The 57671-nt window shown below is 67.6% G+C and carries 54 protein-coding genes (1 of these 54 running past the window's edge); 37 read left to right on the top strand and 17 right to left on the bottom strand.

Annotated elements, in window-relative coordinates; all coding sequences use genetic code 11:
• The 6 genes from EII34_RS12590 to glpK all read left to right on the top strand — a co-directional run.
• Positions 1-98, top strand: the 3' portion of a protein-coding gene (locus EII34_RS12590) for a sugar ABC transporter ATP-binding protein (protein WP_124845521.1). 1417 nt of this gene lie to the left of the window's left edge; the window shows 98 of its 1515 coding nt (coding positions 1418-1515); its start codon lies off the left edge, out of view; its stop codon occupies positions 96-98.
• Positions 83-1129: an ABC transporter permease gene (locus EII34_RS12585; protein ID WP_124845520.1), complete on the top strand. Its 1047-nt coding sequence runs from the start codon at positions 83-85 to the stop codon at positions 1127-1129. The genes EII34_RS12590 and EII34_RS12585 overlap by 16 nt, the downstream gene beginning before the upstream one ends.
• Positions 1126-2136, top strand: coding sequence for a sugar ABC transporter substrate-binding protein (locus EII34_RS12580; RefSeq protein WP_124845519.1), 1011 nt, complete (start codon positions 1126-1128; stop codon positions 2134-2136). Before EII34_RS12585 ends, EII34_RS12580 begins: the two co-directional genes overlap by 4 nt.
• 4 nt (positions 2137-2140) lie before the next feature.
• Positions 2141-2908, top strand: coding sequence for an SDR family NAD(P)-dependent oxidoreductase (locus EII34_RS12575; protein WP_124845518.1), 768 nt, complete (start codon positions 2141-2143; stop codon positions 2906-2908).
• Between the two features lie 207 nt (positions 2909-3115).
• A complete protein-coding gene (locus EII34_RS12570; protein ID WP_124845517.1) occupies positions 3116-3868 on the top strand; it encodes an MIP/aquaporin family protein in 753 nt (250 codons plus the stop codon).
• 24 nt (positions 3869-3892) lie between these two features.
• Positions 3893-5416, top strand: coding sequence for a glycerol kinase GlpK (gene glpK, locus EII34_RS12565; protein ID WP_124845516.1), 1524 nt, complete (start codon positions 3893-3895; stop codon positions 5414-5416).
• A gap of 297 nt (positions 5417-5713) precedes the next feature.
• On the opposite strand, the gene EII34_RS12560 is transcribed toward glpK, so the two are convergent.
• From EII34_RS12560 to EII34_RS12540, 5 genes are all read right to left on the bottom strand, one after another.
• Positions 5714-5968 (bottom strand): hypothetical protein, encoded by a 255-nt coding sequence (locus EII34_RS12560; protein WP_124845515.1) that lies wholly within the window; start codon positions 5966-5968, stop codon positions 5714-5716.
• A gap of 234 nt (positions 5969-6202) precedes the next feature.
• Complete coding sequence (locus tag EII34_RS12555) at positions 6203-7396, bottom strand: GHMP family kinase ATP-binding protein (RefSeq protein WP_124845514.1); 1194 nt, start codon at positions 7394-7396, stop codon at positions 6203-6205.
• Complete coding sequence (locus EII34_RS12550; RefSeq protein ID WP_124845513.1) at positions 7393-8235, bottom strand: nucleotidyltransferase family protein; 843 nt, start codon at positions 8233-8235, stop codon at positions 7393-7395. The genes EII34_RS12555 and EII34_RS12550 overlap by 4 nt, the downstream gene beginning before the upstream one ends.
• A 31-nt stretch (positions 8236-8266) precedes the next feature.
• Positions 8267-8902, bottom strand: a complete 636-nt coding sequence (dhaL, locus tag EII34_RS12545; RefSeq protein WP_124845512.1) for a dihydroxyacetone kinase subunit DhaL — start codon at positions 8900-8902, stop codon at positions 8267-8269.
• 22 nt (positions 8903-8924) lie between these two features.
• Entirely contained in the window at positions 8925-9170 is a 246-nt protein-coding gene (locus EII34_RS12540) for a PLD nuclease N-terminal domain-containing protein (protein WP_124845511.1), read from the bottom strand.
• 196 nt (positions 9171-9366) lie between these two features.
• Between EII34_RS12540 and EII34_RS12535 the strand changes: the two genes are divergently transcribed.
• From EII34_RS12535 to pntB, 9 genes are all read left to right on the top strand, one after another.
• Positions 9367-10092 (top strand): hypothetical protein, encoded by a 726-nt coding sequence (locus EII34_RS12535; protein WP_124845510.1) that lies wholly within the window; start codon positions 9367-9369, stop codon positions 10090-10092.
• A 14-nt stretch (positions 10093-10106) separates the two neighbouring features.
• A complete protein-coding gene (locus EII34_RS12530) occupies positions 10107-10583 on the top strand; it encodes a TY-Chap domain-containing protein (RefSeq protein ID WP_124845509.1) in 477 nt (158 codons plus the stop codon).
• The gene (locus EII34_RS12525; protein ID WP_124845508.1) at positions 10580-11605 is read left to right on the top strand and encodes an AMP-binding protein; all 1026 of its coding nucleotides are present in this window, start codon (positions 10580-10582) and stop codon (positions 11603-11605) included. The genes EII34_RS12530 and EII34_RS12525 overlap by 4 nt, the downstream gene beginning before the upstream one ends.
• The gene (locus EII34_RS12520) at positions 11602-12492 is read left to right on the top strand and encodes a 1,4-dihydroxy-2-naphthoate polyprenyltransferase (protein WP_124845507.1); all 891 of its coding nucleotides are present in this window, start codon (positions 11602-11604) and stop codon (positions 12490-12492) included. The genes EII34_RS12525 and EII34_RS12520 overlap by 4 nt, the downstream gene beginning before the upstream one ends.
• Entirely contained in the window at positions 12489-13424 is a 936-nt protein-coding gene (locus EII34_RS12515) for an o-succinylbenzoate synthase (protein ID WP_124845506.1), read from the top strand. Before EII34_RS12520 ends, EII34_RS12515 begins: the two co-directional genes overlap by 4 nt.
• Complete coding sequence (gene menD, locus EII34_RS12510) at positions 13421-14962, top strand: 2-succinyl-5-enolpyruvyl-6-hydroxy-3-cyclohexene-1-carboxylic-acid synthase (protein WP_124845505.1); 1542 nt, start codon at positions 13421-13423, stop codon at positions 14960-14962. Before EII34_RS12515 ends, menD begins: the two co-directional genes overlap by 4 nt.
• Positions 14963-15016: 54 nt before the next feature.
• Complete coding sequence (locus EII34_RS12505; protein ID WP_124845504.1) at positions 15017-15469, top strand: hypothetical protein; 453 nt, start codon at positions 15017-15019, stop codon at positions 15467-15469.
• Between the two features lie 149 nt (positions 15470-15618).
• Positions 15619-17145: a Re/Si-specific NAD(P)(+) transhydrogenase subunit alpha gene (locus EII34_RS12500; protein WP_124845503.1), complete on the top strand. Its 1527-nt coding sequence runs from the start codon at positions 15619-15621 to the stop codon at positions 17143-17145.
• Between the two features lie 3 nt (positions 17146-17148).
• The gene (gene pntB, locus EII34_RS12495; protein ID WP_124845502.1) at positions 17149-18531 is read left to right on the top strand and encodes a Re/Si-specific NAD(P)(+) transhydrogenase subunit beta; all 1383 of its coding nucleotides are present in this window, start codon (positions 17149-17151) and stop codon (positions 18529-18531) included.
• Positions 18532-18563: 32 nt separating this feature from the next.
• Here the strand turns inward: pntB and EII34_RS12490 are convergent, their stop codons facing one another.
• From EII34_RS12490 to EII34_RS12460, 7 genes are all read right to left on the bottom strand, one after another.
• Complete coding sequence (locus EII34_RS12490; protein ID WP_221620297.1) at positions 18564-19373, bottom strand: siderophore-interacting protein; 810 nt, start codon at positions 19371-19373, stop codon at positions 18564-18566.
• Positions 19374-19425: 52 nt separating this feature from the next.
• Complete coding sequence (locus EII34_RS12485) at positions 19426-20766, bottom strand: ABC transporter permease (RefSeq protein WP_124845500.1); 1341 nt, start codon at positions 20764-20766, stop codon at positions 19426-19428.
• A 10-nt stretch (positions 20767-20776) separates the two neighbouring features.
• Positions 20777-21883, bottom strand: a complete 1107-nt coding sequence (locus EII34_RS16040) for a COG1361 S-layer family protein (RefSeq protein ID WP_124845499.1) — start codon at positions 21881-21883, stop codon at positions 20777-20779.
• Positions 21880-22614 carry an ABC transporter ATP-binding protein gene (locus tag EII34_RS12475; RefSeq protein WP_124845498.1) on the bottom strand — a complete coding sequence of 245 codons (735 nt, stop codon included), beginning with the start codon at positions 22612-22614 and terminating at the stop codon, positions 21880-21882. The genes EII34_RS16040 and EII34_RS12475 overlap by 4 nt, the downstream gene beginning before the upstream one ends.
• Before the next feature lie 77 nt (positions 22615-22691).
• A complete protein-coding gene (locus EII34_RS12470; protein WP_124845497.1) occupies positions 22692-24365 on the bottom strand; it encodes a TM0106 family RecB-like putative nuclease in 1674 nt (557 codons plus the stop codon).
• Positions 24362-25054, bottom strand: coding sequence for a demethylmenaquinone methyltransferase (locus EII34_RS12465; protein WP_124845496.1), 693 nt, complete (start codon positions 25052-25054; stop codon positions 24362-24364). The genes EII34_RS12470 and EII34_RS12465 overlap by 4 nt, the downstream gene beginning before the upstream one ends.
• Positions 25055-25088: 34 nt before the next feature.
• A complete protein-coding gene (locus EII34_RS12460; RefSeq protein ID WP_124845495.1) occupies positions 25089-25658 on the bottom strand; it encodes a maltokinase N-terminal cap-like domain-containing protein in 570 nt (189 codons plus the stop codon).
• 84 nt (positions 25659-25742) lie between these two features.
• Between EII34_RS12460 and EII34_RS12455 the strand changes: the two genes are divergently transcribed.
• The 6 genes from EII34_RS12455 to EII34_RS12430 all read left to right on the top strand — a co-directional run bounded on the left by EII34_RS12455 (position 25743) and on the right by EII34_RS12430 (position 32443).
• Positions 25743-26387, top strand: coding sequence for an ABC transporter ATP-binding protein (locus EII34_RS12455; RefSeq protein WP_124845494.1), 645 nt, complete (start codon positions 25743-25745; stop codon positions 26385-26387).
• Positions 26387-28012 (top strand): DUF6297 family protein, encoded by a 1626-nt coding sequence (locus EII34_RS12450; RefSeq protein WP_260425150.1) that lies wholly within the window; start codon positions 26387-26389, stop codon positions 28010-28012. The genes EII34_RS12455 and EII34_RS12450 overlap by 1 nt, the downstream gene beginning before the upstream one ends.
• Before the next feature lie 155 nt (positions 28013-28167).
• On the top strand, positions 28168-29511 hold the full coding sequence (locus EII34_RS12445) for an ABC transporter substrate-binding protein (protein WP_221620296.1): 1344 nt from the start codon (positions 28168-28170) through the stop codon (positions 29509-29511).
• On the top strand, positions 29511-30683 hold the full coding sequence (locus EII34_RS12440) for a carbohydrate ABC transporter permease (protein ID WP_260425149.1): 1173 nt from the start codon (positions 29511-29513) through the stop codon (positions 30681-30683). Before EII34_RS12445 ends, EII34_RS12440 begins: the two co-directional genes overlap by 1 nt.
• Positions 30680-31525 carry a carbohydrate ABC transporter permease gene (locus EII34_RS12435; RefSeq protein ID WP_124845491.1) on the top strand — a complete coding sequence of 282 codons (846 nt, stop codon included), beginning with the start codon at positions 30680-30682 and terminating at the stop codon, positions 31523-31525. Before EII34_RS12440 ends, EII34_RS12435 begins: the two co-directional genes overlap by 4 nt.
• A gap of 114 nt (positions 31526-31639) precedes the next feature.
• Positions 31640-32443, top strand: a complete 804-nt coding sequence (locus EII34_RS12430) for a hypothetical protein (RefSeq protein WP_124845490.1) — start codon at positions 31640-31642, stop codon at positions 32441-32443.
• A gap of 208 nt (positions 32444-32651) precedes the next feature.
• On the opposite strand, the gene EII34_RS12425 is transcribed toward EII34_RS12430, so the two are convergent.
• Positions 32652-32918: a DUF1540 domain-containing protein gene (locus EII34_RS12425; RefSeq protein ID WP_124845489.1), complete on the bottom strand. Its 267-nt coding sequence runs from the start codon at positions 32916-32918 to the stop codon at positions 32652-32654.
• A 394-nt stretch (positions 32919-33312) separates the two neighbouring features.
• Positions 33313-34563 carry an isochorismate synthase gene (locus tag EII34_RS12420; RefSeq protein ID WP_124845488.1) on the bottom strand — a complete coding sequence of 417 codons (1251 nt, stop codon included), beginning with the start codon at positions 34561-34563 and terminating at the stop codon, positions 33313-33315.
• Positions 34564-34881: 318 nt separating this feature from the next.
• Between EII34_RS12420 and EII34_RS12415 the strand changes: the two genes are divergently transcribed.
• Genes EII34_RS12415 through EII34_RS12340 form a run of 16 tightly spaced genes read left to right on the top strand, consistent with a single transcriptional unit; the run spans position 34882 to position 52487 of the window.
• Positions 34882-36147, top strand: coding sequence for a geranylgeranyl reductase family protein (locus EII34_RS12415; RefSeq protein WP_124845487.1), 1266 nt, complete (start codon positions 34882-34884; stop codon positions 36145-36147).
• A gap of 36 nt (positions 36148-36183) precedes the next feature.
• Positions 36184-36543: an NADH-quinone oxidoreductase subunit A gene (locus tag EII34_RS12410; protein ID WP_124845486.1), complete on the top strand. Its 360-nt coding sequence runs from the start codon at positions 36184-36186 to the stop codon at positions 36541-36543.
• 15 nt (positions 36544-36558) lie between these two features.
• Positions 36559-37113, top strand: a complete 555-nt coding sequence (locus tag EII34_RS12405) for a NuoB/complex I 20 kDa subunit family protein (protein WP_124845485.1) — start codon at positions 36559-36561, stop codon at positions 37111-37113.
• Positions 37110-37799 (top strand): NADH-quinone oxidoreductase subunit C, encoded by a 690-nt coding sequence (locus EII34_RS12400; RefSeq protein ID WP_124845484.1) that lies wholly within the window; start codon positions 37110-37112, stop codon positions 37797-37799. Before EII34_RS12405 ends, EII34_RS12400 begins: the two co-directional genes overlap by 4 nt.
• Positions 37799-39127: an NADH-quinone oxidoreductase subunit D gene (locus EII34_RS12395; protein WP_124845483.1), complete on the top strand. Its 1329-nt coding sequence runs from the start codon at positions 37799-37801 to the stop codon at positions 39125-39127. Before EII34_RS12400 ends, EII34_RS12395 begins: the two co-directional genes overlap by 1 nt.
• Positions 39124-39867, top strand: a complete 744-nt coding sequence (nuoE, locus tag EII34_RS12390) for an NADH-quinone oxidoreductase subunit NuoE (RefSeq protein ID WP_124845482.1) — start codon at positions 39124-39126, stop codon at positions 39865-39867. The genes EII34_RS12395 and nuoE overlap by 4 nt, the downstream gene beginning before the upstream one ends.
• Positions 39864-41177: an NADH-quinone oxidoreductase subunit NuoF gene (gene nuoF, locus EII34_RS12385; protein WP_124845481.1), complete on the top strand. Its 1314-nt coding sequence runs from the start codon at positions 39864-39866 to the stop codon at positions 41175-41177. The genes nuoE and nuoF overlap by 4 nt, the downstream gene beginning before the upstream one ends.
• The gene (locus EII34_RS12380) at positions 41174-43558 is read left to right on the top strand and encodes an NADH-quinone oxidoreductase subunit G (RefSeq protein ID WP_124845480.1); all 2385 of its coding nucleotides are present in this window, start codon (positions 41174-41176) and stop codon (positions 43556-43558) included. Before nuoF ends, EII34_RS12380 begins: the two co-directional genes overlap by 4 nt.
• On the top strand, positions 43555-44850 hold the full coding sequence (nuoH, locus tag EII34_RS12375) for an NADH-quinone oxidoreductase subunit NuoH (RefSeq protein ID WP_124845479.1): 1296 nt from the start codon (positions 43555-43557) through the stop codon (positions 44848-44850). The genes EII34_RS12380 and nuoH overlap by 4 nt, the downstream gene beginning before the upstream one ends.
• Positions 44850-45404 (top strand): NADH-quinone oxidoreductase subunit NuoI, encoded by a 555-nt coding sequence (gene nuoI, locus EII34_RS12370; protein ID WP_124845478.1) that lies wholly within the window; start codon positions 44850-44852, stop codon positions 45402-45404. Before nuoH ends, nuoI begins: the two co-directional genes overlap by 1 nt.
• Complete coding sequence (locus EII34_RS12365) at positions 45401-46219, top strand: NADH-quinone oxidoreductase subunit J (RefSeq protein WP_124845477.1); 819 nt, start codon at positions 45401-45403, stop codon at positions 46217-46219. The genes nuoI and EII34_RS12365 overlap by 4 nt, the downstream gene beginning before the upstream one ends.
• Positions 46216-46515 (top strand): NADH-quinone oxidoreductase subunit NuoK, encoded by a 300-nt coding sequence (gene nuoK / locus EII34_RS12360; RefSeq protein ID WP_124845476.1) that lies wholly within the window; start codon positions 46216-46218, stop codon positions 46513-46515. The genes EII34_RS12365 and nuoK overlap by 4 nt, the downstream gene beginning before the upstream one ends.
• Before the next feature lie 9 nt (positions 46516-46524).
• On the top strand, positions 46525-48432 hold the full coding sequence (nuoL, locus tag EII34_RS12355) for an NADH-quinone oxidoreductase subunit L (RefSeq protein ID WP_124845475.1): 1908 nt from the start codon (positions 46525-46527) through the stop codon (positions 48430-48432).
• A 13-nt stretch (positions 48433-48445) separates the two neighbouring features.
• Positions 48446-49957 (top strand): NADH-quinone oxidoreductase subunit M, encoded by a 1512-nt coding sequence (locus tag EII34_RS12350; protein WP_124845474.1) that lies wholly within the window; start codon positions 48446-48448, stop codon positions 49955-49957.
• Complete coding sequence (gene nuoN, locus EII34_RS12345; RefSeq protein ID WP_124845473.1) at positions 49957-51528, top strand: NADH-quinone oxidoreductase subunit NuoN; 1572 nt, start codon at positions 49957-49959, stop codon at positions 51526-51528. Before EII34_RS12350 ends, nuoN begins: the two co-directional genes overlap by 1 nt.
• A gap of 11 nt (positions 51529-51539) precedes the next feature.
• The gene (locus EII34_RS12340; protein WP_260425148.1) at positions 51540-52487 is read left to right on the top strand and encodes a polyprenyl synthetase family protein; all 948 of its coding nucleotides are present in this window, start codon (positions 51540-51542) and stop codon (positions 52485-52487) included.
• A gap of 3 nt (positions 52488-52490) precedes the next feature.
• Here the strand turns inward: EII34_RS12340 and EII34_RS12335 are convergent, their stop codons facing one another.
• The 3 genes from EII34_RS12335 to EII34_RS12325 form a co-directional block, all read right to left on the bottom strand.
• Positions 52491-53213, bottom strand: a complete 723-nt coding sequence (locus tag EII34_RS12335) for a polysaccharide deacetylase family protein (protein ID WP_124845471.1) — start codon at positions 53211-53213, stop codon at positions 52491-52493.
• A gap of 4 nt (positions 53214-53217) precedes the next feature.
• Positions 53218-53865 carry a hypothetical protein gene (locus tag EII34_RS12330; protein WP_124845470.1) on the bottom strand — a complete coding sequence of 216 codons (648 nt, stop codon included), beginning with the start codon at positions 53863-53865 and terminating at the stop codon, positions 53218-53220.
• Between the two features lie 790 nt (positions 53866-54655).
• On the bottom strand, positions 54656-57671 hold a 3016-nt coding region (locus tag EII34_RS12325; protein WP_311767291.1), incomplete at its 5' end, for an RHS repeat-associated core domain-containing protein.

The raw sequence follows: 57671 nt of genomic DNA, 5'->3' as shown, positions 1-57671 counted from the left end.
GACTCACCGCCGAGCTGTCCCGTGCGGAGTTCTCCCAGAAAACCATCCTCAAACATGCGATGAACAGGATCGAGGCCCAGTCATGTCGTTCTCACTGAGGGAGGCCGACTTCGGCCGGTACTCCATCTTCGTCGTCCTGGTTCTGGTGCTCGGCGTCGCGACGCTGCTGAGCCCGAACTTCCTCACCACCGACAACATCCTCAACGTGCTCCGCCAGGTGGCGGTCATCACCATCCTCGCCTATGGGGCGATGACCCTCATCATCGGCGGCATGATCGATCTGTCCGCAGGATCGGTGATGGCCTTCGCCGGAGTGGTGGCCGTGATGGTCCACAAGGCCACCGGCAACATCCTGCTCGGAGCGCTCTCCGGAATCGCCGTCGGGGTGGCCTGCAACCTGTTCAACGCGTTCTTCGTCGCGGTGATGAGGACCCCTGCCTTCATCGTGACCCTGGGCATGATGCTCATCGCCCGGGGAGCGGTGCTGGAGATCACCAACGGACAGAACGTCCTCCAGCTCGGTGACTTCGTGCTCATCGGGCAGGGGATGTGGGGCTGGATCCCGGTGCCCGCGATGATCCTGCTGGTGGTCACCGTCGTCATCTGGTACCTGATGGGCCACACCCGCTACGGACGCTCCGTCTACGCCGTCGGCGGCAATGAGGAGGCCTCCCGTGCCGCGGGCATCCCCGTGGCACGGGTGAAGTTCCAGGCGTTCATCGTCAACGGGATCCTGGTCGGCATCGCCGGTGTGATCTTCATGTCCCGGGTCAACGCCGGGCTGCCCAATGCAGGGGTCGGCTACGAGCTGCAGGCGATCACCGCCCCGATCATCGGTGGTACCAGCTTCTCCGGAGGTGTGGGAACCACCATCGGCACCCTCGCCGGGGCCCTCATCGTCGGTGTGCTCAGCAACATCATGAACCTCATCGGGATCGGCTCCTACATCCAGCAGATCGTCATGGGGGCGATCATCGTCGGCGCCGTGTCCTACGACGTGTGGAGCAAACGCGGCAGGACCCGAACCACCATCCTCGGACCCAGGACCTTTGAGCTTGAACCCGATCCGTCACCCCCCGACCCTCCTGAGCGAAGCAGCCAGGACCACCGAGAAAGGAACACCCGATGAAAAAGCTCACACGCACCCTCCTCACCGCCGTCGCCGGAGCGCTGTCCGTGGCGCTCACGGCCTGCTCGATCACGACGAACACCCCGGGCTCGAGTTCGTCCAACGCGCCGCGCGAGTCGAAGTCGTCCTACCGGGTGGCCTACATCGCCCGCGCCCAGGTGGACTCGTTCGCCGCCTGGCTCGCCAACGAGATGAAGCTCGAGGCCGAGAAGAACTACCCGCACATCACGCTGGAGATCTCCGACGGTCAGGCTGACGACGAGGTGCAGAACAAACTCATCGAGACCGCGATCGCGAACAAGTACGATGCGATCATCATCCAGCCGAACAACGGTGAGGCGCAGCGCCCCTACATCGAACAGGCCGTCGCCTCCGGCAGCGTGGTCATCACCACCAACCCGCGTGTGGAGAACATCGCCGGTGCCTCATCGGTTGATGCCAACCCCTATGACCAGGGGGCGGAGACCGCGAAGCTCGCCCTCGAACAGGTCCCACAGGGTGCAAAGGTCGTCGTCCTCAACGGCCCCGGCGGCAACTTCCATAGCACCGCCCGTCGCGAGGCCTGGCAGAAGGAATTCTTCGACAAGCGCAAGGACGTCGAGATCGTCGCCGAGAACATCGCGAACTGGAACAAGGACGAGGCGCTCAGACTGATGGAGGACTGGTCGCTGGCCAATCCGCAGATCGACGCGATCATCTCCATGAACGACAACATGGCCGCGGGAGCCCTGGAGGCGGTCAAGGGCAAGGCAGGGTTCGAGAACATCCTCGCCTACGGTGTCGACGGTACCCCGGAGGCCTGTCTGCTCATCGAGGCGGGAACGATGACGGCCTCCACCCTGCAGAACGCCCAGGAACTGGCCCAGCTCAACATGAAGGCGGTCAATGACCTGCTGAACGGCACGGAGCAGGAGATCAACGTCGATGTCGGCAACCCGCTCATCACCAAGGACAACGTCAGTGAGTACGTCGAGCTGTACAAGAAGGCCGGGCTGATCGAGGGGTGATGACATGAGTGTGTTGGACAGATTCCGGTTGGACGGCATGACGGCCTTGGTCACCGGGGCGGCACGTGGCCTGGGACGCCAGTTCGCGCACTCCTTGGCCGAGGCCGGGGCCGAGGTGATCGTGCACGCAAGAGCCGTGGAGCAGGCCGAGACGGTGCGGCAGGAACTGGCGACGTCGGGGTTCACCGCCCACGCCGTGGCCGGGGACCTGCTGGACCGCCGGTCCGTGGGACGGATGGTGGCCGAGGCCATCGATCAGGCGGGCCGTATCGACATCTTGGTCAACAACGCCGGGACCTGCATCCACGGTGATGCGTTGGAGGTCAGTGATGAGGACTGGAGCCACGTCGTCGACACCAACCTCACGGCGCTGTGGTGGGTGTCCAAGGACGTCGGGGCCCACATGGTCTCCCGGGGGAGTGGACGCATCGTCAACATCGGTTCGATCTCGGCACAGATCGTCAACCGCCCTCAGATTCAGCCGGCCTACAACGCCTCCAAGGCAGCCGTGCACCACCTGACCCGTTCTCTCGGGGCGGAGTGGGCGCCGTTCGGGGTGCGGGTGAACGCGGTCGCGCCCGGCTATGTCAAGACCGACATGTCCCCGGTGGAGGAGCCTCGGTTCCGGCGTCACTGGATCGAGGACGCGCCGCAACGTCGCTACGCGCTGCCGGAGGAGATCGCGCCCGCCGTGGTGTTCCTCGCCTCCGATGCGGCCAGCTTCATGTCAGGATCGATCGTGGTGGTCGACGGCGGTTACACGCTGTTCTGATCTGATCCAGCTGTCGTGCGTGGGCCGGTCATCGCGACGAGGAGTCGTCAAGTCCCCCGGCACAAACGGGGAAAGGTGCACCAGGTCCACGCACGGCTGCATGAACGTGCAGCAGGCTTGCCGAAACCGGGCGGGTCGGGTTGGCTCTTCGCAATGCGTCCGCACCTGGGCGCACGTGACAGAGTCGTCAGGAATGGAGCCTGAGAGTTGGGAACCATATTTCTCTCCGAAACCGTCGGGTCGATGCTGCTGCTCCTCATGGGCTGTGGTGTCGTCGCCAACACGGCCCTGGCCAGGACCAAGGGGAACGGCACCGGGTTCCTCTTCGTCAACTGGGGCTGGGGCATCGGTGTGTTCATCGGTGTCATCGCCGCCTACAAGTCCGGGGGGCATCTCAACCCGGCCGTCACCTTCGGGTTGCTCGCCAGCGGCGAGACCGAGATGGGTGGGCATCCGGTCAGTGCTGGACTCATCGCCGCCTACCTGGGTGGTCAGTTGCTCGGTGCCATGCTGGGTGCCCTGCTGGCCTGGGTGGCCTACAAGCAGCACTTCGACGAGGAGCCGGAGGCGGCCAGCAAACTGGCCGTGTTCGCCACCTCACCGGGGATCCGCAACCCACTGTTCAACGTCGCGACCGAGGCCATCGGCACCTTCGTGCTGGTCTTCGGCGTGATCGCGGCCGGGAGGTTCACCGCGGCCGCAGGAGGTGAACCGGCGAATCTCGGATGGCTCGGTGCCCTCGGTGTCGCACTGCTCGTGTTCGGCATCGGTGTCTCACTGGGTGGTCCCACCGGGTACGCCATCAACCCGACGCGTGACCTCGGGCCCCGCATCATGCATGCCATCCTGCCCATCAAGGGCAAGGGCGACTCGGACTGGGGATACTCCTGGGTCCCTGTCGTCGGCCCGATCATCGGTGGTGTCGTCGCCGGTCTGCTGGCCGGCCCGCTGCTGCCCTGACCCCACTGTCCTCAAGGAGAAGACATGACTGAGAAGAAGTACGTTCTCGCCATCGACCAGGGGACCACGTCGTCCCGCGCCATCATCTTCGACCACGCCGGGAGGATCGTCTCGGTCGGGCAGAAGGAGCACGAGCAGATCTTCCCGCGTGCGGGATGGGTGGAACATGACGCCATCGAGATCTGGGAGAACGTCCGCGAGGTCGTCGCCCAAGCCCTGGCCAAGGCGGAACTGAACAAGGAGAACCTGGCCGCCGTCGGGATCACCAACCAGCGTGAGACGACGCTGGTGTGGGACCGCACCACGGGGGAGCCGGTGTACAACGCCATCGTGTGGCAGGACACCCGCACCCAGAGGATCGTCGATGAGCTGGGTGGTGAGGTCGGGGCCGACCGGTACAAGGACCGGGTCGGGCTGCCGTTGGCCACCTATTTCGCCGGGCCGAAGGTGAAGTGGATCCTCGACAACGTCGAGGGTGCCAGGGAACGCGCCGAGGCCGGGGACCTGGTGATGGGAACCATGGACACCTGGGTGCTGTGGAACCTCACCGGTGGGGTGGGCGGCGGGGTCCACGTCACCGATGTCACCAACGCCTCGCGCACCATGCTGATGGATCTGCGCACCCTCGACTGGGATCCTGAGATCGCCGCCGACATGGGCATCCCGATGTCGATGCTGCCGACGATCAAGTCGTCGGCCGAGGTCTACGGCGTGGGCCGTGCCCAGGGACTGCTGGCCGGTGTCCCGGTCGCCGGGATCCTCGGCGATCAGCAGGCCGCGACCTTCGGACAGGCCTGCTTCGAGAAGGGCATGGCGAAGAACACCTACGGCACGGGCTGCTTCATGCTCATCAACACCGGCGAGGAGATCGTGCCGTCGAAGAACGGGCTGCTCACCACCGTCTGCTACCAGATCGGTGATGCCAAACCGATCTACGCCCTGGAGGGTTCCATCGCCGTGGCCGGGTCGCTGGTGCAGTGGCTGCGTGACAACCTGCGCATGTTCGACTCCGCCCCGGAGATCGAGCAACTGGCCACCACCGTCGAGGACAACGGCGGGGCGTACGTGGTCCCGGCCTTCTCCGGCCTGTTCGCCCCGTACTGGCGTTCCGACGCTCGGGGTGCCATCGTCGGGCTCACCCGGTACGTCAACCGGGGACACATCGCCCGTGCGGTCCTGGAGGCCACAGCCTTCCAGACCCGCGAGGTGCTGGATGCGATGGAGGCGGACTCCGGGGTGAGGCTGGCGGAGCTGAAGGTCGACGGTGGCATGACCGCCAACGAGACCCTGATGCAGTTCCAGGCCGACCAACTCGGGGTCGACGTGGTGCGCCCGGTGGTCGCGGAGACCACGGCGCTCGGCGCCGCCTATGCGGCTGGCATCGCCGTCGGGTTCTGGAGTGGCGAGCAGGATGTCATCGACAACTGGGCCGAGGACAAGCGCTGGACCCCGGCGATGGCCGATGACGAACGCGCTCGGCTGTACCGCAACTGGAAGAAGGCCGTCACCAAGACCTTCGACTGGATGGACGACGACGTCGTCGAGTGATCGACGGCTCACCAGGCCCCGCACCGGCAACCGGTGCGGGGCCTCCTGTTTTCTTTTCCACTGCTCACACCGGGTCCGGAGCTTGGCTGTAGGGTCCGTGTCAAGACCTCTCTTTTCCCGTTGGTCGAGCCGGTTTCCGGAGCTTGCGGAGGAAACCGTGTCGAGACCCTTGGTGCGTGGTGCTGGTGTTTGGGTTGAGTGGGCGCCCTCGCGAGGTCTCGAGCTGGGCTGCTCGCTTCGTGGTGCAGCCCAGCTCGATCAGCGGAGAAAAGGTCGGGCTCGGTCAGCGGTGTGGGGTCACAGGCCGAGGTTGGTGAGGATCTGGCCGTCCTTGACGACGGTGACCACGGCTCCGGTTGCCTTGCCCTTGGTGAGGACATCGGGGAGTGTCCCGTCGAGCCAGGAATCGAGGTCGGTCTTGGTCAGTTCGTGGGTTTCGGCTGGTGGCTCGACCGGTGGGGGTGGGGCTGTGGGTGGGCTGCTGCAGGCACTGAGCAGGGCCAGTGTTGCGAGGATCAGGACGGCGCACAGGCGTCGTGGGAGCGTTCTCATGTGTTCCAGTCTCTCGGGGCGGGTGCCTGTGCACCAGAGCCCTGAGACCGAACCCGGGCTACGACTTCTGCTGTGGTCACTGCGTTGTCTGTCGGACCAGCGGGGGAGGGCCCCGGTCCGGCCGTCGCCCCGAGGATCCTCAGCGGCCCGACAGCCGAGACCTTCCCTTCCCGCTGCTCGAGCCGGTTGCCGGGGCCTGGTGTGGAAAGCCTGGCGTGACCAAGCGGGAGAGTGTCACAGCCTCCGGGCCGGGGCTCCTGGGCGGGTGACCAGCGTCGAGGCCCGGTCCTTGAGCTGTGGGAACTCGGCGATGTAGCGCTCCAGCCAGGCCGTGGCGAAGGCGTCGGCCTCGTCGGTTCGGACCAGTGCCCACACCGAGCCGCCGAAACCGGCCCCGAAACTGGCTGCCGCCTTCGCCCCCAGCTCTCGGGCCAGCTGCTGCAGCCTGATGGTCTCCGGCACCTGGTTGCCGAGGTTGACCTCCGCATTGTGCTGGGAGCGGTCCGCCAGTTCCCCGAACCGGTCCAGGTCGCCGTCACCGAGGGCCGCCACTGCGGCCGGGATCAACTCCTCCGACTCGGTGAGGAAGGCCCTCAGGCGGGCGCTCAGCTCGTCGTCGTGGGCGACGACGGCGTGAATCCCCTCCCAGGCGTCCTCATCCCCGGCCAGCACGTCACCGATGGTGACGGCCTCATCACCGGTGGCGTCGTTCCACGCCGCCACGATCTCCCGGGTCAGCAGCGAGGCCCGGTTGTAGGACTCCAGGGCCGCACCGGTCTTCTCCGCCAACACCCCGCTCACCCCGACGACGAAGGTCCATCTCGTGGGGAAGGAGACCGTCTCCCCCTCGCGGATCGGGCAGAACCGGAACCGGGTGAGCGCATCGGCACGACAGCACAGCATCGCGGTGTGGTCCTCGGAGCCGCCGAAGGTGCCGACCCCCTTCTCCCCGGCGAGCGTGCCGAAGCTCATCCCGTTCTCGAAGCAGGCCATGTACCCGGCCAGGTCGATCTCAGAGGTGATGTTCGCCCGCCACTCGTCGCGGTCACGGAAGGAGTTGTGGTCGATGAGCGCCAGCGCCAGGGCCACCACCAGTGCTGAACTCGACGACATCCCGGAGGCCAGCGGCAGCGTCGAGTCGACGGTGATGCGGGCGGGCCGCAGCTCCCCGAAGTTGAGCCGCAACCGGTCGATGACCGCCTGAAGGTAGCCGCCCCAGTGCCCGGCGGGCAGATCGTTCGGCTCACCCGGGACCAGGGTCAGTTCCTCACCCGGGGCGGCCGTCGTCGTCGCGGAGATGCCTGACGTGGCGTCGGTCAGCTCGACGGTGATGCCCAGATCCACCGCGGCCAGCAGGGAGTTGCCGCCGGCGTAGTCGGTGTGGGTGCCGAAGACCTCCAGACGCCCCGGCACGAACCAGCGGATCACAGCCTCACCTGCTTGTCCCCCAACGCCTCGATGACGGAGGCGATGTCGCCGCGGTTCGACATGTCCAGCACGCCGTGATCGGCCTTGACGACGGTGTACGGGTCGCCGTGGTCGATGGCCCAGCGCACCGCGTCGGTGATCTCGTACTCACCGCGCGCGGACCTCGGGATGGCCCGGGCGGCGTCGAAGATGGCAGGGGAGCACAGCCAGCAGTTCATGGAGATCACCACGTCCTCGCCCAACCGTTCGATCGTGGCGGCATCTGGTTTCTCCACCAGTTCGGCCAGGTGACCGTGCTCGTCAGTGGTGGCCAGCGCGAAGGCGGCGATCCGCTCGGCCGGGATGTTGGAGCGGGTGAGCATCGCCTGACGGGTGAAACCGACCAGCGCCGAGCCCTCGACGTCGGCCAGCAGGGCCAGCGCCTCGGTCGGGTAGTGGTTGTCGGAGTTGATGACCAGCACGCGGTCGGAGCCTGCGAACTCCTCGGCGGCGAGCACGGCGTTCGCGGTGCCGAGCGGCTCGGCCTGGACGGCGTAGGAGATGGTCACGCGCTCCTTGGGCGCGGAGTCGTAGTGGTCGCGGATGAGGTCGTGCTCCGGGCCTATCACCAGGCAGACCTCGGTGAACCCGGCATCCGCGAGGGACGAGATGACATGGTCCAGGAAGGGGCGCCCGTCCAGGGAGATCATCGCCTTGACCCCTGCATCGGCGGCCTGCTGCTGCTCGGCGGTGAGCTCCACCCCCTCGGCGGCCTTGCGCATCCTCGACCCGAGCCCACGGGCGAGGATGACGGCCTTGTGTGGTGCGGTGGAACTGTGCGGTGCAGTGGTCGAACCCATGCTCACAGCCTATTTCGGCTGCGCGATCCGGTCACTTCTGGTCAGAAACTGCACAGATCACATGGCGGGCCGCGCTGTCGAGCAGCAGGGCCATCGAGCGGGCACCCGGATCGACGTGCCCGAGGCTCGCCTGGCCGAAATGGGCGGCCCGGCCCCGCCGGGAGACCATGTCCGCCGTGGCCTCGGCTCCGGCATGGGCGGCCGCGACGGCAGTCCGGAGGGCTCCGGGCAGGTCGGTCGGGTCAGCCGCCTCCAATGCAGCCACCGCCGGGTCGAGGGCGTCCACGATGGTCGCATCCCCCGGGACGGCCCGCCCCCGGGCCTGGATGGAGGCGAGCCCCGCCCGCAGGGCAGCGGCGATGGCGGGGACGCTGGGAGGCGAGGCCCACAGTTGTCCCACCTTGAGGAAGAAGGTGCCGTACAGCGGCCCGGAGGCGCCTCCCACGCTGCTGACCAGGGCGAGCCCCACCTTGCCGAGGTGCGCTGCGGCGCTCTGGTCGGCCTCCGGGGGGATCGTGGCGGCGGTGGTGAGTCCTCGGGCCATGTTGGTGCCGTGATCGCCGTCGCCGATGGCGGCGTCCAGCGAGTCGAGCTCCAGCAGATGGTCCTCGAACTCCTGGCTGGCGGCCGTCAGCCAACTCGCGACGGCCGGGGATCCGGTCAGCATGTGTGTCCTTCCACGGGTTGGGTCAGCGCAGGCCGCGCAGGAAGTCGTCGTCATCGTCAGGGCCCTTGGGGCGGGGCGGTCGGGGCTGCCGGACGGGGCGTCCGGCGAAGAACCAGCCCAGGGGGCCGATGACCGGGGCGAAGATGAAGGCCAGGGCCCAGGCGGCGCGAGGCATGAGCCGGACCCTGTCCTCACGGGACTGGGAGAGGTCGACGAGGCAGTACACGCTGAGCGCGATCGCCGCGACGTAGACAAGGATCCGGAGCACCTGACCAGTCTAGAGGATGTGACCCGGGATCACCCGGTGACGACGCCAGCTGCACGGCCCGGCCCCCACGGACCCCGCTCAACGTCAACTCGCGGGTCGTGCTCGATGGGGGCGGGCGGTGGAGCCGTGGCGGTCTTTTCGGATGGAGTCCTGAATACTGCTTGTCGTCGTACTCATGGACGAATATGATGGGGGTGTGAGACACGCATCCCGGGCCCGAGTCCCCATCAGCCAGCCGGAGCTGGACCTGCCGGAGCTGCCCCGGTGCGTGCCCGCACGACGGCGTCGCCGTCCGGTCCCCGTCGAGGTGTCCACCCCGGTCCCGGTGGCGGAGCAGCCCGGTTTCGACTTCGACGAGACCCCCGGTGACGTTCCCCTGCTGGACCGTTACGGATTGCGGGCGATGGAGCACTGGCGGCACCACGCACCCCCGCACCACCGTGAGGTGGCCGAGCCCAGGCGCTTCTTCGCAGAGCTGGGGGAGAGGCTCGCCAGCCGGGTCACCCAGCTGGCGGTCCCCCTCGAGCAGCAGCTCCCGGCCGACCTGCCTGCCGTGGAACGGATCGAGCAGGTGACCCGGATCCGCTCCCAGGCAGAGGAGGTGGCCCTGGTCGAGCAGCTCCAGGTGATCCAGGACCTGAGCCTGGCCGAGGAGCGGCAGCTTGCGGAGCTCCTCGGCGCACTGCCCGCCTGCGAGTTGATCGACGACGAGCTGCTCCGCTTCGACGACCAGGTGGCGCAGGGACGTGAACTGGAGGGGCAGGGGGCCACCACCGTCGCCGAGGAGGCCTGTCGGGCCAGGTTGACCCGGCTGCAGGGCTTGCTCGCGGTGGCCAACGACCCGGACCAGGCGGTGCCGCAGCGGATCCTGGCCGCCGAGGAGGCCGCGGTGATCCGGGATATGCTCACATGGCGTACCTGATGCAGGGAGGAACCATGGACTGGAACGAGTTCGCATCGAAGCTGCTGCACGTGATGATCGGGATGGAGACACGCCGTTTCCTCGTGCTGTCACAGCAGGGCGCCCCCGGGTTCACCGTCCAGATGACGACCGAGGAGGACGCGCTGCAGGCGCAGTGCTGGGTCAGGGGCATGGACCTCGGCGACCCGGCCGTGGTGGCCCGGCTGGAGGAACTCGGCTGGAAGGACACCCGGGAGATCGACTTCTGGAACCGGTGGCTCGACCTCCCTGCACCCAGCAGCTCCTACAGGCAGCTGGTGGACGCCCTCATCACCACCATGCGTGAGCTCCAGGGGGTCACCTCGCCCGACCAACTGGCCTACCGGTCGTGGCGGGAGCCGGAACGGAGGCAGGAAGGGCGTGTCTACACCCCCGAGCAGATCGAGGACCTCGACCCGGGTGAGATCCCGCTCCCGTTGGACCTCGGAGGCATCCCCGCCCTGCCGGTGTGAGCACGCACGACATCGAGCGGATGCTCGACGGGGGAGCCCCCCTCTGGTTCGACGAGTCCCCCAGACCCGAGATCCCCGGGCACCTGGGAGCCGTCGTCGCGACCTCCGGCACCACGGGGAGTCGACGGCTCGTGGCGCTCAGCCGTCACGCCCTCCTGGCCGCGGCCGACAGCGCCATCCAACACGCCGGAACGCTCACCTGGCACCTGGCCCTGCCGCCCCACCACGTCGCCGGACTCATGGTGGCGGTCCGCTCCCTGCGTGCCGGACGTCCCGTCCCGGAAGCCGGTCCTGACCTGGCCGGACTGCGTCCCACCGGCTGCGGCGACGCCATCAGCCTCGTCCCCACCCAGCTCCACCGTGCACTGACCGACCCCGTGCTCACGGGTTGCCTCGCGGCCTTCGACCTGGTGCTGGTCGGCGGGGCCGCCCTGGGCGACGAGCTGCGTGAGCGCTCCGAGGCCGCCCGGATCAAGGTCGTCGAGAGCTACGGCATGAGCGAGACCTGCGGGGGAGTGGTGTGGGACGGCCATCCCCTGCCCGGGGTCGGGATCGGCATCGACGACGGGCGGGTGACGGTCACCGGTCCCATGCTGTTCGACGGCTACCTGGGGGACCCGGAGGCCACCGCCGCAGCGCTGGTGGCCGGACGGCTGCTGACCCGTGACCGCGGCCACCTGCTCGACGGCCGACTCCACATCGACGGCCGCATCGATGACATCGTCATCTCCGGCGGGGTGAACATCGACCTCGCGGAGGTGCGCGCCGCCGTCACCCGCCTGGCCCCGGAGGCCGCCGTCATCGCCGTCCCCGATCCGGAATGGGGCTGCCGCATCGTGGTGATGGACCAGACCCGTGACCTCGACTGGTGGCGCACCACGCTGGCCGACCACCTGCCCCGCACCTGGCTGCCGCGGCAGCACCTGGGGCATCCCGTGCCACTGACCGGCGCCGGGAAACCCGATCGTGCCGCCATGACCCGGCTCGCAGAGGCGGAGCACACTACGATGTCCTCATCATGAATCCTTCCATCTGGGTGGCCGGTGCCAGGCCCCGCACCCTGCCCGCCGCCGCCGCCCCCATCCTGGCCGGGGTCGCCGCCGGGGTCGGCTCCGGCCAGGCGGTACCACTGTGGCGACTGCTCCTGGTGCCCGCGCTGTGCGCGATCGTCGCACTGGCCCTCCAGGTGGGCGTCAACTACGCCAACGACTACTCCGACGGCATCCGGGGCACCGACGACGTGCGCGTCGGTCCGACCCGGCTCACCGCATCCGGCCTGGCCCGCCCCGGGACCGTCCGCAACGCCGCCTTCATCAGTTTCGCCGTCGCAGCGGTGACCGGGCTGGTCGTCGTCGCCATCTCCGGGACCTGGTGGCTGCTCGCGGTGGGCGCCCTGGCCATCCTCGCCGCCTGGTACTACACCGGAGGGCGCCGTCCCTACGGCTACCTCGGCCTCGGGGAGCTGATGGTGTTCATCTTCTTCGGGCTCGTCGCCACCGTCGGCACCACCCACGTCACCTTCCACGCCGTCCCACCCGCCACCTGGGCGGCTGCGACCGGGGTCGGGGCACTGGCCAGTGCCCTGCTCGTGGTCAACAACCTGCGCGACCTCGCCGCCGACGCCGAGGTGGGCAAACGGACGTTGGCGACCCGCATCGGGGACCGTGCCACCCGATGGTTCTTCGTCTCGCTGCTGGTCGTCGGTTTCATCAGCACCCTGGCCTTCGCAGGACTCACCACACCGTGGGCGCTTCTCGGGCTGGTCGGCTTCGTGGTGCTGCTGGCCCCCGTCGCACGACTGCTGGCCGGCGCCGTCGGCCGTGACCTGATCGCGATGCTGCAGGCCACCAGCCTCACCGAGCTGGCGTTGGCCTTCGGCTTGCTGATCGGAGTGGCGGTCGGTTCGTGATCGTCTTCGACCTCCCCCTGGCGACCCCGTTCCGAGGGCTCACGCGCCGTCAGGGGATGCTCATCGAAGGTCCCGCCGGGTGGGCCGAGTGGAGTCCCTTCCCCGAGTACGACGACGCCGAGGCGGCCCGCTGGCTGATGGCCGCCCTCGACGTGGCCCACCACGGTCACCCCGTCCCGGTGCGGGAGCGGGTCCCCGTCAACGCCATCGTCCCGGCGCTGCCCCCCGACCAGGCCGCTGCCCGCGCCGTCGCCTCCGGCTGTGACACCGTCAAGATCAAGGTGGCGGCTCCCGGGCAGGGGCTCGACCAGGACCTCGCCCGCGTGGCTGCGGTGCGGGAGGCCCTTCCCGAGGCCGCGATCCGGGTGGACGCCAACGGCGGGTGGGACCTGTCCCAGGCCCTCACCGCGGCCCATGCCCTGGCCCGGTTCGACCTGGAGTACCTGGAACAGCCCTGCGCGAGCGTGGAGGAGCTGGCCCAACTGCGTCGCCGGTTGGGGGGGCAGGTGTGGATCGCCGCGGACGAGTCCATCCGTCGGGCCAGTGACCCGTTCCGGGTCCGCGACCTGGCGGCGGCGGACGTCGTGGTGCTGAAGCAGCAGCCGCTCGGTGGAGCCCGGGCCTGCCTGGAACTCGCCGCAACACTGGGGCTGCCGGTGGTGGTCTCCTCGGCCGTGGAGTCGGTGATCGGCATCCACGCCGGGGTACGGCTCGCCGCCGCCCTGCCCGAGCTGTCGCTGGCCTGCGGTCTGGAGACGGGACGCCTGCTCGCTGCCGATGTCACCCGACCCGTCTCGATCGACGACGGACACATCACCGTCGGCCCGGACCCGGTGCCGGACGAGGTGCCCGTGGCCTCCCCGGAGGTCACCCACTGGTGGCAGGAACGGCTGCGCCGTGTGGCCGAGCACGCCGGGGTCGCGTTGCCATGACCTCGCCGCTGCTCGGAGTCGTCACCGTCGAGGCACTGCTGGCCGCGGGTGTGGAGCACGTCCTGCTCGCGCCCGGGTCCCGCAACGCCCCACTGTCGTTGGCCCTCCACGCCGCCGATGCCGCTGGCCTGCTCCGACTGCACGTGCGCATCGACGAGCGGGTCGCGGCGTTCACCGCGCTGGGGATCGCCAAGGCCAGTCGTGCCCCGGCCGCGGTGGTCACCACCTCCGGCACGGCGGCCGGGAACCTGCTGCCCGCCGCGATGGAGGCCCGTGCCAGCGGGATCCCGCTGCTGCTGGTCACCGCTGACCGTCCCGCGCAGGCGGTGTGGACCGGGGCGAACCAGACCTTCGACCAGGTGGGGTTGTTCGGGCCCGCCGTGCTGCGGACCGTCCGGGTCAGCTCCACCAGCGGCGACGAGCGTGCCTGGCGCCACCAGATCACCCGGGCCGCCGTGATCGCGGCCGGGACCCGCAGCCGTCAACCCGGGCCGGTCCACGTCAACATCGAGTTCGACCTGCCGCTGGTGGACGCGACGGTGCGGGCCCCCGTCGCCCAACCCCGCATCCCGGTGGTCGCGCCCAGCGACGGGGTGGTGGTCCACGAGGTCACCACCCCGGCCCGCACGGTGGTGTTGGCAGGCGATGCACCCCCCGAGGTGGGGGCCGAGGCCCGGGCCCTGGCGGAGCTCGCCGGAGTGCCGCTGCTCGCCGAACCCTCCAGCAACGCCCGCACCGGTTCCGCGATCCCCCGCTACCGGGAACAACTCGCCCGGCTCGCGCCGGAGATCGAGCGGGTGGTGGTCTTCGGACATCCGACCCTGTCGCGTCCGGTCAGCGCGTTGCTGGCCCGGGACGACGTCGAGATCATCGTCGTGGCGCAGCACGCCGAGTGGGTGGACCCGGGGCACGCGGCCCGACACGTCGTGGACCGGGTGGTGCTGCCACCGGGGGATCCACACTGGCTGGCCCGGTGGGACCACAGCGCCCCTGCACCCGATGCCCTCACCCCGGAGGGCATCGCCGCCGCCGTCGTCCGGTCCGCGCGTCCCGGGGAGAACCTGGTGTTCGGGGCCAGCTCCAGCATCCGGCACGCGGATCTCGCCCCTGTCTCGCAGCATCCCGCCACCTGCTACGCCAACCGAGGTCTCGCGGGCATCGACGGGACCCTGGCCACGGCCACCGGGATCGCCCTGGCGACCGGGGCACCGACGACCGTGCTGCTGGGGGATCTCACCCTCCAGCACGACCTCGGGTCGCTGGTCGCGCCACCGACGGAACCGAGTGTTCAGATGCGGGTCGTCCTTGTGGATGACAACGGCGGATCCATCTTCGAGGGCCTCGAACAGGGGGCCTGTGAGTTCCGTCACGCGTTCGACCGCGTGTTCAGGACGCCACAGTGCATCAACAGTGCTCATGTCGCAGCTGCATTCGGCTGGAAGGTTGACGAGGTGAGAAGCTTGGCGGCGCTTCTTGGCCTTCTGGATGACACAATCTCTGGCCGAGAGTTACTCCGTCTGCTCCCGGTGTCCGACTAGCCTCGAGTGGACACAGGTCCTGAACCACATTGGTCCCGAAGGGAGAAGGAAGATATGCGACGCTTCCACCGGCCCGTCCACAGAGCCAGCGACATCCTGGAAGAACTTTCCGGGTCGGGGGATCCTGCCGATCTGAGTCTCGCTGCGCACGACACCGCGGCGATCCTCGTGTTGCTGGCCAAGGACACCGACCCCGATGTCCGCGCCCGCCTCAACCAGTACCTGGAGCGTGAGGGGATCGAGGACCTCCTCGCCCTGTGGAAGCAGGCCGCGCCGCTGTCCCTACCCGGCGCGTTGTGGCGGCTCCACCAGGTTGAGCAACAGTTGCCGGAGGGCCCCGTCGCGGAGGACGTGCGACAGTTGTTGACCGGGCACTTCGACGGCGATTTCTCGGATCTCTGTGACCGCGCGGCCATCATCGGGCGTCGACTCGGGCCCCGGTGGGACCAGCGCGCCGCCGAACTCGAGGCCTGTGCCCGGGAATGGCGCGCCGGATCGCTGTGGTGAGCTAGCATGGTTCCTGCCGGGCCGCGGTAACCCCGGGCTCCACCTTTAGCCGCCTCGAGCGGCCACACGCCGAGAGGCGTTCCCGGTCCGGCCCCACAAACCCCCACCCCCGTATGGCGGCAGCGGTTCGAGGACGATAGCTTGAGGACATGCGCATCGGGGTGATCCGGGAGATGGGCGACACCAGGGTCGCGGCCACTCCCCGAACAGTTCAACAGCTGATCCGGCTCGGCTACGAGGTCGTCGTCGAGTCCGGGGCAGGGCTGAAGGCCTCCTTCAGGGACGAGGACTACGAGGCGGCAGGAGCCGGGATCGTCCCCTCGGCCTGGGAGAGTGACGTCGTGCTGGGCATCGGGTCCCCGCACGAGACCCAGATCGCCGGTATGCGGCCCGGTGCCACCCTCATCACCTTCCTCGCGCCCAGGCAGCATCCTGAACTCACCACGCGGCTGGCGGCCCAGGGGATCACCGCGCTCAGCATGGACATGGTGCCCCGCACCTCCCGGGCCCAGGCGTTGGACGCATTGAGTTCGCTGGCCAACATCTCCGGCTACCGCGCCGTCGTCGAGGCCGCCCACGCCTTCGGGCGTTTCTTCACCGGCCAGGTGACCGCCGCCGGGAAGGTGCCCCCCGCCACCGTCCTCGTGATCGGGGCCGGGGTGGCGGGGCTCGCCGCCATCGGGGCCGCGAACTCGCTCGGGGCCGTCGTGCGGGCCACCGATGTCCGCCCCGAGACCGCCGAACAGGTCGAGTCGATGGGGGCAACCTTCGTCCACGTCGACGGCATGGACCAGGAGGTCTCCAGCGACGGCTACGCCAAGGAGGTCGGGGCGGATTTCGCAGCCCGGGCCGCAGAGCTGTACGCGGCCCAGGCGCGGGAGGTGGACATCATCATCACCACCGCGGCGATCCCCGGCAGGCCGTCGCCGAGACTCATCACCGCCGAGATGGTGGCGAGCATGAAGCCCGGCTCGGTGATCGTGGACCTGGCGGCCAGTGGCGGGGGCAACTGTGAGCTGACCCGGCCCGGCGAGAGTCACGTCACCGACGGCGGGGTCACCATCATCGGGTACACGGACCTGGCGTCCCGGCTGCCGGGGCAGAGCTCCCAGCTCTATGGCACGAACCTGGTCAACGCGCTCAGCCTCATGACACCGGGCAAGGACGGGCAGCTCGTCGTCGACTTCGACGACGAGGTGGTGCGCACCATGACCGTGGTGCGCGACGGCCGGGTCACCTTCCCACCACCCCCGATCCAGGTCTCGGCCACCCCGGCCCGGGCACCGGTACGACAAGGCCCTGAGGTCGTCACCCCACCACCATCACCCAGACCCTGGTGGCACCAGGTGGCGCTGGTCGGGGTGGGGGCGATCGGTTTCATCGCCGCCCTGACCGTCGCCCCCTCCAGCTTCGTCACCCTCATGGGGGTGTTCGTGGTGGCGATCGTCGTCGGCTACTACGTGGTCTGGAACGTCACCCACGCCCTCCACACGCCCCTGATGAGCGTCACCAACGCGGTCTCGGGGATCATCGTCGTCGGTGCGATGACACAGCTCGCCCACGACGACTGGGTGGTCAAGGCACTCGCCTTCATCGCGGTGCTCATCGCGTCGATCAACGTGTTCGGTGGATTCACGGTGACCCACCGGATGCTCGACATGTTCAGGAAGGGCTGAGCCGTGCTGGGCAATTTCATCGGGGCCACCTACATCGCTGCGGGGCTCATGTTCATCCTCGCCCTGGCGGGACTCAGCAAGCACGAGACCGCGAAGAAGGGCAACGCCTACGGCATCCTCGGGATGGTGTTCGCGCTCGTCGCGACGAACTTCGCCATCGGCTACGTCGACCTGACGGCGGGACGACCGCAGTGGAGCTCCGCCGTCCTGCTGTACGTGGCGATCATCGTCGGCGGGGCCATCGGGGTGTGGAAGGCACGCCGGGTCGAGATGACCGGGATGCCCGAGCTCATCGCCCTGCTCCACAGCTTCGTCGGCGCGGCGGCGGTGCTGGTCGGCTTCAACGTCCACCTGGCCGTCACGCACAGCGACGTCGTCCACTCCGTCGAGGTGGTCCTCGGGATCTTCGTCGGGGCGGTGACCTTCACCGGCTCCCTCGTGGCGTGGGGCAAGCTCAACGGTCGGCTGGCCTCACGGCCGCTCATGCTGCCGGGACGCCACTGGATCAACCTCGCCATCGTCGTGGCCTCGGTGGGGCTCGGCTGGTGGTACGTGATCTCCGGCTCGATCATCCCGCTCATCCTGGTGACGGTGCTGGCGCTGGTGCTGGGCTTCCACCTGGTGGCCGCGATCGGTGGGGCGGACATGCCGGTGGTGGTGTCGATGCTCAACTCCTACTCCGGCTGGGCGGCGGCGTTCTCCGGCTTCATGCTGAACATGAGCGTGCTCATCATCACCGGCGCCCTGGTCGGGGCCTCCGGAGCCATCCTGTCCTACATCATGTGCCGTGCGATGAACCGGTCCTTCGTCTCGGTGATCCTCGGTGGTTTCGGGGACGCCCCCGTCGCCGAGTCCGGGGAACTGGGGGAGTACCGGGAGGCCTCGACGGCGGAGGTCGCGTCGCTGCTCGGTCAGGCCCGCTCCGTGGTGATCGCGCCCGGGTACGGGATGGCGGTCGCGCAGGCGCAGTACCCCGTCGCGGAGCTCACCTCACGGTTGCGGCAGCGTGGCGTCGAGGTGCGGTTCGCCATCCATCCGGTGGCGGGGCGGCTGCCGGGGCACATGAACGTGCTGCTGGCCGAGGCGAAGGTGCCCTACGACATCGTGCTGGAGATGGACGAGATCAACGACGACTTCCCCGACACGGACGTGGTGCTGGTGATCGGTGCGAACGACACCGTCAACCCGGCGGCGAACGAACCGGGGTCCCCGATCTCCGGGATGCCGGTGCTGAAGGTCTGGGAGGCCGACCAGGTGGTGGTGTTCAAACGCTCCATGAGTGCGGGCTACGCCGGGGTCCAGAACCCGCTGTTCTTCAACGAGAACTCGGTGATGTGTTTCGGTGACGCCAAGACCACGGTCCAGCAGATCCTGACGGAGTTGTGACATCCCACCCGCTGCCGGTGCAGCGGGTGGGCCTAGGCCAGGTCGGCCTCCAGCTGTGCGTTGAACTCCTTCTTCGTGGCGCGCCACTGCTCATCGGTCATGCCGCGTCGCCAGTAGCCGGAGATGGAGACGGCATCGCGGGGGACGCCGCGCTCGACGAACAGGTGACGACGCAGGTCCCGGACCATCTCCGCCACTCCGTGGACGAACCAGCCGGTCGGTTCCCCGGGGAACTCGTGGGAACGCACCGCGTCGATCAGTGGATCGCCCGGGAGGGCGTCCCCGCGCATCAGCCAGTGGATGGTCACGCCATCGGGATCCGGCATCGCGAAACGGTGGTCCACCTCCAGGAACACCGTGGCGGTCGTGCCCTCCGGCAACGCGTCGACGGCCGCGGCGATGGCAGGGGCTGCGGCCTCATCGCCCGCGAGGACGAAGTGGCGGTACGACGCGGTGGGGGACCAGGCCCCGCCCGGGCCGACGAACCCCACGGACTCACCCGGTGCCACCGTCGCGGCCCAGACCCCGGCGATCCCCTCGTCGCCGTGGGTGACGAAGTCGACGGTCATGGTGGAGGTTTCGGGGTCGAAGGCGCGGATGGTGTAGGCCCGAAGCACCGGCTGCTGCTCGGGGGGCAGGGAATCGCGTACCTGTTCCGGGTCGAACGGCCAGGCCAGATCGGTGCCCGGCCGGGGCAGGATGAACTTGACGTAGGAGTCCGTGAAGGCGACCTCCTCGGACTGCAGGTCGTCGGCACGCAGCCGTAGCCGCAGCAGGTTGGGCGCGAGCTGTTCACGGTCGAGGACGACGGCGGTGCGTGGTCGCCGGGTGGGACGGGGCATGAGTGCTCCTGACATCGGGTGGGACCAGCCTACCCGCTTGGTGAGGTGACCCTTACTGTGATCGGATCGCGTCGAGGGCGCTCAACCGGGTGGCGCGGTGTGCCGGCAGCAGCCCCGCGACGGTGCCGATGACGGTCGCGAACAGCAGGGTCGTCCCGGCCAGCCACGGCGGGATCACCGACATCGTCAACGTGTCACCCGGCACGCCGCCGATTCCCAGTGCGGGAGCCAGCAGCTCAGCACCTGCGGGACTGTTGAGTCCGGCAGAGGCCAGGAAACTGCCCAGGATCCCGAGCACCCCGCCGATGAAACCGATCCCCGCGGCCTCGACGAGGAACAGGAACCGGATGTCCCGCAGGCTCGCCCCCAGCACCTTCATCACACCGATCTCCCGGGTGCGTTCGTAGACGCTCATCATCATGGTGTTGGCGATGCCGATGGCGGCCACCAGCAGGGACATCGCGCCGATCCCGCCGAAGATGGCCTGGACCTGGGTCAGCTGCTTCTCACTCTCCTTGATCCACTCGATGAGGGCGTAGGCCTCGTACCCCTCGTCCTTCAACCTGACCAGGAGACCCTCGGTGTCCTTGATGTCCTTCGCCACCACCTTGAGCGTGGAGTAGGTGAAGGTGCCCTTCTGTCTGCCCTGGCTGTCGGTCGGCTGCTCCGGCAGGGCCCGGCCACGGTTGCGTTTGTCCATCTCCTGCTTGAGGGACTCCAGCTCCACCACCAGGATGGTGGAGGTCTCCGAGTACGATCCATGGCCGGCGATGCTGCCCGAGACCGTCGACCGCAGTGGTTTCAACCTCGGGGGAGCTGATGTCTGCTCCTCCGCCGAGCCATGGTCGAAGAACTCCAGGGTGAGCTCCTGACCGACGATGTCCTCACCGCTGTCCAGGAACGACTCCCTGCCGTTCGCGGTCCGCAGGGCCTCGGCCACCTGGTGCCCGACCAGCACCTCGAGGCCGTGTTGCCCCGGTGCGCTGCCACGGGCGATCTCCAGGTCCATCCTCCCCAGCGACTCCCTCGGCACCGCGACGACCTCGAACTCTCCCCGGTACTTGCCCACCTTGACCGGCAGGTAGGTCCGGTAGACGGGGATCACGTGGGCCACTCCCTCGTAGGTGGCGAAGGTCTGGGCCAATCGGTCATCCATCCGTGGCAGCTTCTTCGAGCTGCCCTGGGTGAACGGGTTGTTCTGCACCAGCACCTCCTTGAGGCTGCCCTGTGCGGCGATGGAGTCGTGCAGTGACTTGGTCAGGCCGAGTCCCAGCGAGATCATCACCACCACGGAGATGGTGCCGATCATCACCCCCAGCACCGTCAGGAAGGTGCGGACCTTCCGCTGCCACAGCGAGGTGAGGCTGGTGGCGACCAGGTCGCCGAATCTCATGGCAGCATCCTCACAGGTCCGAGCCGACGAGCGGCGTGCCGTCGAGCAGGTCGAGATCGAAGGAGTGCTCCTGGCGCTGCTTGGCGCGACGGCTGAGGGTGATGCTGGCGATCAGCAGCACCACGCCGAGTGCGATGCCGCCGCCCACCCACCACAGCCAGGCGTCACTGCCCTCGACGACCGGTTCGGGCACCGGCTGCGTCTCCTGACCGGATGGTGGGCCGGGTTCCTCCATCATCTGCTCGGGCAGGACCGTGAGGGTCAGCTGTTTCTCCATCGTGGCGACGGTGCCGTTCGCGTCCTCGAAGGTGATGACCGCCGTCAGTGGCTCCTCCCGCTCCGCCGTGGCGGTGAGCAGCAGCTCCACAGTGGACGAGGCACCCGGCTCCACCGAGCCGATGAAGTGCTCCTTCGCCGCCACGCCCTGCCCCTCGGCGACGGTGATCCTCGCGTTGTGGATCTTCGACTTGCCGAGGTTGTTGAGGCTGAACGTCACGGTGGCCTCGTCGCCGACCATGAGTTCCTCGGGGACGATGGTGAAGGTGGAGGTGTCGGCGCGGGTCGGCTGGTCGACCTGGATGGAGATGGTCTCGGTGGCGGAGTACTGGTTGGCGTCGGCGTCCTCGTACTCGATGGTCATCGTGATGGGATAGGGTCGGTGCTCCAACGACGGCAGCGTCGAGAACACCATGTCGCGGCTGACCGAGCCCCCCGGTTTGATGCCGGAGATGAAGGTCGAGGACGCCCCGTTCGTCGGCAGGAAGGCACCCTCGCCCTGGGAGAGGGTGACCTTGAGGTTGTTCACCCGGGTCTTCTTCGACCGGTTCACCAAGGTGTAGGACAACGTGAAGGAGGAGCCTGCCGTGACGGTTCTCGGGGTGGGGACCACCGACTCCAGCATCACCCGTGGCACCGAGACCCCGGCCGCGCCGGTGCTTCCCGGGGCACCTCCACCGCCGTCGTCCCCACTACCGGGGGCGCTGGTCTGCCTCGGTGTGGACTCCCGGGACGGGGAGGAGCTCTCCTTCGGTTTCGGTTCGTCGGCCGAGGCCACGACCGGTGCGGCCAGGGCCAGCAGTGCGGCCAGGGCGAGGACCAGGCATCGAAGGGGTCTCATGAGTGCTCCTCGGGGTCGTCGTGGTGCTGCTGGGAGATGTCGGAGATGCGGCCATCGGTGATGGCGACGATGGTGTCGGCGAAGCTCGCCAGGTGGGCGTCGTGGGTGACCATGAGCCAGGTCTGGTGGAAGCGTCGGATCACACGGCGGAACAGTCGCAGGGTCGCCTCGGCGGTGCGGGAGTCCAGGTTCCCGGTCGGCTCATCGGCGAAGACGAGTTTCGGGCGGACCGCCATCGCCCGGGCGATCCCCACGCGCTGCTGCTGGCCGCCGGAGAGCTGGGTCGGCAGGTGGTCCAGGTGGTCCCCCAGCCCGAGGGTGATCAGCACCTTCCTCGCCAGTTCCTCCCGCTCGCTGCGCGGCATCCCGCGGAACGACAGGGGCAGCGCCACGTTCTGCAGTGCGGTGAGATGGGACATGAGGTTGAACGACTGGAAGATGAAGCCCACCTGTTCACGACGGTAGGTGACCAGTTCGTGCTCGCTGAAGGTGTGCAGCGGCTGGCCGTCAACCCAGATCTCACCGGCCGTCGGTTTCTCCAGGCCTCCGATCATGTTGAGCAGGGTGGACTTGCCGGAGCCGGAGGTGCCGACGACGGCGGTGAAGCTGCCGCGCGGGATCTCCAGGTCGACCCGGTTGAGTGCCACGACGCGTGATTCCCCGACCCGGTACACCTTGCTCAGCTCCCGCACCACCACGAGCGGGTCCAGGGGTGTGACGTCAGCACCCATGCTTCCTCCTTGGAGCAGAAGGTAGCGATTCGGGTGCGCTCTGGCAAGGATGATTGGCCCAAAGGTGGACCCAGGTCCTACGACGGGTCGACCTGGGTCCCATCATCGATGCGCTGCATCCACTGTCTGAGGTGCCAGGTGGCCAGGACGTCGTCCTCGTTGTACTCCAGCACCCGGGTGCGTGCGGCCTCACGGGTCGCCGAGTCCGGGGCGTCGACGGCGGTGGCGAACCACAGCTGCGAGTTCAACCCGCCCGGCTCCTCGTCACGCCAGGAGAACCCGGCTCCCGTCGAGGCCACCACCTTCAACCCGAGCCCCTCGACCCCGACGAAGTTGTCCCGCACCAGCTCGAACAGATCCACGAAGTGATCCTTGACCAGGTCCAGGACCTTCCGCAGGACCGGGGAACCGCTGCGTGCGGCGAGTCGTCTCAGGTGCACCACCTCGTAGTCCGAGTAGTGGAACACGATGAGGTCGGGTTGGCTCGCGACCTGCTCCAGCAGCCAGGTCCCGAACCGCGTGGCCAGCTCCACCTCCGCGTCGTCGCGCAGCCGGGTGAAGGAGGCGAAGTGATGGAACTCCTGTTCGCCCGTGCCCCGATCGGTCAGCAGCGCCCCCCACAGGTAGGTGCGGTCGTGGTCGTCGGTCTCGATGTCCAGGTCGATCTCCACGCGGGACCGCGGTGTGCCGATGGGGTCGTGGGAGACCTTCTCCAGGGCCACCCCCTTCGCCAGCATCCGGGCCCGACGAGCCGCCTGCCGCAGCCTGGCCTCCGAACGGTCACGGTGCGCGGTCAGGGGCAGGTAGTGCGGCAGCAGCTCCTCCACGTCGGCCTGGGCCAGCTGGTCGACCGTGGTGATGCCGAGGCCCATCAACGTCTGCAGTTCCCTGACGTCGAGGGGGGTCTTCGAGATCCGCAGCGAGATGTCGTCGTCGTCCATCCGTGGCCGGCAGGTCTCCCACCAGGCGCACCACTCGCACTCGGCGACCCGGATGGGACGCACCACCGGTGGTCGGTCGTCGCCCGGCACCCGCCGCATCGCCTCCTCGGCGACGTGGACGCGGAACCCGTGTTCGTGGTCGTAGCGTTCCAGGGCGGAGCGCAGCCGGTACCCCGATGCCGAGGTGCGGGAGAAGGTGCGCAGGAAACGCCAGTCCAGCGGCACCCAGGTGATGTGTCCGGTGTGTCCCTCGTCGCTGCCGACGATCCCGCCGAGCGCTGTGGTCGCGGCGCTGTCGCAGGCCTGCAGCAGTCGCCACAGGTGGGCCAGTTCCAGCAGTGCACCCTCCCGGTAGGTGCGGTAACGGAGGTTCGGCAGGGGACGCAGCGCCGTCGGGTCGGTGAGCGGGGAGCGGCGCAGCGCACCGCCGCGGGACTGCTTCTCCAGCACCCGGTACGGTTTGATGACCACCGGCCAGTAGCCGCCGTCGCCCCGCACCAGCAGGTCGGGGTGGCCACGCCGGTGCCCTGCGGGGTCCACGGGAAGCCGCCCCCCGATCACGGTCGGCACCTCATCCGCCATGGCGGCCAGCGTCGCCTCCAGTGGGTGGGTGGCCGGGCCGAGGTCGACCACATCGGCTCCGGTGGCGACCCGGGCGAGGACGGCCCTGCGGTGCTCGGTGCCGCCACCGAAGGCCTCCCGCAGTGACTCGTCGAGGGGCTCGGCAGGACCCGCAGTACCCGGGTCGAAGGCGTTGAACGTCTTGACCGGGCAGCTCCTTGCGGCATAGGGATCCAGCAGGAAGGTCATTTCCGTGCCCGATGCAGGGCGACGATGCCGCCGGTCAGGTTCTTGAACTCGACCTCCCGCCATCCGCACTCGGCGATCAGGTCGGCCAGGGCACGCTGGTTCGGCCAGGCGAGGATCGATTCGGCCAGGTACCCGTAGGCGACGGGGTTGCTGGAGAGCTTCGCCGCCACCGGCACCATCCTGAGGGCCCCGTGGACGTAGGCGAACCGGAACCAGGGGTGGACGGGGGTGGAGAACTCGGCGATCACCAGCCGACCGCCGGGTCGGGTCACCCGCAGCATCTCCCGCAGTGCCCCGGCGGTGTCCTCGACGTTGCGCAGACCGTAGCTGATGGTCACGGCGTCGAACGAGTCGTCGGCATAGGGAAGGGCCAGGGCGTCGCCACGCACGAAGTTGAGTCCCGGCTGCCGCCGTTTGCCCACCTGCAGCATGCCCATCGAGTAGTCGGTGGGGAAGACGGTGGCCCCGGCCAGTTGGTAGGGCACCGAGGAGGTTCCGGTGCCTGCGGCCAGGTCCAGCACCCGTTCCCCGGGCCTTGGGTGGAGTGCCGCCAGGGTGTGGCGCCGCCACCGTTTCTCCTGCCCCAGGGACAGCACGGCGTTGAGCAGGTCATAGCGTTCGGCAACGCCGTCAAACATCGCCTGGACCTCAGCACTGATCTTGTCGAGGTCTGCCCGGGTCCGCTCCATGGGGAGCAGCCTATCGCGCCCGCAGGGGTGTTCCTCAGTGCAGGACGGCCAGCAGGTCGCAACGTTTCAACCCGCCCAGGCTCCACTGGCCCATCAGCTGACCGACGACGTCGTTGATGGGTTCGCGGAGCAGTTTGTGGATGACGTGCGGGTAGCCACTGGTCTCCCCCTCGACCAGGCCGGACCCGAAGACCTGGATGGTGCCGGGGATCGCCTCGTCGGAGCCTTCCGGACGCATCTCGGCCTGGGTGTCCTTCTCCGTGATGACCCGGGCGAGTTCCTTCAGGTAGACCGGATCGGTCTGGGCGTCGTAGCAGTAGCGGGTACCGAGCACCGAGTGGTCGAGGGTCCCGATGCACGCCCCGCCGTCGAGGGGATGGGCCCGCCACGTGACGGGGACGTGGTAGACGGCATCGGAGGAGCGGATCAGCATGCCGTCCAGGCCGACCTCTCCGTCCGGGTCCACGAATCGGAATTTCGCGACGAGTTCGAGGTCGCCGGCATCCCCGTCGAACCACCACTGGTCCGGTAGCCAGGGGGCCAGTAGCTCGAGCTTGCTGGGCCGCAGGGTGGCCTCGGGATGGACGATGGCGATTCCACTCATGACTTACCTCCGTTGGTGTCACCGCACATGCTACCTCGTCCGTCGTGGGATGTGTGCCCCTGCCTGTGGGCAGGATGGTCCACAATGGACGCCGTGGCGAAGAAGGACATCGTGCTCAAGGTGGCAAAACTACGCAAGGCCTACGGGCCCGTGACCATCGTGGAGGGGTTCGACCTCCAGGTGGCGGCGGGCGAGGCCGTGGCCCTGACCGGGCGCAACGGTGCGGGCAAGTCGACGGTGCTGAGGTGCCTGGTCGGGGCGGACCGGCCGGATGAGGGCACCGTCGAGGTGATGGGGGTCAGGATGAGTGAGTCCAATCCGGAGATCCGACGCAGTGTCGCCACCGTCATCGACGACCTCGACTTCTTCCCCGACCTCAGCGTCGTCGAGCACCTCGACCTCCTGGCCCGTGCCCACGGCCTGGCCGATCCGGACGACCTGGTGGACGAGATCCTCGATGAGGTGCAGCTGGTGCCGCAGGCCGGGCAGCTGCCCGCCACCCTGTCGTCGGGTCAGCGGCGCCGACTGGCGTTGGCCACCGCGTTCGTCCGTCCCCGTCGGTTGCTGGTCCTCGACGAGCCGGAGCAGCGGCTCGACGTCGAGGGCGTGGCGTGGCTGGGGAAGCGGCTGAAGGAGGAGCTGAGCGACGGGCTCGCCGTCGTCCTGGCCTCCCACGAACCCTCCCTGCTGGAGGCGATCGGGGCCCGAGAGGTCAGGCTGGGGGCCTGATGAGCGAGCGTTTCGGGGTGATCGGTGCCGTCGATGAACGGCAGTTGCGCCTGCTGGTGCGGGACTGGCGTCACGGTCGTGCGGATCGCAACATCCTCCAGGCGTTGAGTGACGCCTACGTCATGGTCTTCGCGTTGGTGCTGGTCGGTGCGATGCTGGTCAGCTCGATCCTGCAGGCGCAACGCACCGTCGCGGTGTGTGACACCGAGAGCTGCCTGGCCTCCCGAGGTCTGCTGCCCTGGGCGGCCACCGCGGCCTTCCTGGCCTTCGCCCTGATGGCGGCCCGCCTGTTCGGGCCGATCGTCGCGTCCGCCGCGGAGGGGTTCTGGATCCTCGACGGGGATGTGAACCGTCGGCGGTTCCTGCAGGGGCGGCTCGTCGCCTCGGTGCTGCTCTCCCTGCTGGCCGGGGCGGGGCTGGGGGCGCTGGTCGCCGCACTGGTCGGCAGTGACCCGGCCACGATCCTGATCTGGGGCGTGGCCTCCGGGCTCGGGTGTTTCGGACTGGTGTCCTTCGCCGCGGCCGAGCAGGGGATGGAGCGTCGTTGGATCATCGGGGTCCTGCTCTGGGTGACCGGGGCGCTGGCCATGGGGACGCTCTCGCTGCTGGTGCTGATCGCCACCGGGAGGCTGCCGGTGGGGACCGTCGCAGCGTGGGGCGTGGAGTTCGCCTGGATCATCGCCGGTGTCGGGGCGGTGCTGGGACTGGTCTCGGTGTGGCTGGCCTGGGTGCGGCTGACGCGACTGCGCAGGCAACGGCTCGTGGCCGGGTCGTCGTTGATCTCCGGCATGCAGGGTGCGGCCTTCGCCCTCGACCTGGCCCTGGTGCGTGACATCCTCGTGCAGTTCCGGGCCAAGGAGAAGGGACACGTCCGCCCGACCCGGGGGGCAGGGCTCGGGGCCGCCGCCCTGGTCATGCGTGACGTGCAGCGGCTGTGGCGCAACCCTCGTCCGCTGCTGTTCTGGGCGGGATCGATGATGGTCCCCTACGCGATCCAGGCGCTCGGCATGGGGGTCGTCGCGGCCCCGTTGTCGGCCCTGGTGCTGATGGCCGCCCTCATCGGGTTCTGCAACTCGATGCGGGTGCTGACCCGCACCATGGGCTTGCAGCGTTGCTTCCCGTTCGCCCCCGGAGCCGTCCGGCAGGCGACGATGGTGGTGCCCGCGGTCCTGGCGCTGCTGTGGGCGGTGGCGGTGACCCCGGCGTTCCTCGGGATCGTCGGCGGCCAGCAGGTGGAGCTCGGCGTCGGGCTGACGCAGACCCTGCTCACCGCCGTCGCGGGGCTGCTGGCCGCGGTCCGTTGGGTCACGGCGAAACCCGCCAACTACGGCGGCCCGTTGGTGGCGACGACCGGTTTCGGGGCGGTGCCGCCGGGGCTGATGTTCTCCCTCATCAAGGGCATCGACGTCGTCACGGTGGTGACATTGCCCATCGTGGTGGGGTGGCCGTCGTGGATCTCCCTGGTGATCGCGATGATCGTGTTCATGATGCTGCGTTCGGGGCTCGACCAACAGGCTCTGCTGGAGCAGCAGGAGGAGCAGCGTCGGCTCCTGGAACAGGAGAAGGCCAGGCGGGCCGGAGCCGTCGCCGCGAAGAACCGGATCAAGGTCCAGAGGCGTCGTTGAGGCGCCCCGCCAGGGCCCCTCGGGTGGTCATGAGAACCACTCTCCTGGGCCTGCGGGGCGACGTCCGGGAAAAACGCGAAACCCCTTCCGCCGCCCCTCACCGCCCTGTAGATTCAGGCCCAGGGTCCCTATGGGGGACATCCGAGAGGAGAATGATGAGCCGGTTGCGATGGCGCGGTGTTCTGGCGGCGACGGTCGTGCTGACCTTGACCATGAGTGGTTGTCTGCAGGATCCGAAGCGACAGACCGCTGGAGGCAGTGACGGTCAGGGATGGGTGGCCGGAGGCGGGACCACGGACGGTGACAAGAAGGTCACCATCTTCGGGGCCTTCGGCGGCGATGAGAAGGCGGCCTTCGAGGCGTCGCTGGAGAAGTTCGAGGCGGAGTCCGGCATCGATGTGGAGTACGCCAACAGCGACGACTTCACCACGCTGATCAAGACCAAGATCCGCTCGGGTGACACCCCGGACATCGGGCTGTACCCGCAGCCGGGTGGTCTGCTGGAGGCGGCCGCCGAGCAGGCGATCCAGCCGATCGACACCTATCTCGACTACGACGCCCTGGACTCCACCCTGGTTCCGGGCTTCCTCGAGGCGGCCCGGTACAAGGGGCGTGTCTACGGGGCCCCGATGCGGATGGCGGTGAAGTCCATCGTCTGGTATCCCGCCTCCTACAAGGAGCTGGGGTTGAACCAGGAACCGAAGACGATGCAGGAGCTGGCGGGGATCTCCGACCAGATCAAGCAGGGCGGAACGGCCCCGTGGTGCCTCGGCGTGGAGTCCGATGCCGCCACCGGCTGGCCCGGCACGGACTGGATCGAGGAGATCGTGCTCAGGATGTACGGGCCCGATGTCTACGACCAGTGGACCAGCCACCAGATCCCCTTCAACGACGAGCGCATCGTGAAGGCCTTCGAGGAGTTCGGCAGGATCGCCCTCACCGAGGGCAACGTCTACGGCGGCAGCCAGGGCATCCTCGCCACCAACTTCGGCACCACCATGAACCCGGCCTTCGAGGAACCGTCGAAGTGCTACTTCATGCGGCAGGGCAACTTCGTGGCCTCCATGCTGCCGAAGGAGGTCCAGGACAACCTGGACACCGCTGTCGGCACCTTCGCCTACCCGCCCTACGAGGGTGGCTACGACGGCAAGCCGATGCTGGGCGGCGGTGACATCGCCGGCCTGTTCAACGGCGACGACCCGGATGCCATCGAGGTGATGAAGTTCCTCACCAGCGACCAGTTCGGGGCCGAGTGGGCCAAGGCGGGCGGCTGGCTGTCCCCGCACAAGACCTTCGATGTCTCCAACTACCCGAACGAGACCACCCGCAGGATCGCGGAGATGGCCACCAGCGCGACGGTGTTCCGTTACGACGGCTCGGACCTGATGCCCAACGCCATCGGTGGCGGCACCTTCTGGACCGGCATGGTGGACTTCCTGAGCGGGGCGAAGACCGCTGAACAGGTGACCACCGACATCGAGAACTCCTGGCCGAGATGATGAGCACCCCGACCCAGGAAGTGACCAAGGTCACCGTGTCCCCCCAGGCCAAGCGCGCAGCCAGCCCTGCGAACTGGCCCAGGGCGGGTGTCGGCCTGCTGGGCATGGTGCTGATCGGCTGGTTCGTGGGCAACGCCTTCCTGGCGCTGGCCTACTACCCGGAGTGGTTCAGTGTCGGTCTCCCAGTGGTCAACAAGATCATCCAGGCCCTGTTGGCCATGGTCTTCGGCATCGGTGGTTCGTTGCTGTTCTTCGCCAGCATGAACCTGTTCATCAACGGATTGCCGGGAAGGCTGTCCCAGTTCCTGATGCCCTACGCGTACGTGCTGCCGGGCTACTTCACCATCGGCCTGGTGCTGCTGTACCCGACGATCCAGACGGTGAACTACTCCTTCGCCAATGCCGACTCCACGGCCTACCAGGAGCCGTGGTTCGGCAACTTCCAGGCGGTGCTGAGCTCGGATGAGTTCCTGCGCACCATCTGGAACAACGTGCTCTGGCTGCTGCTGGTGCCCGCCTCGACCGTGGTGATCGGTCTGATCGTCGCGGTGTTGGCGGACCGGTTGTCGCCTCGGGGTGAGAAGCTGTCGAAGGCGCTGATCTTCCTGCCGATGGCCATCTCCTTCGTCGGCGCGGCCACCATCTGGCAGTTCATCTACGACTACCAGTCGGGGGAGAAGCAGATCGGCCTGCTCAACGCGATCGTCGCGACGCTGGGTGGCCAGCCGGAGCCGTGGATCCAGCATGAGGGTGGAGCCCTCAACAGCCTGCTGCTCATGGTGATCGTGGTGTGGTTGCAGGTCGGTTACGCGATGGTCCTGCTGTCCACGGCGATCAAGAACGTCCCGGAGGACACCCTGGAGGCGGCCCGCATCGACGGTGCCTCGGAGTTGAAGATCTTCTTCCAGATCGTCATCCCGCAGATGAAGGGCACCATGATCACGGTGTTCGTCACCGTGTTCATCATGGTGATGAAGATCTTCGACATCGTCTATGTGATGACCAACGGGAACTACAAGACCAACGTCATCGCGAACATGTTCTTCCAGGAGCTGTTCGTCAACCAGAACGCCGGCAAGGCATCGGCCATCGTGGTGCTGCTGTTGCTGGCCGTGATCCCGGTGCTGATCTACCAGGTGCGTCACTTCAAGCGTGAGGAGCAGGAACGATGAAGGCGGCCGAGACCCACAAGCGGAGCTGGGTGAGCATCATCGTCGTGACGTTGTTGTGCATCCTGTGGCTGCTGCCCACGATCGGTCTGCTCGTCACGAGTTTCAGGCCCATCGACGACATCAACTCCTCGGGGTGGTGGGAGGCGATCTTCAAGCCTGCCTTCACGCTGCAGAACTATGTCGGGGTGTTCGACAAGAGCAACATGGCGATGGCTTTCGTCAACGCCCTCGCGGTCGCGGTGCCGGCCACCATCATCCCGATCATGTTCGCGGCCTTCGCGGCATACTCGTTCACGTTCCTCGAGTTCAGGGGCAAGGACTTCCTGTTCATCACGATCGTCGCCGTGATGGTTGTGCCCCTGCAGGTGGCGCTGCAGCCCATGCTGGACCTCCTCGGCCCCCGTGGGTTGAACATCGCGGGTCAGTACGTCGCGGTGTGGCTGCTGCACACCGGGTTCGGCATGCCGCTCGCGATCTACACGCTGCGCAACTACATGACGACGCTGCCGCGTTCCATCATCGAGTCGGCGAAGATGGACGGGGCCACCCATTACCAGACCTTCTGGCGGTTGGTGTTCCCGATGTCCACTCCTGCCGTCGCAGGTTTCGCCATCCTGCAGTTCCTGTGGGTGTGGAACGACCTGCTCATCGCCCTGCTGTTCCTCAAGCCCGAGAACGAGACGGTCATCGTCTCGTTGAAGGGCATGCTGGGCACGCAGGGTCAGGGCTGGGAGTTGCTGACGGCGGGTGCCTTCATCTCGATGGCGTTGCCGCTGCTGGTCTTCATCGCCCTGCAACGGTTCTTCGTCCGGGGCATGACCGCCGGCGCGGTCAAGGGCTGAGACTGCGTGACGGGGCCGCTTCGGCGGCCCCGTTCCGCTGTCCCGGCCCCGGGTGTGCCCCCTGCCTCGAATAGCGTAGGCTTGCCTTACGTTGATCGAGCGAAAAGGTGTGGCATGAGCATCACCCCGAATGTTCGCCGCGATGCGGCTCCGGGTGTCAGAGCTGTCTCCCTGGCCGAACGCATGCTGTCAGGCGGCGCGTCGTGTTCGCTGACGGCATGGCGGCTGGACTCCTGTTACGACCTCGTGGCCCATGGGATGACCACGGACGGCGAGATCGTCGTCGCGCTGCGGCCCCCGTCGGAGTGCCCGTTGACGACGCTGCCAGCCGGGGTGGGCACGGAGGTGCGACTGGACCTGCTGCGGCACTCGCGGGACATCGTGTTGAACGTGGTGGCGAGTTCATGCCACCTGCTGGGGGTGATGACCCTCCTGGAGGAGCAGGCGGTGGCCCGGATGGTCGCCGGGGGCGAGTTCCCGGAGCGGATCGCGGAGTTGACCCGGCTGCCGGGTACCCGGGTGGGCAGGGTGGTCACCGATCGCATCCTGGTCCACGACCACAGCGGACTCACCCCGGTCCCGTGGCACGCGTTGGAGTCTGACCTGCCCGCGTTCCCCCGTGACGACTTCGCGGTCCACGACGTGGTCGTCTCCCTGGGCCAGTGTGTGCTGAAACGGTGGTGCTGCGGGGTCCGGTTGGGTCTGCTGCCGGGAGCAGCCGAGGTGCGTCCCTCCGGGGGCCAGGTCTGCCAGCACGTGCTGGACCGGGTGTTCTGCGTGGACGTGGACCGCTCCGGCGTGACCCTGATGCACATCGGGGCGGAGGAGACCGCGACGGTCTTCGTCGAGTTCGCCTCGTGCCCCACGAGCCTGCCTTCTCTCGAGCAGACGGTGGCTGACGTCGCCAACGCGGCCTGAAGAAGGTCCAGGGCATCCAGCCTGGGGTAGGCCGAAGGCAGGACCGCCCCTCCGGTCCCGAGCCGTCGCTTGTCCGATCATTCGTGACCACCCAGCTCCAGTGGTCCCGTCATGGGTGTGTCGCACAGACACGGCAGAGGCCGCAGTCCCCTTGCGGGGACTGCGGCCGGATCGTTGCTTCAGACGGTTGCCCGAATCGGGCCTGGGGTCAGCGGGCCTCGAAGGAGGTGCACGTGGCGTCGGCGACCTCGACGCCGGCGGCGGTGCACATCAGATCGGTGTTGTGGACACACTCGAGGCGCTGGCAGGCACCCACACGGCCGTCAGCGGTCGGCAGGCCGCCACGGGCGTCGAGGGTGATGAAGGTGGTGCAGGCGGACTTGCCGTCGAAGGTGACGGCGAAGGCGGTGCAGCCGCCGTTGTTGAAAGCGCAGTTGGTGGTGGCGCAGGACTTGAGAGCGGTGATGGTTGACATCGTCGGACCTTTCGTCTGGGGGCATCTGATGCATTTACGTTAAACCCGGAATCCACCCTGCGCAAGCAAGTAAAACCTGCCCTGACTAGGCATTTGTGTCGATCATGATGTGTTAAATTCCGTCAATTCAACGGTGCCCGTGTTGCGTAAATCGCGTACGCCCTCGTGGCGACGACGCACTGAGGCGAGCCTTCCTGGGGCGTGGCACACGTCATGCGGGCGGGCAGGAGGCGTGGGGGAGGAATGGTTCGCCGTCACATGCCGACGGGCAGACGTTCGTCGCCTGCGATTCCTGTTCGAGCTCGACCGACGCGAGGGGGAGGGATGTCCTCGTGCGTGACCGTGGCGGGGCCGGTGCGAGGGCGCGAGCGGCGATCGGTGCGGCAGGGTGGGGTCAGGCCAGGCCCAGGGCCTCCAGCATGGGGCGGAACTTCGCGGTGGTCTCGGCGAGTTCGGAGGCCGGGTCGGAGTCGGCGACGATCCCGGCACCCGCGTAGAGACGGATCTCATCCGGTTGGGCGGGGTTGATCCAGCCGCCCCGCAGCGCGATGGCCCACTCGCCGTCGCCGTCCGCGTCCACCCAGCCGACGGGGCCCGCGTACCGGCCCCGGTCCAGCGACTCCCACTCCGCGATGATCCGGCCCGCCTGGTGCGTCGGGGTGCCGCAGACCGCAGCCGATGGGTGCAACGCCGCGGCCAGCGCCAACGAGCTGACCTCCGGGTCGGAGACCCCCGTGATGTCGGTGGCGAGATGCATCACGTTCGGCAGGGTCAGCACCGACGGTGCCTCGGGGACGTTCATGGCCGCGCAATAGGGTTCCAGGGCCTCGGCCACCGAGGCGACGGCGAACTCGTGCTCCGAGATGTCCTTGCCGCTCGAGGTGAGCTGCGCGATCCGGGCGACGGGGTCGGTGTGGCCGGGGTCGATGGACACGGTTCCCGCCAGGACACGTGAGGTGACGAGTTGGTGCTGTCGTCGCACGAGGAGCTCCGGCGTGGCACCGACCAGGCCGTCGATGAAGTAGTTCCACACCATCGGGTAGCGCTCGACCAGCCGGGCCAGCACGTGGCGTGCATCCAGGGCGTCGGAGGCGCGGGCCTTGAGGGAGCGGGCCAGCACGACCTTCGACACCGAGCCCTCGCGGATCAGGTCCACCACGTCGGCCACGAGGCGCTGCCACTGCTCCTCGGGCAGGCCGTCCGGCACCAGCCGCAGCCCCTGTGGTGGGACGGCGGGCTCCGGGGGCTCCGGCAGCTCCAGGGAGGCCCGGCCCTCGCTGATACGGGTCAGCCACGTCTGTCCCGCGCGACGGCCGATGATGGTGTGAGGGATCACCAGGACGGATCGGGAGCGGGACTGTTCCGGGTCGAAGGCGAAGGAGCCGACGGCCAGGGGCCCGGTCCCGAAGCTGCCGGGCAGCTCGGAGTCGTGGTCGATGTGGGAGGCGGCCTCGGTCCACCAGACGTCGGCGGCCTCGGCGTAGTCGGTCTCGAAGCGGGCGACCTCCCCGGTGGTGACGATGCCCTCCCCGTTGCGGATGAAGGCGGTGGAGTGCTCCGCGTCGAGGAAACGCAGCAGATCTCCCGGGTCGTCGATGGCGACGGTGGTGGCGCGAAGCCGTTTCGCCGCAAAATCTGGGGTCACCTCCGGAACGATAGCCCAGCAGGCGGGGTCTGTTAAAAGTCGGCCCGGCTGCTCGCATGCTGAACTGCTCTGCGACCGCCGTCGGTGCCCTCGTGGTGGAGTGGAGCCGACAAGATCGCGACGCAGTGTCTCGACAATGTGCGTCAGGAGCGATTAACGACCCATTTCTGTTTCCTAAATCCGAAGCAAAACCCCTTGTCAAACCCCTTTTGCGGAGTGTCCGTGCTCAGGTCGCGAGAACCAATCCGAGCCCCTAGACTGGCCCTGAAGTGCGGGGTTCCCTGTCCCCAAGAATCAACCCAGGATGAGGAGTGTTGAATGCCGAAGGCGCATGCCGACGTCGTGATCGTCGGCGCCGGGCCAGGTGGCTCCGCCGCTGCGGCCAATCTGGCCAGACGGGGACTCGACGTACTGTTGCTGGAGAAGTCGAGATTCCCGCGGGAGAAGGTCTGTGGTGACGGCTTCACGCCACGCACCACCCGTGCCCTCGTGCGGCTCGGGGTCGACACCTCCGAGGAGGCGGGCTGGGTCCACAACCGGGGACTGCGCATCTACGGAGGACGCATCGAGCCCTTCGAGCTCGACTGGCCGAGCCTCACCGACTTCCCGCCCTACGGGCTGGTCCGCACCCGTGCGGACTTCGACGACATGCTCGCCCGCCATGCCGTCGGTTTCGGGGCCGAGCTGATCGAGGGGGCCTGGGTCACCGAGGGCATCGTCGACGACCGCTCCGGCCGCATCATCGGCGTGCGCACCAAGGACGGCCGCGAGTACCACGCCCCCGTCGTGATCGCAGCCGACGGCAACTCCTCCCGACTGTCGGTCTCGATGGGCCTGAACAAACGCGACGACCGCCCCATGGGAGTGGCCTACCGCGCCTACTACAACTCGCCGGCCCGCACGAACGACGACTACCTCGAGTCCTGGCTGGAGCTGTGGGACGGCAAACCCCGGGAGTCCACCCTCATGCCCGGCTACGGCTGGATCTTCGGCATGGGGGACGGAACCTGCAACGTCGGGCTGGGAGTGCTGAACACCTCCAAGTCGTTCCAGAAGACGGACTACCGCGAACTGATGAGGCGCTGGCTCGACAACACCCCCCAGGAGTGGGGGTTCCGTGAGGAGAACCGGGTCGGGAAGATCCAGGGTGCGGCGTTGCCGATGGCCTTCAACCGGCAGCCCGTCTACGGACGCGGCCTGCTCCTCGTCGGTGACGCCGGAGGCATGGTCAACCCCTTCAACGGTGAGGGCATCGCCTACGCGATGGAATCCGCTGAACTCGCCGCCGACGCCATCGCCGAGGCCAAGGCGCGAGGTTTCGGCACCGAATCGGCCGAACGGGCCCTCCACGGTTACCGCACCCAGCTCAAGGCCAGCCTCGGTGGGTACTACCGGCTGGGCACCATCTTCGTGAAGCTCATCGGTGACCCCCGGATCATGCACATCTGCACCACCTACGGGCTGCCACGCAAGACCCTCATGCGGTTCGTCATGAAACTGCTGGCGAACCTGACGGACCGCCATGACGGCGACGCCATGGACCGCATCATCAACGCACTGTGCAAGGTCGCGCCGTCCGCCTGACCGGGCGCGCCAGGAGTATAGGGAAGGACAACAGGCATGAACCTCTACATCCCCATCATCGGGATGGTGGTGCTGGCCACCGGATTCGTGGTGGTCTCCATGATCCTGAGCGTGCTCGTGGGCCCCGGCCGGTACAACCGTGCCAAGTACGACCAGTACGAGTGCGGCATCCAACCCACCCCCCAGCCCGTCGGGGGTGGCCGGTTCCCCGTCAAGTACTACGTGATCGCGATGCTCTTCATCATCTTCGACATCGAGATCGTGTTCCTTTACCCCTGGGCCATCACCTACCACCAGCTCGGGATCTTCGGCGTGGTCTCGATCCTGCTGTTCATCGTGACCGTGCTGGTGGCCTACTACTACGTCAAGCGCCGCGGCGGTCTCGACTGGGACTGAGAAGGAGTTTCACACATGGGTATCGAGGAGAAGCTGCCGAGTGGCATCCTGCTCACCAGCGTCGAGGCCATCTTCGGGTGGGTGCGGCAGGCGTCGTTCTGGCCCGTCACCATGGGCCTGGCCTGCTGCGCCATCGAGATGATGGCCTACGGCACCCCGCGTTACGACGCCGGGCGCTGGGGCCAGGAGGTCTTCCGCGCCTCACCGCGTCAGGCCGACCTCATGATCGTCTCCGGTCGGTTGTCCAACAAGATGGCACCCATCGTGCGGCAGGTCTACGACCAGATGCCGAACCCGAAGTGGGTGATCTCGATGGGTGCCTGCGCGTCGTCGGGCGGCATGTTCAACAACTACGCCATCGTCCAGGGTGTCGACCACGTCGTGCCGGTCGACATGTACGTGCCCGGTTGCCCGCCACGGCCCGACATGCTCATCGACGCGATGTTCAAACTCCGCAAGCAGGTGTTCAAGCACCCCATCGGGCCGAACGAGGCCGCCGCCATCGCCGCCCGTGAGGAGGCCGCGTTGGAGGCTCCCGCCACCCACGAGCTGAAGGGACTCATGCGATGACCGAGAACCCCGGTGAGCTGACCCCTCAGCAGTCCGGTGCCCCCGTCGCCCCGGTGTTCCAGACCAAGGCCGGGATGTGGAGCCGCGGCTCCGGCGACACCTCCGGGTACGGCGGCATCCAGCGTCAGGTCTCGATGCCCGGTCAGAGCGTGGGCCCCTTCGGGGAGCCCTTCGACGCCATCCACGCCCGGGCCACGGAACTGCTCCCCTTCCTCGCGGGGGAACTGGTGCTCCTCGACCGCGGTGAGTTCACCGTCTTCGTGCCCCGGGAGAAACTGCCGGAGACCGTCGCCGCCTTCCGTGACGACGCCCACCTGCGCTTCGAGATCTGTGTCTCCGTCAGCGGTGTCCACTACCCGGAGCTGGCAGGTGCCGAGCTCCACGTGGTGTACCACCTGCTGTCCATCACCCACAACCGACGCATCCGGTTGGAGGTGACCTGCCCCGAGGAGGACCCACACGTGCCCTCGGTCGTGGCCACCTACCCCATGGCGGACTGGCACGAGCGTGAGACCTGGGACATGTTCGGCATCCACTTCGACGGGCACCCGAACCTCACCCGCATCCTCATGCCCGACGACTGGGCCGGTCATCCCCAGCGCAAGGACTACCCCCTGGGCGGCATCGACATCCAGTACAAGGGCGCGACCGTGCCCGCCCCCGATCAGCGGAGGACGTACAACTGATGAGCAACGACATCTTCGGCCACGACGTGGAGGCCGACCGCGTCTACCTGGCACAGGGCGGCGACTGGGGACAGATCGCAGCCGAGCAGGCCGAGCGTGGTGACGAGGTCATCGTCGTCAACATGGGACCGCAGCATCCCTCGACCCACGGTGTGCTCCGGCTCATCCTGGAGATGGACGGTGAGACGGTCACCCACATCCGGCCCGGCATCGGGTTCCTGCACACCGGTATCGAGAAGAACATGGAGTTCAAGACGTGGACCCAGGGTGTGGCCTTCTGCACCCGCATGGACTACGTCGCCCCGCTGTTCAACGAGGCGGTCTACTGCCTGGCGGTGGAGAAGCTGCTCGGCATCACCGACGACATCCCGGAGCGGGCGAGCGTCATCCGGGTCCTGATGATGGAGCTCAACCGCATCGCCTCGCACCTGGTGGCGATGGGGACCGGTGGCATGGAGATCGGTGCGCTCACGGTGATGACCATCGCCTTCCGGGAGCGTGAGATGATCCTCGACTTCTTCGAGGCGATCTCCGGGACCCGGATGAACCACGCGTTCATCCGCCCCGGCGGGGTGGCCTGCGATCTTCCCGAGGGTGGCATCGACCAGCTCCGCGACGTGGTGAAGTGGTTGAGGAAGCACCTCCCCGAGTACGAGATCTTCTGCAACGAGAACCCCATCTTCAAGCTCCGCATGGAGGGGGTCGCGAAGATGGACCTCACGGCCTGCATGATGATGGGCGTCACCGGCCCGATCCTGCGCTCCACCGGCTACGACTGGGACCTGCGCAAGACCCAGCCCTACTGCGGCTACGAGACCTACGACTTCGAGTCCATCACCTGGGACACCGAGGATGCCTACGGGCGGTTCCGCATCCGTATCGCCGAGTGCTGGGAGTCGCTGAAGATCGTCGAACAGTGCATCGAGCGCCTGGAACGCACCCAGGGCCAGCCCGTGATGGTCGGTGACAAGAAGATCGCCTGGCCGGCGTCGCTGTCACTCGGTCCGGACGGACAGGGCAACAGCTTCGAGCACGTCAAGCACATCATGGGTGAGTCCATGGAGGCGCTGATCCATCACTTCAAGATCGTCACCGAGGGCTTCAAGGTGCCGGTCGGGCAGGTCTACCAGGCCATCGAGTCCCCGAAGGGTGAGCTGGGCTGCCACCTCGTCTCCGACGGTGGTACCCGTCCCTACCGGGCCCACTTCCGTGACCCGGGCTTCAACCATCTGCAGGCGGTGCCCCTGATGTGTGAGGGAGCCATGATTTCCGACGTCGTTGTGGCCGTGGCCAGCATCGACCCCGTTCTTGGAGGTGTTGATCGATGAGCGGTCACTTCACCCACGACTTCCCCGAGTCCGGTTCCGTCGACCACACGGACCAGTCCACCAACCTGGACGCCACCGCGGAGGCGGAACTGAGGGAGCTGGCCTCGCGCTACCCGCACCCACGTTCGGCCCTGCTGCCGATGCTGCACCTGGTGCAGTCCTACGACGGGCGGATCAGCCCGCGGGGCATCGAGCTGTGCGCCGAGATCCTCGAGATCACCACCGCCCAGGTCTCCGGTGTGGCCACCTTCTACACCATGTACAAGCGCAAGCCCGCCGGACACAACCACCTGGGGGTGTGCACCACCGCACTGTGCGCCGTGATGGGCGGCGACATCCTCCTGGAGCGGGCCAAGCGCAGGCTCGGCATCGACGAGGGTCAGACCACCCCGTGCGGGAAGGTCTCCCTGGAGCGTCTCGAGTGCAACGCCGCCTGTGACTACGCGCCGGTCGCGATGGTCAACTGGGAGTTCTTCGACGACATGACCCCCGAGAAGATGGACGAGCTGATCGACAAGCTGATGAACGGCGAGGAGGTGGTCTCGCCGCGTGGCGCGACCATCACGTCGTGGCGGGAGGCCGAACGGGTGCTCGCCGGTTTCCCGGACGGCCGCGCCGACGAGGGACCGTCCGCCGGACACGCCTCCTGCCTGGGGCGCACCATCGCCGAGGAGCGTGGCTGGAGCGCCCCCGACCCGGCGGCGCTCCCGACCCCGGAGCCGAAGGAGGAGACGAAGTGACCGACCTGCTCACTCCCGTGCTCAGTGAGCACTGGGGTCAGGACCGTTCCTGGAAGCTGGGCCGCTACGAGGCGAGCGGCGGCTACCGGGCGCTGCGCAAGGCCCTGCAGATGCCCCAGGGTGACCTCATCGACCTGGTCAAGGACGCAGGGCTGAGAGGTCGTGGCGGTGCGGGCTTCCCGACGGGCATGAAGTGGAGCTTCGTCCCGCAGGACAACCCCAACCCGAAGTACCTCGTGGTCAACGCGGACGAGTCGGAGCCGGGCACCTGCAAGGACATGCCCTTGATGATGGCCTCCCCCCACACCCTGGTGGAGGGGGTGCTGATCTCCGCCTACGCCATCGGTTCCCACCAGGCGTTCATCTACTGCCGCGGTGAGGTGCTCCACGTCATCCGACGGCTGCAGCAGGCCGTGAAGGAGGCCTACGAGGCCGGGTACGCGGGCAAGAACGTCATGCGCTCCGGCTACGACATCGACGTGATCGTCCACGCCGGGGCCGGGGCCTACATCTGCGGTGAGGAGACCGCGCTGCTCGACTCCCTGGAGGGCAGGCGTGGTCAGCCCCGGCTGCGCCCGCCGTTCCCCGCCGTCGCGGGTCTGTACGCCTCGCCGACGGTCATCAACAACGTCGAGTCGATCGCCTCGGTGCCCGCCATCGTCAACAACGGGGCCGCGTGGTTCCAGGCGATGGGCACGGAGAAGTCGAGGGGGATGACGCTGTACTCCCTGTCCGGTCACGTCGCCCGGCCAGGACAGTTCGAGGCGCCGATGGGCATCACGCTGCGGCAGCTGCTGGAGCTGAGCGGCGGCATGCGGGCGGGACACGAACTGAAGTTCTTCACCCCGGGAGGCTCCTCCACGCCGATCCTGACCGCCGAGCACCTCGACGTGCCGTTGGACTACGAGGGCATGGGTTCGGTCGGCACCATGCTCGGCACCAAGGCACTGCAGGTCTTCGACGAGACCACCTCGGTGGTGCGCACCACCCTGCGCTGGGTCGAGTTCTACAAGCACGAGTCGTGCGGCAAGTGCACGCCCTGCCGTGAGGGGTCGTGGTGGCTGGTGCAGCTGCTCATGAAGTTCGAGAAGGGCGTGGCCGAGCAGGGCGATGTCGACAAGCTGCTCGACATCTGTGACAACATCGGGGGTCGCTCCTTCTGCGCGCTGGCCGACGGTGCCGTCGCCTGTGTCACCAGCGCGGTCAGGCACTTCCGTGAGGAGTTCGAGCAGGGCTACCACACCCCGGCCTGGGAGTTGTTCCCGTACGAGAAGAGCGCGTTGTTCGCCACCGAAGGAGGTGCCCGATGACCCAGACCGCAGAGAACGCGGCCGCCGTCAGGCCTGACCTGGTCAACCTGACCATCGACGACGTGGCGGTGAGTGTGCCCAAGGGCACCCTCATCATCCGGGCCGCCGAGATGATCGGTACCGCCATCCCGCGATTCTGCGACCACCCGCTGCTGGACCCGGTCGGTGCCTGCCGTCAGTGCCTCGTCGACATCCCCGACGCCGGCAACGGGCGTGGCTTCCCCAAGCCCCAGGCCTCCTGCACCATGCCGGTGGCCGAGGGCATGGTGGTGCGGACCCAGAAGACCTCCCCGGTGGCGGAGAAGGCGCAGCGCGGCATGCTGGAGCTGCTGCTCATCAACCACCCGCTGGACTGCCCCATCTGCGACAAGGGTGGCGAGTGCCCACTGCAGAACCAGGCACTCAGCAACGGACCCGCGGAGTCCCGCTACGAAGGGGTCAAGCGCACCTACCCCAAGCCGGTCAACGTCTCCGCCCAGATCCTGCTCGACCGGGAACGGTGTGTGCTGTGCGCCCGCTGCACCCGGTTCTCCGAGCAGATCTCCGGTGACCCGTTCATCGCGCTGGTGGAACGTGGCGCCCTGCAGCAGGTGGGGACCTACGAACAGGACCCGTACGACTCCTACTTCTCCGGCAACGTGGTGCAGATCTGCCCGGTGGGTGCGCTCACCTCGGCCGCCTACCGGTTCCAGGCCCGCCCGTTCGACCTGAAGTCGACGGCCAGCAGCTGTGACCACTGCTCCGGGGGCTGCGCCATCCGCGTCGACCACCGGCACCACCAGGTCAAGCGCATCCAGGCGGGCGATGATCCCGAGGTCAACGAGGAATGGCTGTGTGACAAGGGGCGTTTCGCCTTCGTCTCCGGACGTGGTGACGACCGGCTCAGCCGGCCACTCGTGCGCCGTGACGGCAGGCTGGAGGTGGCGTCCTGGCCCGAGGCCATCGATGCGGCCGTGGCCGGGTTGAAGGCCGCCGGACAGGCCGTCGGGGTCCAGACCGGTGGCCGCCTGACGCTGGAGAACGCCTACGGCTACTCCCGGTTCGCGCGTACGGTGCTCGGCACCAACAGCATCGACTTCCGGGCCCGCGCGGCCAGTGATGAGGAGGCCCAGTTCCTGGCCTCCCGTGTGGCCGGACGGGGCATGGACGTGACCTATGGCGACCTGGAGCGCGCCAAGCACGTCGTGCTGGTCAGCTTCGAGCCGGAGGACGAGACCTCCGTGATGTTCCTGCGCCTCCGCAAGGGAGTGCGCAAGCGCGGCCTGAAGGTCACCACGCTCGCCCCGTTCGCCTCGCGGGGCACCGAGAAGATGGATGCGACCCTCATCCCTGTCGCCCCCGGCGGCGAGGCCGCTGCGCTGGCCGCCCTGGAGCTGGGGGAGGGCACGATCATCCTCGTCGGTGAGCGTGCCGCGGCCCAGCCGGGGCTGCTGAGCGCCGTCGCCGCGAAGGCCGATGCCTCCGGGGCGCGGCTGGCCTGGATCCCCCGCCGTGCCGGCGACATGGGGGCCCTCGAGACCGGGTGCCTGCCCGGGCTGCTGCCGGGAGGACGTCCCGTCGCCGATGCCGCGGCCCGGGTGGATGTCGCGGCGGCCTGGGGCGTGGAGGCGTTGCCGACCGAACCCGGCCTGACCGCCACGGAGCAGTTCGCCGCCGCCGCGGCGGGCAGCCTCAAGGCCTTGGTGCTGGCGGGGGTCGACCCGGTCGACATCCCCGGCACCGCCCGGGTGCTGGAGGCGCTGGCCAACACCTTCGTGGTGCAGATCTCGACCCGCAGCAACGCCGCCACCGAGTACGCCGACGTGGTGTTCCCCACCTGCCTGATCGAGGAGCAGGCTGGGCACTTCCTCAACTGGGAGCAGCGGATCAGGCCCGTGAGGCTGGTCAACGAGGGCACGAGGAACCCGATGACGGATCTCAGGATCCTGGCCGCCCTGTCCGATGCGATGGGTTCCGACCTCGGGTTCCGCACCACCGCCCAGGCATGGGCGGACCACGCCGAGCTCGGCACCTGGGACGGGGCCAGGATCCTCGATCCGGTCGTCCCGGACGCCGGGGTCACCCCGGGGCTCGTCGTCGCCTCCTGGCGGGAGGCCCTCGACGCGGCGATGGGCAACGACTTCGAGGTGGCGCTGCGCCAGACCGCACGGCCGGCCGTCGCCCGCCTGTCACGGACCACCGCGGATCGGCACGGGGTCTCCGGGATCTGCCGGGTGATCTCGGCGACCGGGGAGCAGTTGCTGCCGATCGAGATCACCGAGATGGTCGACGACGTGGTGTGGGTGCCCATGAACCCGGGTGAGCCGGGCCACCTGGACGTGACCCCCGGATCCCTGGTGACGGTGGCCGCCGTCACCCCTGACGAAGGAGATCAGGCATGAACGTGTTCTTCCAGGACCCCTGGTGGCTCATCCTCATCAAGGTGCTGGCCCTGTTCGTGATCCTCCTGCTCTGGACGATCTTCAACGTCTGGTACGAGCGTCGTCTCGTGGCCAAGATGCAGCACCGCCTCGGCCCCATCATGAACGGGCCGTTCGGTCTGGGGCAGGCCCTGGCCGACGGTGCGAAACTCATCGCCAAGGAGGACTTCCGGCCCACCCACACCGACAAGTGGGTGTTCAACCTGGCCCCGATCCTCACCGGCATGGCGGCCTTCACCACCTGGACGGTGCTGCCGTTCGGTGGTGAGGTGGAGATCTTCGGCCACACCACCAGGCTCCAGGTCACGGACCTGCCCGTGGCGGTGCTGTTCGTCATCGCCATCGCCTCCATCGGCATCTACGGCATCGTGCTGGCAGGGTGGGCGTCGAACTCCACCTACTCCTTCCTCGGGTCGATGCGGTCCTCGGCCCAGATGATCTCCTACGAGATCGCGATGGGCCTGTCGATCGTGGCCGTGTTCCTCATGACCGGGACGATGTCCACGCACGGCATCGTCGAGGCGCAGCGTGAGACGATCATCTTCCAGAACCCGTTCAACCACGCCCAGCAGGTCGACATCGGTCTGATGGGGTGGTACGCGCTGCTGCTGTTCCCGTCGTTCTTCATCTACGGGATCGCGATGGTGGGCGAGACGAACCGTGCCCCCTTCGACCTGCCCGAGTGTGAGTCCGAGCTGGTCTCCGGCTACCTCACCGAGTACTCCGGGTTCCGCTACGCGATGTTCTTCCTGGCGGAGTACATCAACATGGCGACGGTCTCGGCGGTGTGCGTGACCCTGTTCCTGGGCGGCTACCTGCCCTTCTGGCCACTCAACCTCGTCCCCGGCCTCGACAACCCGTGGCTCGGTCCGATCTGGTTCATCGTCAAGGTGCAGCTGGTGTTCTCGGTGTTCGTGTGGCTGCGTGGCACACTGCCCCGGTTCCGCTACGACCAGTTCATGGATCTCGGCTGGAAGCGACTCATCCCGATCTCCATCCTGTGGATCATGATGGTCGCCGTCGCGCCCCGGTACTCGCTCGGCCTGTCCGTGGCCCTGCTCGCGCTGCTCATCGCCTTCGCGCCGAGGAAGCAGGAGCCGCAGCGGGTGCCGCCCGTCAACCCCGACGAACCCTTCGACGCCTTCGCGGGCGGCTACCCCGTCCCGCCACGGCCGGGTCAGGTGCTGCCTGAACTCGCCGGTGTGGTCAAGGTCGAGGCACAGCCGTCCACCGTCAAAGCAGAGGAGAAGTGATGGGAATCTTCGACCCGTGGGCCGGATTCGGCATCACCTTCAAGACCATCTTCCGCAAGACCTTCACGCAGGGCTACCCCCGCAAGGGCAAGGAGAAGGTGACGCTGCCGCGTTTCCACGGCCGTCACCAGCTCAACCGCTGGCCCGACGGTCTGGAGAAGTGCGTCGGCTGCGAGCTGTGCGCCTGGGCCTGCCCCGCTGACGCCATCTACGTCGAGGGCGCGGACAACACCGAACAGGCGAGGTACTCCCCGGGGGAGCGGTTCGGACACGTGTACCAGATCAACTATCTGCGCTGCATCTTCTGCGGCATGTGCATCGAGGCCTGCCCGACCAGGGCGTTGACCATGACCAACGAGTTCAAGATCGCGGACACCGGCCGCGACAAGCTCATCTACGAGAAGCAGGACCTGCTGGCGCCGCTCGTCGCGGGGATGGAGCAGCCACCCCACCCGCGGCGGCTCGGTGACGACGAGCAGGCCTACTTCCTCGGGCTGCCGCCCACCGGGCAGCCCGACACCCGCACGGCACCGGCCAAAGGAGCGGCGAAATGATTGAACTGCCCGCACTGACGGGTGACCTGATCGCCTTCGTGGTGTGTGCACCACTGATGGTGCTGCTCGCCATCGGGATCGTGGTGGCCCGCAAGCCGGTCCACTCGGCCCTGTGCATGGCCGGGGTGATGATCGGACTGGCCGTCATCTACGCCGCGCAGGACGCGTCGTTCCTGTTCGTGGTGCAGATCATCGTCTACACCGGCGCGATCCTGATGCTGTTCCTGTTCGTCGTGATGCTGATCGGCGTCGACACCCGGGACTCGGTCCACGAGACCCTCAAGGGACACCGGGTGCTGTCGGTCCTGGGGGCGCTCGGGCTTGCCGGCCTGGTGTTCCTCGCCGTCGCGCAGACGGTCTTCGCCGATGACCCCGCCGGGGTCGCGGTGGCCAATGCGGAGCACGGCGGCAACATCCAGGGGGTCGCGGCGTTGCTGTTCACCCGCTACGTCATCCTGCTGGAGGCCACCTCGGCCCTGCTCATCACCGCCGCCGTCGGTGCGATGGTGCTGGCCCACGGTGAGAAGCTCCGCGAGGTCAGGCGGCAGCCGGAGCTCATGGCGGAGCGGGTCAGGCGTTACGCCACCGACGGGGTCCATCCCGGACCGGACCCGAACTCCGGTGTCTACGCCCGCACCAACGCGATCTCTGCCCCCGCCCTCCTGCCGGACGGCTCCATCGCGGAGAACTCCGTCAGCAAGGCGCTCGCCATGCGTGGGGCGGTCGTCGCGGTCGATGAGCTGCGCGATCCCACCGCAGGTGCGTTCGCCCGGATCGAAGCCGTCGCCCAGGACCTGGAAGGAGAGGTCAAGTGAGCACCCAGGCCTACCTGCTGCTGGCCGTCGCCCTGTTCGTGGTGGGGGCACTCGGGTTCCTGCTGCGCCGCAACGCCATCATCGCGTTCATGAGCGTGGAGCTGATGCTGAACGCCGCGAACCTCGCGTTCGTGACCTTCTCCCGCCACCACGGCGGACTCGACGGTCAGGTCGCGACCTTCTTCGTCATGGTGGTGGCGGCCGCTGAGGTCGTCGTCGGTCTCGCCATCATCGTCGCCATCTATCGGGCGCGCCGTTCGGCCTCGGTCGACGACGCCAACCTGCTGAAGTTCTAAGGGGTCAGCGTGACTTTCCTGGAAACTGTCTCTGCGGTTCCGGCCACCGGGCTGTTCGGCCTCGCGTGGCTGCTGATCGCGATCCCGCTGGCAGGCGCTGCCGTCCTGCTGCTCATCGGCAAGGCCTCGAACCCGTGGGGCCACTGGCTGGCCACCGCGGCGTCGCTGGCCTCCTTCGGCCTCGGGGTGCTGCTGTTCACCACGATGCTCTCGGCCGACGAGGCGCAGCGAGCGGTCAGCGTGCCGCTCTACGACTGGATCAGCACCGGCAGCTGGAACATCCACGTCGGCCTGCTGGTGGATCAGTTGTCGATCCTGTTCGTGCTGCTCATCACCGGGGTGGGGTCGCTGATCCACATCTACTCCATCGGGTACATGGAGCACGACGAGCGGCGCCGTCGGTTCTTCGCCTACCTCAACCTGTTCGTCGCCGCGATGCTGACGCTGGTGCTGGCCGACAACTACCTGGTGCTGTTCCTCGGCTGGGAAGGGGTGGGACTGGCCTCCTACCTGCTCATCTCGTTCTGGCAGCACAAGCCCTCGGCGGCCGCCGCCGGCCGCAAGGCCTTCGTCGTCAACCGGGTCGGTGACCTCGGCATCGCGATGGCGATCTTCACCATGTTGTCGCTGTTCGGTTCCGTCGCCTTCGCCGATGTGAACGCCGGCGTCTCCCAGCTCAGCGCCACCTCGGCGACGCTGCTCGGGTGCCTGCTGCTGCTCGGTGCCTGCGGCAAGTCGGCGCAGGTCCCGCTGCACACCTGGCTGCTGGACGCGATGGAGGGGCCGACCCCGGTGTCGGCACTCATCCACGCCGCGACGATGGTCACCGCCGGGGTGTATCTCATCGTGCGCAGCCACGCCATCTTCGCCGCGAGCCCGGCCGCGACGATGGCGGTCGCCGTCGTCGGCGTGGTGACCCTGCTGGCCGGTGCCTGGGTCGGGTCCGCCAAGGATGACATCAAGAAGGTGCTCGCCGGGTCCACCATGTCCCAGATCGGCTACATGATGCTGGCCGCGGGGCTGGGTCCCGCCGGTGCCGCGTTCGCGATCTTCCACCTCATCACCCACGGGTTCTTCAAGGCCAACATGTTCCTCGGTGCCGGTTCGGTGATGCACGGGATGCACGACGACGTCGACATGCGTCACTACGGTGCCCTGGCCTCGGGCATGCGCTGGACCTTCCTGACCTTCGCCATGGGCTATCTCGCGATCATCGGCTTCCCCTTCACCGCGGGCTTCTACTCCAAGGACCACATCATCGAGACCGCGTTCCACGAGAACGTGGTGCTCGGTGTGCTGGCGCTCATCGGTGCCGGGATCACCGCCTACTACATGACACGGTTGATGATGATGACCTTCTTCGGTCGTGCCCGGTGGGAGCAGGGGGTGCATCCGCACGAGTCCCCGGCCGTGATGACCGTGCCGCTGGTGATCCTCGCGATCCTGTCACTCGGTGCCGGTCTCGTGATGAACGGCTGGATCCAGGGGTGGCTGGCACCTGCCACCGGCTCGCACCCGCACGAGACCGGGCTGCTCAACTTCACCCCCGTCGGCCTGGCCGCGCTCGGGGTCGTCGCGGTGGGGGTCGCGATCGGTTGGTTCCTGCACAAGGACGACATCCCACGTGAGGCCCCGGCCACCCGCAACCCGCTGGTGCTGGTCTCCCGCAACGACCTGTACGGCGACCAGATGAACCAGTGGCTCGTCGTCGGACCGGTCTCCGGTGTCTCCCAGGTGCTCGCCCTCGCCGACCACGGCGTGGTCGACGGCGCGGCGCGAGGAGCCGGGGCGGCCTCGGTGGGCCTGGCCGGGTGGCTCCGCAGGACCCAGAACGGCCACTCCCGCTCCTACGGCGTGATCCTGGTGCTCGGCGTCGTCGTGATCGGCGTCATCGCTCTCGTCGGGCAGCTGGTCTGAGGAAGGAACTGACGTGATCAATTCGATTCCCCTCCTGAGCATCCTGGTGGTGCTCCCGCTCGTCGGTGCGCTGGTGCTGGCGTTCCTCAAGGGGCACACCGCGAAGCTGGTGGGCCTCGGGTTCGCGCTGGCCACCACCGTCCTCGGTGTCGTCGGCTTCGTGATCTCCCGCAGCGCGACCCTGACCGAGCAGGTGACGTGGATCCGTGCGATCGGTGCGCACTGGGCGCTGGACCTGGACCCGCTGGCCGCCGTCATGGTGCTGCTGACGGTCATCCTCACCCCGGTGGTGCTGCTGGCCGAGTGGAACGTCGGGGAGAAGGAGGGCGCCCGCTGGGGCACCGGGACCTTCTTCGCGCTGGCCCTGGCCCTCGAGGCGTTCTCGTTGGCGGTGTTCATGGCCAGCGACCTCCTGGTGTTCTACATCATGTTCGAGGCAACGCTGATCCCGATGTACTTCATGATCTCCGGGTGGGGCGGCGAGAACCGCGCCAAGGCGGCCGTGAAGTTCCTGCTGTTCTCGCTGGCCGGTGGTCTGGTGATGCTGTTCGGTGTCGCCGGGGTGTGGGCGCTCACGGCAGGCGCCGGGGAACCGAGCTTCCTCCTGACGGACCTGGCGAGGCTCGACCTGGACTCGGGGATCGGACGCTGGCTGTTCGTCGCCTTCTTCTTCGCCTTCGCGGTGAAGGCCCCGATGGCCGGGCTGCACACCTGGCTGCCCGACACCGCGGAGCAGGCCACCCCGGGAGCCTCGACGATGCTGGTCGGCATCCTCGACAAGATCGGCACCTTCGGGATGATCAAGATCTGCCTCATGGTCTTCCCCGAGGCCTCTGCCTGGGCGACGCCCGTGGTGCTGGTGTGGGCCATCGTGTCGATGATCTACGGCGCCCTGATGGCGCTGAGCAGCCCGGACCTGCTGCGCTTCGTCTCCTACACCTCCGTCAGCCACTTCGGGTTCATGGTCTTCGGGGTCTTCGCCCTGACCACCCAGTCGCTGTCCGGTTCCGTGTTCTACATGCTGAACCATGGTTTCTCCACCGCCGCGTTGTTCCTCGTCGTCGGGTTCCTCGTGGCCCGACGGGGGTCGGCCAACATCGACGCCTTCGGTGGGGTGCAGAAGACGGCTCCGGTGCTGGCCGGTGTGTTCTTGGCCTCTGGTCTGTCGGCGCTGGCGCTTCCCGGCATGTCCAGTTTCGTCTCCGAGTTCCTGGTGATGGCCGGTGCCTGGCAGCGGTACCCGATCCACACCGCCGTCATCACGATCGGCATGGTGCTGGCCGCTGCCTATGTGTTGACCGTGTACAAGAAGACGATGACCGGGCCGGTCACCGACCAGGTGTCGGAGAAGGTGAGTCAGGATCTCGACGGGCGGGAACGCCTGGTCGTGGTGCCGCTGCTGGCCCTGCTGCTCATCCTCGGTTTCTTCCCGAAGCCGGTGCTCGACGTCGCCGATGATGCCGCCGGCATCGTCATGACTTCGCTCGGTGTCACCGATCCCGCCCCCGCCATCCAGGAGAACTGATGAGTCTGCTCGAGATCACCCTTCCGGCTCTGGAATGGATGCTGGAGGCGCCCCTGATCGCCTTGATCGTCGGAGCGACGCTGGGCGTGGCCGTCGAAGCGGTCGTGCCGAGGCATGCCCGCCATGTCACGCAGGTCCTCCTGGCGCTGGTCAGCATCGTGACGGCGCTGGGTCTGACGATCCACAACTGGAGTCAGAACTCCGTCGAGTTGGTGGCCCAGGGTACGTTCGCGATGGACGGTCCGGCCTACTTCTTCTGGACGCTGCTGCTGATCGTCGGGCTCGGTGGAGTGGCGCTCTTCGCGGAGCGCGCCGTCGCCGGGGGAGTGTCCGCCTTCGCGGCCTCGGCGGCGACCGTCCCGGGTTCACCCCTGGAGCGGGAGGCCGAGGCCCAGAAGCGCGAACACACCGAGGTCTTCCCGCTGCTGCTGTTCTCGCTGTTCGGCATGCTGATGTTCGCTGCTGCGAACGACCTGCTGACCCTGTTCGTCGCGCTCGAGGTGTTCTCGCTGCCGCTGTACCTGCTCTCCGGCATGGCACGTCGCCGTCGCTGGATCAGCCAGGAGGCCGCGCTGAAGTACTTCCTGCTCGGTGCGTTCAGCTCCGCCTTCTTCCTGTTCGGTGTGGCGCTGCTGTACGGCTACGCCGGGTCGTTCACCTACCGCTCCATCGCCGAGGCCGTCGGGATGGGGACCGCGCCGTGGTCGCTGCTGCTGGCAGGTCTGGTGATGCTGGCGGTGGGTCTGCTGTTCAAGGTGGGCGCGGTGCCGTTCCACACGTGGACCCCGGACGTCTACACGGGTGCGCCGACCCCGGTCACCGGGTTCATGGCGATCGCGACGAAGACCGCGGCCGTGGCTGCGCTGCTGCGGGTGTTCTACGTGGCACTCGGCGGTGCCCGCTGGGACTGGCAGCCGATCTTCGCCACCATCGCGGTCGCGACGATGGCGGTCGGTGCGTTCATCGGCCTGGTTCAGGAGGACATCAAGCGTCTGCTGGCCTACTCGTCGATCGCGCACGCCGGGTTCATCCTGGCCGGTGTGGTCGCGGTGCAGGTTCCCGGCGAGGGTGTCGCGGTGGCGTCGATGCCTGCCATCGGCTTCTACCTGCTGGCCTACGGTTTGGCGACCCTGGGGGCGTTCGCGATCATCACGATGGTCCGGCGTGCCGGTGGTGAGGCCAACTCGCTCGCTGCCTGGCAGGGGATCGGGCGGAGCAGGCCGGTCGTGGCTGCGGCGATGACGTTGTTCATGCTGAGCTTCGCCGGTATCCCGTTGACGGCTGGTTTCGTCGGCAAGCTGCTGGTGTTCTCCGCTGCGTGGACCGGTGGCTACGGGTGGCTGGTCTTCCTCGCGATCCTCGCCAGCCTGGTGACGGCGTTCTTCTACCTCAAGGTCGTCGTGGCCATATGGTTCAAGGAGCCCGCCCACGGTGAGCAGGGCGAGGTCGCCGATCCGTCCGGATGGACGTGGGGTGTCGTGATCGCGGCTGCTGTGGCCACGGTTTTCCTCGGACTGGTTCCGGGTGGCATCCTTGATCTCGCGGCTTCCGCCGCGCAGTTCATTCGCTGACGGGAGTCGTCTTGGCTGAGTTCGAAGCCCTTTCCGCTCGCTTCGAGGAGGAGTTGCGGCGTGTGGCCGTCGCTGATTCCCCGTTCGTGACGGAAACCGCAACGCACCTCATCGCGGCTGGTGGGAAGCGGTTTCGACCGATGCTGGTGTTCCTGGCCTCCCGGTTCGGGGGCGAGGCCGATGAGGAGCGGCTGCTGAAGGCCGCGATGGTGATGGAGCTCACCCATGTGGCGAGCCTCTACCACGACGACGTCATGGACGAGGCCGAGGTGCGCCGTGCGGCACCGTCGGCCAACTCCCGCTGGGGCAACTCGATTGCGATCCTGGCCGGGGACTACCTGTTCGCGAAGGCGTCGATCCTGGTGGCCGACCTCGGCACCGAGTACGTGCGGTTGCAGGCCGAGACCTTCACCCGGCTGGTGCAGGGACAGATCAACGAGACTCGCGGCCCGGCCGACGGGGAGGACCGGCTGGAGCACCACGTCCAGGTGCTGGCCGACAAGACCGGTTCGTTGATCGCCGCCTCAGCCCTGTTCGGGGCGATGGTGGCGGGGGCACCGGTCGACGCCCAGCAGGCGCTGGCCGCCTATGGTGAGGAGGTGGGGCTGGTGTTCCAGCTGAGTGACGACATCATCGACATCACCTCCGATGTCACGGGCAAGACCCCGGGGACCGATCTCCGTGAGGGGGTCCCGACCCTGCCGACGCTGCTGCTGGCGGCCTCTGATGATCCCCAGGATGCGGAGCTGAAGCAGCTGTTGGCCGGGGACCTGTCCAGCGACGAGGCCTTGGCCGCGGCAGTCGCCGCGCTTCGCAGCCACCGGGTCATCGAGGAGGCGAGGGCGGAGGTCCGTCGTCGTGCGGAACTGGCGAAGGCCCACCTGGCCCCACTGCCCGAGGGTGAGGCCAAGGAGCTGCTGATCAAGGTCTGCGACGACCTGGTCACCCGCTCGGCGTGAGTCTCAGCCCAACTGGAGCAGATCGGTGACGGTGACGAAACGGTAGCCGTTCGACCTCAGACGTTCGATGATCTGCGGAATGGCCTGCTGGGTCCTGGTCCGTCCGTCCCAGGGGTGGAGCAGGATGATGGAGCCCGGCCGGGTGGCGGATACCGTTTCCTCGACGATCTCCTCGGTGGTCTGTTCGACCTTCGCGGAGTAGTCCTCCGCCGCGACGTCCCACATCACGGTGTGGCGATGGTGAGCTGCCAGCCAGGCAGGGAACACGACCAGTTTGCTGCCGTAGGGTGGCCGGACCGTGATCTCGTCATCCCAGCCAGCGTCGCGCAGGCAGGCATCGGTGGGCTCGATCTCGGCGGCGACATCGTGGGGCAGCACCCCGATCATGCGACGGTGGTGCCAGGTGTGGTTGCCCACCTCGTGGCCCTGTGTGATGATCCGTCGGGTGGCATCGGGGTTCTCGGCACAGCCCTCGCCCGTGAGGTAGAACGTCGCCCGGACTCCAGCGGCCTCCAGTGAGGTCAGGATGGCATCGGTGTCAGCGCTGGTGGGACCGTCGTCGAAGGTCAGCGCCACGACCTTCTCGCCGGTGGTCACCCGCTGGGTGAGAGTGCCGAAGAGTTGGAAGCTCCGGGACTTCACGACCTTGTGCCCGATTCCCAGCACCAGCAGGAAGGCCACCACGGTGGCCAGGGTCACGAGGATGCGTCTGCGTCGGTTCGGCATGGGGTCACATCAGCAGTTCGACGGCTCCGCCGTTCCAGCGCAGGCGGGAGGTCTCGTCGACCTTGAACGAACCGACGCGGACGTCGCCGCTGGGCAGGGCCTGCACGAACTGGTAGCGGAGCTGCACGGCACCGTGGCGCAGCGCCTGCACGAAGCCCGGGTGGCGACCTGTGCTCTGGAGAGCGGCGAAGGCATCGGCCAGACGCGTATCACGACCGCTGAGGAGGATCTCCGTGAGGTAGGCGAAGCTGCCCTGCTGGGAATCGCCGTAGGAGTCGAAGTGGTAGTCCTCGCCGCCCTTGGTCTCCTGGAAGATCACCACGTTGTGCGGGTGTCGCGGACCGTCCTCCGAGACGGGCGGGACGTCCGGACCCCCGATGGCCACCTGGGTGAAATGGCCGGGGGATGAGGGCCGGTAGTGTTCCAGCTCGGTGGGGGCCATCCCGACGACCACCCGGTATCCCTGGTCCTCCAGGACGAGCTGACCGCCACGGTCCGCCATCCACTGCGTCCCGCGCTCCAGGGCGAGTTCCGCCTCCTGGGCCTCGATGAGCCGCTGCAGGTGCTCAGTGATGTCGGCACGCTCGGTGTCGCTGATGTCAGTGCGCTGCAGGGCCTGTTGCAGAGCCGCGATGTGTGTGCTGTAGTCCATGGGGGGTTCCTCCACTCGGGGCGACTGCGGACGTGTTCCCACCACCTTATGTCAAGCAGTTCCAGCCACCACAGCCCGGGTGCTGCAGGTTGGGCGTCGGGCTCCGAGCCATCAGGGGGTGCGGGGTCTCCTGGGATGTTCGGATGAGGAGTCGTCGGCTTCGGACGGGCGGCGGGTGTATCCCAGGCGTCTGGCCCGAAGCCATACCCGGAGCACACCAGCGGCACCAGCGACAAGGGCTGCACAGACGAGTCCAAAGGCTCCGGCGGCCACGGCCGAACCCGTTGCGAGTGCCAGCCACAGCAGCACGACCAGCGCACCGAGGGTGCAGCAGGCCCCCACCAGAAGGAATCTCCTGCTGGGAGGTGATTTGCTGAGTCGTTTCTGGGCGATACGGTCGAGCTCGGTGACGTTGATGACCGGTGGCTGGTCAGCATGCAGTAGTTTTGCCAGCCATCGTGTGGATGCGGCTTCCGTCGCGGTGTATCCGCCGAGGGCTGGACCCCTGGTGCACTCCAGCCAGTCCTCGAACCTTGCAGAGAAACGGGCGCCGGGCAGGGTCAGCGAAGGCACCCACTGGGAGCCGTCGAACTCCAACAGAATGCGGCCGATCCGTGTGTCCGCGACATACCGGGGCCACAGATCGACTCCATCGCGCCACGGCAGCTGTTGAAAGGGCGTCCCTTGCCGTGCCAATTCCTCCTGGAGCTGACGCAGTTTTCGCGAGGACCGTTTCAGTTTTGGGTTCGAAGATTCCATCGCTCCGCCTTGCCAGGCCGTCACTTCACGATCAGGCCCGAGTCGGTGACTTGACTCCCCATCCGTCAGGGACGGGTCCGGTGGGTGGTGGCGCGGGGGGACGAGGTGCCCCTGCCGAGGGTGGCACGGCCAGGCCCGAGTCAGTGACCCCCCACCCGGGTGGAACTGGTGCCGAAGGTGCTGCTGGGGCAGGGGCGACGTCTGGAACGCCTCGGCTGAAGAGGCTCTGGACGCCACTCTTCGCAGCGCTGACCCCCTTGCCGATGATCATGCCAGCTCCGGTTGCAACTCCACCGGTACCAGCGCCGACAACGGTGTTGGTGGCAGCGTTCTTCCAATAGGCGGAGCCGCTCAGCCCATCTCGCCAACCTGTGTAGAGGGCTTCGGTGAAACCGCCGACGGCACCGGTGCCCGTCCCGAAGGCGAGTTTCCCCATGAGCGAAAGACCACCACCGGGAACGATCGCTCCGAAGGCGGCGCCGATCCCGACTTGCACCAGGTCTGGCGGTTGCCCTGGGTTCTGAAGTCCTTGGCTGATCATGCTGGTGCCAGCTCCCATGAGGGCTCCGCCGATGATGGTGCCCGCGCCTGGGAAGAGTACGGCAACGCCAGCCCCGATCACGAACAGCGTCGCACCCCCGACGGCGGTTCCGTTGCGTTCCCAGAAACCCGCGGTGTGGTTGCGGTGGGTGTACTCGGCCAGTTCTTGATCTGTGACCGGGCGTAGGCCTTGGGGATCTTGGGCTTGAAGGGGGTTGTTGTTGGCGTAGTGGTAGGGGTTGCCTGCCGTGGGGGAGCCGGTGACGGGGTCAAGAGGGTCGGGTGTGAGGAAGGTGCGTGTGTCGGGCTGGAACACGCGGTGATGGAGCCACTCCAGGCCTGAGATGTGGAGGCCACCATCGGAAGTGATGCTGACACCATCGACGCTCGTGGTGGGAGCAGCGTCCCAACCGGTGGCAGTGTCAAGACGGCCAGTGCGCCAGCTGCTTGGTGACCATTGTGGGCCGATGCTCGTGCCGACAGAGGTGATGGTGATGGTGCGATCGTCGATCTGAAGAGGCTGACCAGAGGAGGTGTTCCAGTAGAGATCGGCGTCGTTGACGCGGGCGAGCTCGCCCAGGGCGTTGACGTGGAGGCTGGTGGCTCCGTGTGGGCCATTGATGTGGGTGAGCCAACCGAGGGCGGACCAAGTGTATTCGATCTGCCCGTGGGGTCCGTGTTCGCTGATGCGTTTCCCGGCCCGGTTGTAGTCGTAATGCGTCGTACCGGAGGGACTGTGTCGTTCCAGCAACTGACCGGCGGCGTCGTGGACGTAGCGGGTGACCGCGTCACCGTCGTGTTCCTCGACGAGACGGCCAGCATCATCGTAGATCCAGGACAGGTTCGTGGTGGGGGTGCGGGCCTCGACCAGTTGGCCGGCCGGGTCGTGCCGGTACCGGGTGGTCCGTCCATCGCGGGTGATCGCTGTGATCCTGCCGTCTTCGTCCCGCTCGATCACTGTGACGTGGGTTCCGTTGCTGGTCTCACTGCGGTGGCGACTCACCTGGCCACCGACGTAGTCCCAGGTGTGGCGACCGGTGGGGGTATGGGCCTCAGTGATCTGCCCAGCCGGGTTGAAGGTCTGCGCGACGCTACCGGCGGGGGTGTCGATGCGGGTGCACAGCCCAAGCGGGTTGTAGTGGTACCGGGTGACATCGCCGTTGGGTGCGGTGACTGCAACACACCGGCCGAGCAGGTCGTAGCCGAACTTGGTGGTGGCCTGGTCACGAGTCTGCTCAACCAATCGTCCAGAGGGATCCCACCGCAACCGATGGGTCACCGGCTCGTCAGGGTCGGTGACATCATCGACGGTCAGGAGCCCGGCTCGGTAGTCATGCCGGTGAGTGGCGGCAATGGTGCCATTGGCGATGATCTGGTGGATGTTCCCCGCACCATCGAAGCTCCATTCGAGGTGTTCCCCGGTGGCGCGTTCATGACCGATGAGTCTTCCGGCGGGATCGTAACGGTATTTCTTGACCCTGCCGAGGGGATCGGTTTCGGTGGTGTTGAGGTTGAGATGATTGAAGGTCCGGTGTGTGACGTTGCCGAGGGGGTCGGTGATCGTGGTGGCCCGGCCCCCGCGGTCGTAGTCATAGCGGGTGACCCGGCCAAGGGCGTCGACCGCTTCGATGAGCTGCCCAGCGGCGTCGTAGTGGAAGCGGCGTTTGCCGAGGAATCGGCTCCAGGTCGCGATGACCCTCCCGGCCAGGTCGTATTGCCATGTTGAGCGGCCATGAACTGGATGTTCCGCTGTTGTGATCCTGCCACAGGAGTCATGGCTGTAACGGATCTCGCCCCCCGCCGGATCGATCTCGGCGATCAGGTGGTTGTCCGCATCGGTGATGAAGGTCGTGGTGTTCCCCACAGCATCAGTGACTCCAGTGAGCTTGCCCGTGACCGGGTCATAGCTGTAGGTGGTGACCGAGCCGTCAGGATGTTTGATCTGCAGGACCCGCCCAGCCAAGTCCCGGGTCAGGGTGGTGACTCCGCCGTCAGGGCTGGTGTATTCGATGGGTCGGCCGCAGGCGTCATACTTGGTGTGGTGGGTGCCGCCTTCTTCTCCACGGGTGAAGGCAATGACTCGTCCGATCCGGTCGGTGACCTGGACACTCTTGGGAGGATCGGGGATTTCGGGGTACTGCCAGGTTTCCAGGTGATCCTTGGAGTATCCGGTGGTCCAGGATCTGCCGGTCGGGTCAGTCTGCCGGGTGAGTTGTCCCATGACGTCGTGGGTGTATTCCCACCGGGCCCCGTCGGGATCGGTGACAGCGACCAGCCGCGACAACGCATCGTGGGTGTATTCCCAACGCCTGCCATCCGGCAACACCGTCGCAGCCAGATGACCCAGATCATCATGGAACGACTGGGTGGTTCGATCCAGGGGGTCGGTGACAGTAGCGACCTCACCGGCGGTGTCGTGGGTGATCTCGGTACGCGCCCCGAGTGGGTCGATGGTGGCGGTCAACCGTCCGGCCGGGGTGTGTTCGAATCCCCACCGGCCTCCGTCC

It is taken from the genome of Arachnia propionica (genome assembly GCF_003859805.1).
In the GTDB taxonomy this organism is placed as follows: domain Bacteria; phylum Actinomycetota; class Actinomycetes; order Propionibacteriales; family Propionibacteriaceae; genus Arachnia; species Arachnia propionica_C.
This window is presented reverse-complemented; position numbering and strand designations above follow the sequence as displayed.

Excerpts from the sequence above, each read along its gene's own strand:
- EII34_RS12585 (WP_124845520.1), top strand. The coding sequence starts at position 83 with ATGTCGTTCTCACTGAGGGAGGCCGACTTCGGCCGGTACTCCATCTTC.
- EII34_RS12580 (WP_124845519.1), top strand. The coding sequence starts at position 1,126 with ATGAAAAAGCTCACACGCACCCTCCTCACCGCCGTCGCCGGAGCGCTG.
- EII34_RS12575 (WP_124845518.1), top strand. The coding sequence starts at position 2,141 with ATGAGTGTGTTGGACAGATTCCGGTTGGACGGCATGACGGCCTTGGTC.
- glpK (WP_124845516.1), top strand. The coding sequence starts at position 3,893 with ATGACTGAGAAGAAGTACGTTCTCGCCATCGACCAGGGGACCACGTCG.
- EII34_RS12560 (WP_124845515.1), bottom strand. The coding sequence starts at position 5,968 with ATGAGAACGCTCCCACGACGCCTGTGCGCCGTCCTGATCCTCGCAACA.
- EII34_RS12550 (WP_124845513.1), bottom strand. The coding sequence starts at position 8,235 with ATGGGTTCGACCACTGCACCGCACAGTTCCACCGCACCACACAAGGCC.
- dhaL (WP_124845512.1), bottom strand. The coding sequence starts at position 8,902 with ATGCTGACCGGATCCCCGGCCGTCGCGAGTTGGCTGACGGCCGCCAGC.
- EII34_RS12530 (WP_124845509.1), top strand. The coding sequence starts at position 10,107 with ATGGACTGGAACGAGTTCGCATCGAAGCTGCTGCACGTGATGATCGGG.
- EII34_RS12520 (WP_124845507.1), top strand. The coding sequence starts at position 11,602 with ATGAATCCTTCCATCTGGGTGGCCGGTGCCAGGCCCCGCACCCTGCCC.
- menD (WP_124845505.1), top strand. The coding sequence starts at position 13,421 with ATGACCTCGCCGCTGCTCGGAGTCGTCACCGTCGAGGCACTGCTGGCC.
- EII34_RS12505 (WP_124845504.1), top strand. The coding sequence starts at position 15,017 with ATGCGACGCTTCCACCGGCCCGTCCACAGAGCCAGCGACATCCTGGAA.
- EII34_RS12500 (WP_124845503.1), top strand. The coding sequence starts at position 15,619 with ATGCGCATCGGGGTGATCCGGGAGATGGGCGACACCAGGGTCGCGGCC.
- EII34_RS12490 (WP_221620297.1), bottom strand. The coding sequence starts at position 19,373 with ATGCCCCGTCCCACCCGGCGACCACGCACCGCCGTCGTCCTCGACCGT.
- EII34_RS12485 (WP_124845500.1), bottom strand. The coding sequence starts at position 20,766 with ATGAGATTCGGCGACCTGGTCGCCACCAGCCTCACCTCGCTGTGGCAG.
- EII34_RS16040 (WP_124845499.1), bottom strand. The coding sequence starts at position 21,883 with ATGAGACCCCTTCGATGCCTGGTCCTCGCCCTGGCCGCACTGCTGGCC.
- EII34_RS12475 (WP_124845498.1), bottom strand. The coding sequence starts at position 22,614 with ATGGGTGCTGACGTCACACCCCTGGACCCGCTCGTGGTGGTGCGGGAG.
- EII34_RS12470 (WP_124845497.1), bottom strand. The coding sequence starts at position 24,365 with ATGACCTTCCTGCTGGATCCCTATGCCGCAAGGAGCTGCCCGGTCAAG.
- EII34_RS12465 (WP_124845496.1), bottom strand. The coding sequence starts at position 25,054 with ATGGAGCGGACCCGGGCAGACCTCGACAAGATCAGTGCTGAGGTCCAG.
- EII34_RS12460 (WP_124845495.1), bottom strand. The coding sequence starts at position 25,658 with ATGAGTGGAATCGCCATCGTCCATCCCGAGGCCACCCTGCGGCCCAGC.
- EII34_RS12455 (WP_124845494.1), top strand. The coding sequence starts at position 25,743 with ATGGACGCCGTGGCGAAGAAGGACATCGTGCTCAAGGTGGCAAAACTA.
- EII34_RS12450 (WP_260425150.1), top strand. The coding sequence starts at position 26,387 with ATGAGCGAGCGTTTCGGGGTGATCGGTGCCGTCGATGAACGGCAGTTG.
- EII34_RS12445 (WP_221620296.1), top strand. The coding sequence starts at position 28,168 with ATGAGCCGGTTGCGATGGCGCGGTGTTCTGGCGGCGACGGTCGTGCTG.
- EII34_RS12440 (WP_260425149.1), top strand. The coding sequence starts at position 29,511 with ATGAGCACCCCGACCCAGGAAGTGACCAAGGTCACCGTGTCCCCCCAG.
- EII34_RS12435 (WP_124845491.1), top strand. The coding sequence starts at position 30,680 with ATGAAGGCGGCCGAGACCCACAAGCGGAGCTGGGTGAGCATCATCGTC.
- EII34_RS12430 (WP_124845490.1), top strand. The coding sequence starts at position 31,640 with ATGAGCATCACCCCGAATGTTCGCCGCGATGCGGCTCCGGGTGTCAGA.
- EII34_RS12425 (WP_124845489.1), bottom strand. The coding sequence starts at position 32,918 with ATGTCAACCATCACCGCTCTCAAGTCCTGCGCCACCACCAACTGCGCT.
- EII34_RS12415 (WP_124845487.1), top strand. The coding sequence starts at position 34,882 with ATGCCGAAGGCGCATGCCGACGTCGTGATCGTCGGCGCCGGGCCAGGT.
- EII34_RS12410 (WP_124845486.1), top strand. The coding sequence starts at position 36,184 with ATGAACCTCTACATCCCCATCATCGGGATGGTGGTGCTGGCCACCGGA.
- EII34_RS12405 (WP_124845485.1), top strand. The coding sequence starts at position 36,559 with ATGGGTATCGAGGAGAAGCTGCCGAGTGGCATCCTGCTCACCAGCGTC.
- EII34_RS12400 (WP_124845484.1), top strand. The coding sequence starts at position 37,110 with ATGACCGAGAACCCCGGTGAGCTGACCCCTCAGCAGTCCGGTGCCCCC.
- EII34_RS12395 (WP_124845483.1), top strand. The coding sequence starts at position 37,799 with ATGAGCAACGACATCTTCGGCCACGACGTGGAGGCCGACCGCGTCTAC.
- nuoE (WP_124845482.1), top strand. The coding sequence starts at position 39,124 with ATGAGCGGTCACTTCACCCACGACTTCCCCGAGTCCGGTTCCGTCGAC.
- EII34_RS12380 (WP_124845480.1), top strand. The coding sequence starts at position 41,174 with ATGACCCAGACCGCAGAGAACGCGGCCGCCGTCAGGCCTGACCTGGTC.
- nuoH (WP_124845479.1), top strand. The coding sequence starts at position 43,555 with ATGAACGTGTTCTTCCAGGACCCCTGGTGGCTCATCCTCATCAAGGTG.
- nuoI (WP_124845478.1), top strand. The coding sequence starts at position 44,850 with ATGGGAATCTTCGACCCGTGGGCCGGATTCGGCATCACCTTCAAGACC.
- EII34_RS12365 (WP_124845477.1), top strand. The coding sequence starts at position 45,401 with ATGATTGAACTGCCCGCACTGACGGGTGACCTGATCGCCTTCGTGGTG.
- nuoN (WP_124845473.1), top strand. The coding sequence starts at position 49,957 with ATGAGTCTGCTCGAGATCACCCTTCCGGCTCTGGAATGGATGCTGGAG.
- EII34_RS12335 (WP_124845471.1), bottom strand. The coding sequence starts at position 53,213 with ATGCCGAACCGACGCAGACGCATCCTCGTGACCCTGGCCACCGTGGTG.
- EII34_RS12330 (WP_124845470.1), bottom strand. The coding sequence starts at position 53,865 with ATGGACTACAGCACACACATCGCGGCTCTGCAACAGGCCCTGCAGCGC.